Source organism: Variovorax sucrosi (genome assembly GCF_051216635.1).
GTDB lineage: Bacteria > Pseudomonadota > Gammaproteobacteria > Burkholderiales > Burkholderiaceae_C > Variovorax.
The window spans coordinates 450,668-506,474 of record NZ_JBPJZU010000001.1; the positions used below are offsets into that span (position 1 = coordinate 450,668).

The 55,807-nt window shown below is 67.4% G+C and carries 52 protein-coding genes (1 of these 52 only partly in view); 41 read left to right on the forward strand and 11 right to left on the reverse strand.

The window, feature by feature from the left end:
• Positions 1-4: 4 nt before the first annotated feature.
• Genes ACSFBE_RS02040 through ACSFBE_RS02055 form a run of 4 tightly spaced genes read right to left on the reverse strand, consistent with a single transcriptional unit; the run spans position 5 to position 4,382 of the window.
• Positions 5-1,249 carry an NAD(P)/FAD-dependent oxidoreductase gene (locus tag ACSFBE_RS02040; protein WP_435488697.1) on the reverse strand — a complete coding sequence of 415 codons (1,245 nt, stop codon included), beginning with the start codon at positions 1,247-1,249 and terminating at the stop codon, positions 5-7.
• The gene (locus ACSFBE_RS02045) at positions 1,249-1,572 is read right to left on the reverse strand and encodes a 2Fe-2S iron-sulfur cluster-binding protein (protein WP_435488894.1); all 324 of its coding nucleotides are present in this window, start codon (positions 1,570-1,572) and stop codon (positions 1,249-1,251) included. Before ACSFBE_RS02045 ends, ACSFBE_RS02040 begins: the two co-directional genes overlap by 1 nt.
• A gap of 22 nt (positions 1,573-1,594) precedes the next feature.
• Positions 1,595-3,034, reverse strand: a complete 1,440-nt coding sequence (locus ACSFBE_RS02050) for a glutamine synthetase family protein (RefSeq protein ID WP_435488698.1) — start codon at positions 3,032-3,034, stop codon at positions 1,595-1,597.
• 13 nt (positions 3,035-3,047) lie between these two features.
• Entirely contained in the window at positions 3,048-4,382 is a 1,335-nt protein-coding gene (locus tag ACSFBE_RS02055) for an aromatic ring-hydroxylating dioxygenase subunit alpha (protein ID WP_435488699.1), read from the reverse strand.
• 284 nt (positions 4,383-4,666) lie between these two features.
• Here ACSFBE_RS02055 and ACSFBE_RS02060 point away from each other — a divergent pair, with 284 nt between their 5' ends.
• Positions 4,667-5,401 (forward strand): GntR family transcriptional regulator, encoded by a 735-nt coding sequence (locus ACSFBE_RS02060; RefSeq protein WP_435488700.1) that lies wholly within the window; start codon positions 4,667-4,669, stop codon positions 5,399-5,401.
• A gap of 275 nt (positions 5,402-5,676) precedes the next feature.
• Here the strand turns inward: ACSFBE_RS02060 and ACSFBE_RS02065 are convergent, their stop codons facing one another.
• Positions 5,677-6,579, reverse strand: coding sequence for a LysR family transcriptional regulator (locus ACSFBE_RS02065; protein WP_435488701.1), 903 nt, complete (start codon positions 6,577-6,579; stop codon positions 5,677-5,679).
• Positions 6,580-6,698: 119 nt separating this feature from the next.
• On the opposite strand from ACSFBE_RS02065, the gene ACSFBE_RS02070 reads away from it, so the two are divergent.
• From ACSFBE_RS02070 to ACSFBE_RS02090, 5 genes are all read left to right on the forward strand, one after another.
• Complete coding sequence (locus ACSFBE_RS02070; RefSeq protein ID WP_435488702.1) at positions 6,699-7,934, forward strand: NAD(P)/FAD-dependent oxidoreductase; 1,236 nt, start codon at positions 6,699-6,701, stop codon at positions 7,932-7,934.
• A complete protein-coding gene (locus tag ACSFBE_RS02075) occupies positions 7,934-9,889 on the forward strand; it encodes a hydantoinase/oxoprolinase family protein (RefSeq protein ID WP_435488703.1) in 1,956 nt (651 codons plus the stop codon). Before ACSFBE_RS02070 ends, ACSFBE_RS02075 begins: the two co-directional genes overlap by 1 nt.
• Positions 9,886-11,508: a hydantoinase B/oxoprolinase family protein gene (locus tag ACSFBE_RS02080; protein ID WP_435488704.1), complete on the forward strand. Its 1,623-nt coding sequence runs from the start codon at positions 9,886-9,888 to the stop codon at positions 11,506-11,508. Before ACSFBE_RS02075 ends, ACSFBE_RS02080 begins: the two co-directional genes overlap by 4 nt.
• Positions 11,505-12,506: a tripartite tricarboxylate transporter substrate binding protein gene (locus tag ACSFBE_RS02085; protein WP_435488705.1), complete on the forward strand. Its 1,002-nt coding sequence runs from the start codon at positions 11,505-11,507 to the stop codon at positions 12,504-12,506. Before ACSFBE_RS02080 ends, ACSFBE_RS02085 begins: the two co-directional genes overlap by 4 nt.
• 75 nt (positions 12,507-12,581) lie before the next feature.
• Positions 12,582-12,899, forward strand: a complete 318-nt coding sequence (locus ACSFBE_RS02090) for a RidA family protein (RefSeq protein WP_435488706.1) — start codon at positions 12,582-12,584, stop codon at positions 12,897-12,899.
• Positions 12,900-12,912: 13 nt separating this feature from the next.
• Here the strand turns inward: ACSFBE_RS02090 and metK are convergent, their stop codons facing one another.
• Complete coding sequence (gene metK / locus ACSFBE_RS02095) at positions 12,913-14,094, reverse strand: methionine adenosyltransferase (RefSeq protein ID WP_435488707.1); 1,182 nt, start codon at positions 14,092-14,094, stop codon at positions 12,913-12,915.
• Positions 14,095-14,320: 226 nt separating this feature from the next.
• Between metK and ACSFBE_RS02100 the strand changes: the two genes are divergently transcribed.
• Positions 14,321-15,196: a lysophospholipid acyltransferase family protein gene (locus tag ACSFBE_RS02100; RefSeq protein ID WP_435488708.1), complete on the forward strand. Its 876-nt coding sequence runs from the start codon at positions 14,321-14,323 to the stop codon at positions 15,194-15,196.
• On the forward strand, positions 15,193-16,077 hold the full coding sequence (locus tag ACSFBE_RS02105; RefSeq protein ID WP_435488709.1) for a lysophospholipid acyltransferase family protein: 885 nt from the start codon (positions 15,193-15,195) through the stop codon (positions 16,075-16,077). The genes ACSFBE_RS02100 and ACSFBE_RS02105 overlap by 4 nt, the downstream gene beginning before the upstream one ends.
• Here ACSFBE_RS02105 and ACSFBE_RS02110 read toward each other — a convergent pair.
• Both ACSFBE_RS02110 and yihA read right to left on the reverse strand, forming a co-directional pair.
• A complete protein-coding gene (locus tag ACSFBE_RS02110; RefSeq protein ID WP_435488710.1) occupies positions 16,071-16,985 on the reverse strand; it encodes an alpha/beta fold hydrolase in 915 nt (304 codons plus the stop codon). The genes ACSFBE_RS02105 and ACSFBE_RS02110 overlap by 7 nt on opposite strands.
• Before the next feature lie 52 nt (positions 16,986-17,037).
• Positions 17,038-17,721 (reverse strand): ribosome biogenesis GTP-binding protein YihA/YsxC, encoded by a 684-nt coding sequence (gene yihA / locus ACSFBE_RS02115; protein WP_435488711.1) that lies wholly within the window; start codon positions 17,719-17,721, stop codon positions 17,038-17,040.
• Positions 17,722-17,791: 70 nt separating this feature from the next.
• Between yihA and ACSFBE_RS02120 the strand changes: the two genes are divergently transcribed.
• The 5 genes from ACSFBE_RS02120 to ACSFBE_RS02140 all read left to right on the forward strand — a co-directional run bounded on the left by ACSFBE_RS02120 (position 17,792) and on the right by ACSFBE_RS02140 (position 23,776).
• Complete coding sequence (locus ACSFBE_RS02120; RefSeq protein WP_435488712.1) at positions 17,792-18,442, forward strand: c-type cytochrome; 651 nt, start codon at positions 17,792-17,794, stop codon at positions 18,440-18,442.
• A gap of 117 nt (positions 18,443-18,559) precedes the next feature.
• A complete protein-coding gene (locus ACSFBE_RS02125; protein ID WP_435488713.1) occupies positions 18,560-20,695 on the forward strand; it encodes a cytochrome c biogenesis protein ResB in 2,136 nt (711 codons plus the stop codon).
• Complete coding sequence (gene ccsB, locus ACSFBE_RS02130) at positions 20,692-22,008, forward strand: c-type cytochrome biogenesis protein CcsB (protein ID WP_435488714.1); 1,317 nt, start codon at positions 20,692-20,694, stop codon at positions 22,006-22,008. The genes ACSFBE_RS02125 and ccsB overlap by 4 nt, the downstream gene beginning before the upstream one ends.
• An 83-nt stretch (positions 22,009-22,091) precedes the next feature.
• Positions 22,092-23,102 (forward strand): protein-methionine-sulfoxide reductase catalytic subunit MsrP, encoded by a 1,011-nt coding sequence (gene msrP, locus ACSFBE_RS02135; protein ID WP_435488715.1) that lies wholly within the window; start codon positions 22,092-22,094, stop codon positions 23,100-23,102.
• 26 nt (positions 23,103-23,128) lie between these two features.
• Complete coding sequence (locus tag ACSFBE_RS02140) at positions 23,129-23,776, forward strand: protein-methionine-sulfoxide reductase heme-binding subunit MsrQ (RefSeq protein WP_435488895.1); 648 nt, start codon at positions 23,129-23,131, stop codon at positions 23,774-23,776.
• Positions 23,777-23,792: 16 nt separating this feature from the next.
• On the opposite strand, the gene lysA is transcribed toward ACSFBE_RS02140, so the two are convergent.
• Together lysA and lptM are read right to left on the reverse strand one after the other, a co-directional pair.
• Positions 23,793-25,070 (reverse strand): diaminopimelate decarboxylase, encoded by a 1,278-nt coding sequence (gene lysA, locus ACSFBE_RS02145; protein WP_435488716.1) that lies wholly within the window; start codon positions 25,068-25,070, stop codon positions 23,793-23,795.
• The gene (lptM, locus tag ACSFBE_RS02150) at positions 25,067-25,315 is read right to left on the reverse strand and encodes an LPS translocon maturation chaperone LptM (protein WP_435488717.1); all 249 of its coding nucleotides are present in this window, start codon (positions 25,313-25,315) and stop codon (positions 25,067-25,069) included. Before lptM ends, lysA begins: the two co-directional genes overlap by 4 nt.
• 36 nt (positions 25,316-25,351) lie before the next feature.
• Between lptM and cyaY the strand changes: the two genes are divergently transcribed.
• Positions 25,352-25,681: an iron donor protein CyaY gene (cyaY, locus tag ACSFBE_RS02155; RefSeq protein ID WP_435488718.1), complete on the forward strand. Its 330-nt coding sequence runs from the start codon at positions 25,352-25,354 to the stop codon at positions 25,679-25,681.
• 10 nt (positions 25,682-25,691) lie between these two features.
• On the opposite strand, the gene ACSFBE_RS02160 is transcribed toward cyaY, so the two are convergent.
• Complete coding sequence (locus tag ACSFBE_RS02160) at positions 25,692-28,088, reverse strand: penicillin-binding protein 1A (protein WP_435488719.1); 2,397 nt, start codon at positions 28,086-28,088, stop codon at positions 25,692-25,694.
• A 243-nt stretch (positions 28,089-28,331) separates the two neighbouring features.
• Here ACSFBE_RS02160 and ACSFBE_RS02165 point away from each other — a divergent pair, with 243 nt between their 5' ends.
• From ACSFBE_RS02165 to ACSFBE_RS02295, 27 genes are all read left to right on the forward strand, one after another.
• Complete coding sequence (locus ACSFBE_RS02165) at positions 28,332-29,411, forward strand: pilus assembly protein PilM (protein ID WP_435488720.1); 1,080 nt, start codon at positions 28,332-28,334, stop codon at positions 29,409-29,411.
• Positions 29,408-30,052, forward strand: coding sequence for a PilN domain-containing protein (locus ACSFBE_RS02170; RefSeq protein ID WP_435488721.1), 645 nt, complete (start codon positions 29,408-29,410; stop codon positions 30,050-30,052). The genes ACSFBE_RS02165 and ACSFBE_RS02170 overlap by 4 nt, the downstream gene beginning before the upstream one ends.
• Positions 30,053-30,063: 11 nt before the next feature.
• Positions 30,064-30,741 carry a type IV pilus inner membrane component PilO gene (locus ACSFBE_RS02175; protein ID WP_435488722.1) on the forward strand — a complete coding sequence of 226 codons (678 nt, stop codon included), beginning with the start codon at positions 30,064-30,066 and terminating at the stop codon, positions 30,739-30,741.
• Positions 30,738-31,277 (forward strand): pilus assembly protein PilP, encoded by a 540-nt coding sequence (locus ACSFBE_RS02180; protein WP_435488723.1) that lies wholly within the window; start codon positions 30,738-30,740, stop codon positions 31,275-31,277. The genes ACSFBE_RS02175 and ACSFBE_RS02180 overlap by 4 nt, the downstream gene beginning before the upstream one ends.
• On the forward strand, positions 31,274-33,436 hold the full coding sequence (locus tag ACSFBE_RS02185; protein ID WP_435488724.1) for a type IV pilus secretin PilQ: 2,163 nt from the start codon (positions 31,274-31,276) through the stop codon (positions 33,434-33,436). Before ACSFBE_RS02180 ends, ACSFBE_RS02185 begins: the two co-directional genes overlap by 4 nt.
• A gap of 12 nt (positions 33,437-33,448) precedes the next feature.
• Positions 33,449-34,024 (forward strand): shikimate kinase, encoded by a 576-nt coding sequence (locus ACSFBE_RS02190; protein ID WP_435488896.1) that lies wholly within the window; start codon positions 33,449-33,451, stop codon positions 34,022-34,024.
• A gap of 36 nt (positions 34,025-34,060) precedes the next feature.
• Positions 34,061-35,170 carry a 3-dehydroquinate synthase gene (aroB, locus tag ACSFBE_RS02195; RefSeq protein WP_435488725.1) on the forward strand — a complete coding sequence of 370 codons (1,110 nt, stop codon included), beginning with the start codon at positions 34,061-34,063 and terminating at the stop codon, positions 35,168-35,170.
• 24 nt (positions 35,171-35,194) lie between these two features.
• A complete protein-coding gene (locus tag ACSFBE_RS02200; RefSeq protein ID WP_435488726.1) occupies positions 35,195-36,328 on the forward strand; it encodes a deoxyguanosinetriphosphate triphosphohydrolase in 1,134 nt (377 codons plus the stop codon).
• Entirely contained in the window at positions 36,325-37,584 is a 1,260-nt protein-coding gene (locus ACSFBE_RS02205) for an MFS transporter (protein WP_435488727.1), read from the forward strand. Before ACSFBE_RS02200 ends, ACSFBE_RS02205 begins: the two co-directional genes overlap by 4 nt.
• Positions 37,581-38,198, forward strand: a complete 618-nt coding sequence (locus ACSFBE_RS02210) for a DUF1415 domain-containing protein (RefSeq protein WP_435488728.1) — start codon at positions 37,581-37,583, stop codon at positions 38,196-38,198. The genes ACSFBE_RS02205 and ACSFBE_RS02210 overlap by 4 nt, the downstream gene beginning before the upstream one ends.
• A complete protein-coding gene (locus tag ACSFBE_RS02215) occupies positions 38,195-39,055 on the forward strand; it encodes a class I SAM-dependent methyltransferase (protein WP_435488729.1) in 861 nt (286 codons plus the stop codon). Before ACSFBE_RS02210 ends, ACSFBE_RS02215 begins: the two co-directional genes overlap by 4 nt.
• A 26-nt stretch (positions 39,056-39,081) precedes the next feature.
• Positions 39,082-39,777, forward strand: a complete 696-nt coding sequence (locus tag ACSFBE_RS02220; RefSeq protein WP_435488730.1) for a transposase — start codon at positions 39,082-39,084, stop codon at positions 39,775-39,777.
• Positions 39,778-39,974: 197 nt separating this feature from the next.
• Positions 39,975-44,714 carry a glutamate synthase-related protein gene (locus ACSFBE_RS02225; RefSeq protein ID WP_435488731.1) on the forward strand — a complete coding sequence of 1,580 codons (4,740 nt, stop codon included), beginning with the start codon at positions 39,975-39,977 and terminating at the stop codon, positions 44,712-44,714.
• A gap of 47 nt (positions 44,715-44,761) precedes the next feature.
• A complete protein-coding gene (locus ACSFBE_RS02230) occupies positions 44,762-46,240 on the forward strand; it encodes a glutamate synthase subunit beta (protein WP_435488732.1) in 1,479 nt (492 codons plus the stop codon).
• Between the two features lie 59 nt (positions 46,241-46,299).
• On the forward strand, positions 46,300-47,154 hold the full coding sequence (locus ACSFBE_RS02235; RefSeq protein WP_435488733.1) for an ABC transporter ATP-binding protein: 855 nt from the start codon (positions 46,300-46,302) through the stop codon (positions 47,152-47,154).
• Positions 47,151-47,933 (forward strand): lipid asymmetry maintenance ABC transporter permease subunit MlaE, encoded by a 783-nt coding sequence (mlaE, locus tag ACSFBE_RS02240; protein WP_435488734.1) that lies wholly within the window; start codon positions 47,151-47,153, stop codon positions 47,931-47,933. The genes ACSFBE_RS02235 and mlaE overlap by 4 nt, the downstream gene beginning before the upstream one ends.
• Before the next feature lie 25 nt (positions 47,934-47,958).
• On the forward strand, positions 47,959-48,447 hold the full coding sequence (gene mlaD, locus ACSFBE_RS02245) for an outer membrane lipid asymmetry maintenance protein MlaD (RefSeq protein WP_435488735.1): 489 nt from the start codon (positions 47,959-47,961) through the stop codon (positions 48,445-48,447).
• A 38-nt stretch (positions 48,448-48,485) separates the two neighbouring features.
• A complete protein-coding gene (locus ACSFBE_RS02250) occupies positions 48,486-49,199 on the forward strand; it encodes an MlaA family lipoprotein (RefSeq protein ID WP_435488736.1) in 714 nt (237 codons plus the stop codon).
• Between the two features lie 130 nt (positions 49,200-49,329).
• Positions 49,330-49,989, forward strand: a complete 660-nt coding sequence (locus ACSFBE_RS02255) for an MlaC/ttg2D family ABC transporter substrate-binding protein (RefSeq protein ID WP_435488737.1) — start codon at positions 49,330-49,332, stop codon at positions 49,987-49,989.
• Positions 49,990-49,994: 5 nt separating this feature from the next.
• The gene (locus tag ACSFBE_RS02260) at positions 49,995-50,267 is read left to right on the forward strand and encodes an STAS domain-containing protein (protein ID WP_435488738.1); all 273 of its coding nucleotides are present in this window, start codon (positions 49,995-49,997) and stop codon (positions 50,265-50,267) included.
• Positions 50,268-50,300: 33 nt separating this feature from the next.
• Positions 50,301-51,248 (forward strand): ABC transporter ATP-binding protein, encoded by a 948-nt coding sequence (locus ACSFBE_RS02265; RefSeq protein WP_435488739.1) that lies wholly within the window; start codon positions 50,301-50,303, stop codon positions 51,246-51,248.
• Positions 51,248-52,012 (forward strand): ABC transporter permease, encoded by a 765-nt coding sequence (locus ACSFBE_RS02270; protein WP_435488897.1) that lies wholly within the window; start codon positions 51,248-51,250, stop codon positions 52,010-52,012. Before ACSFBE_RS02265 ends, ACSFBE_RS02270 begins: the two co-directional genes overlap by 1 nt.
• 4 nt (positions 52,013-52,016) lie before the next feature.
• Positions 52,017-52,259 (forward strand): BolA family protein, encoded by a 243-nt coding sequence (locus tag ACSFBE_RS02275; protein ID WP_435488740.1) that lies wholly within the window; start codon positions 52,017-52,019, stop codon positions 52,257-52,259.
• A gap of 31 nt (positions 52,260-52,290) precedes the next feature.
• On the forward strand, positions 52,291-53,574 hold the full coding sequence (gene murA, locus ACSFBE_RS02280) for a UDP-N-acetylglucosamine 1-carboxyvinyltransferase (protein ID WP_435488741.1): 1,284 nt from the start codon (positions 52,291-52,293) through the stop codon (positions 53,572-53,574).
• Positions 53,571-54,212, forward strand: coding sequence for an ATP phosphoribosyltransferase (gene hisG, locus ACSFBE_RS02285; RefSeq protein WP_262074982.1), 642 nt, complete (start codon positions 53,571-53,573; stop codon positions 54,210-54,212). The genes murA and hisG overlap by 4 nt, the downstream gene beginning before the upstream one ends.
• Before the next feature lie 6 nt (positions 54,213-54,218).
• Positions 54,219-55,547 (forward strand): histidinol dehydrogenase, encoded by a 1,329-nt coding sequence (hisD, locus tag ACSFBE_RS02290; protein WP_435488742.1) that lies wholly within the window; start codon positions 54,219-54,221, stop codon positions 55,545-55,547.
• 8 nt (positions 55,548-55,555) lie between these two features.
• Positions 55,556-55,807, forward strand: the 5' portion of a protein-coding gene (locus ACSFBE_RS02295) for a hypothetical protein (protein WP_435488743.1). It continues 102 nt past the right edge of the window; 252 of the gene's 354 nt are visible here — the first part of the coding sequence; its start codon is at positions 55,556-55,558; its stop codon lies off the right edge, out of view.

Consider the following 55,807-nt stretch of genomic DNA (forward strand, 5'->3'; position numbering starts at 1 on the left):
GGAATCAGGTCGCGGCCGTCGGCACGCTCTTCAGGTCGAAGGATGCGTCGGCCAACTGTTCGGCGGTGGGCCGCGCGCGCGCGGCGATCAGCTTGCGGCTCTGCATGTGCTCGGCGGGCTTGTTGACCGACTGCGCGCCGACCAGCACGCCGTCGCGCAGGTAGAACAGGCTGAACTTGTCGCTCGCGATGTCGCCGCGGGTCACGACCTCGTCGCCGTGCACCGGCAGGCCGGCCATCTGGAACTTGAGGTCGAACTGGTCGCTCCAGAACCACGGCACCGCGGTGTTTGGCTGCTCGCGCCCGACCACCACCGAAGCCGCGGCGCGTGCACCGTCGTTGGCCGCCTGGATCGATTCGAGCCGCACCCGCGTCGGCCCGCCGGGCGCCGGCGCCAGCGCCATCGAGGCCACGTCACCGGCCGACAGCACGCGCGGTGCCGACGTGCGGCCGAAGGCGTCGACCACGATGCCGTTGTCCACCGCCAGGCGCGCCGCCTGCGCCAGCTCGACGTTCGGCAGCACGCCGACGCCGAGAACCACCAGGTCGCAGTCGACGCGGTGGCCGTCCGTCAGTTCGACGGCATCGACATGCCCATTCGTGCCGTGCAAGGCGCGCACGCCACGGCCGGTCAGCAGCTCGACGCCACGGCGGCGGTGCGCGTTCTCGACGTAGGCCGACATGAGGGGCGGGAAGCTGCGCGTCAGCAGGTGCGGCTGGGCTTCGATCACCGTGACTTCGACGCCGCGCGTACGCAGGGCCGACGCCACTTCGAGGCCGATGAAGCCGCCGCCGATCACGCAGGCGCGCTTCGTGCGATCGGTCGCGTCGGCCACGCGCAGGGCGTCGTCGAGCGTGCGCAGTTCGACGACGCCATCGAGTTCGGCACCCGGCACCGTGAAGGGCCGGCAGCGCGCGCCGGTCGTCAGCGCGAGCCAGCCGTAGTCGAGCGTGCGGCCATCGGCGAGCGTGACGGTGCGCGCGCCGGCGTCGACTGCGGCCGCGCGCTGGCCGAGTTGCAGGTCGATGCGGTTCTGCGTGAAGAAGTCCGGCCCGCGCAGTTGCAGCTGGTCGAGCGTCGTCTTGCCGGTGAGCAGGCCCTTCGACAGCGGCGGGCGCTGGTAAGGCTGATGGCGTTCGTCGCCGACGATCGTGATCGCCTCCTCGAAGCCGAGTTCTCGCGCGGTGGCCGCGAGCTGCAGGCCGGCGTAAGACGCGCCGACGATCACCAGGGTCTTCGTGCCGGGCATCAGATCTGCGTCTCCGGTACGCGCACCGTGATGCCGTCGAGCGCGGCCGTCATCGTGATCTGGCAGCTCAGGCGGCTGCCCGGCTGGCGCTCGGAGGCAACGCCGTCGAGCAGGTCGTTCTCCATGTCGTCGGCTGGCGGCAGAAGGGCGATGAAGACGTCGTCGACGTAGACGTGGCAGGTCGCGCAGGCGCAGGAGCCGCCGCATTCGGCGTCGATGCCGCGCACGTTGTTGCGCACGGCGTTTTCCATCACGCTGCTGCCGGGCTTGGCGTCGATGGCGCGGGTGCTGCCGTCTTTGAGGATGTAGTGGATCGTGGGCATCGTGGGCATCGGGATCAAGGGTTCAGAACATGTCGAAGTACTCGCGATGTTCCCATTCGCTGACGTCGAGGTTGAAGCGGGCGATCTCCGCTTCCTTGATGTGGCAAAGGTAGTCGACGAAGGTCTTGCCCATCTGTTCGTTGAGCATGGCGTCGTCGCGCAGGCAGGCGAGCGCATCGCCGAGCGAGCGCGGCAGCTGCTGGGCTGGCGTCTCGTAGGGTGCATCGGCCGATGGGCCGGGGTCGGTCTGGTGGCGGATGCCGTCGAGCCCCGAGAAGAGCTGCGACGCCAGGTAGAGGTACGGGTTGGCCGTCGGCTCGCCCACGCGGTTCTCGATGCGCGTCGCCTTCTGGCCGGGGCCGCCGAGCACGCGGAGCATCGCGCCGCGGTTGTCGCGCGCCCAGATGGCGCGGTCGGGCGCCAGCGAGAAGGGACGGTAGCGGCGGTAGCCGTTGATGGTCGGGCTCGCGAGCGCCGCGGCGCCGCAGGCGTGCTCCTTCAGGCCGCCGAGGTAGTGCAGGCCGAGCGGGCTCAGGTCCTGGCCTTCGGCGTCGGGCATGAAGGCGTTCACGCCATCGCGCTTGCGCCGCAGTGACTGGTGCAGGTGCCAGCCGCTGGACATCACGTTCGGGATCTTCGGCCGGCACATGAAGGTGGCGTGGTAGCCGTTGCGCTGGCAGATCTGCTTGATGGCGCTGCGCAGCAGCACCATCGTGTCGGCGGGCAGCACCCCCGCGGTGGGGCCGAAGGTCAGCTCGAACTGGCTCGGGCCGTATTCGATTTCCAGCGAGCGCAGCGGCAGGCCGAGCCCGATCAGGTTGGCGCGCAGCAGCTCCATCACCGGCTCGACGCGGTCGTAGCGCAGCTCGGTGAGGTACTGGTGGCCGTGCGACAGCAGCGACACGCGCGGTGGCTCGCCCGGCTGGCCCGAATCGCCCAGGCCGAGGCGCGGGTCGTCGAGCTTGAAGACATGGAACTCGACCTCGAGCCCGGCGATGAAGTCCAGCCCGAGTTCGTCGAGCTGCTTCACCGCGCGCTGCAATATTTGGCGCGTGGCGAAGGGACAGGGCTTGCCATCGGACATGTAGGCGTCGCACAGCAACCAGCCCGTGCGCGGCGACCATGGCAGCACTTTGAAGGTGGCGGGGTCGGCCACCACGGTGAAGTCGGCACCGCCCTGGAAGCCTTCCATGGCGAAGCCGCCGCCGGCGCTGAACACCGGGAACACGGTCTTGTGCGAGGTGTCCTTGGCGAGCAGGGTCGACGTGAGGTTGACGCCGTCCCACAGCGCATCTCGCGCCTCGCTCGCCACCAGCGTCTTGCCGCGCAGGATGCCGTGCTGGTCGGGGAAGGCGAAGCGCACCACGTCGACCTCGCCGCTGTCGAGCCGGCGCACCAGTTCCTTCGCCTGCTTCTCCTGGTCGTCGGACCAAAGGCCGAAGCGATTCACGAAATGGCTCATGGCGTGCGCTGCCTCAGGCGCCGAGCCGCGCGGCGGCCCAGGTGGATTGGAGGCGGCGGTCGCGGTCGGCCTGCTGCCAGTACGCTTCCGGGCCGACGCCTTCGCCGGCCTTCTCGTTCACGCCGTCGATCGATGGCGGGCCCGACATGGCGCTGGCCTGTTCCTGGCCGATGACCATGGGCGCGCCTTCGCCGGCCTGCGTGCTTTCGATGGCCTTCACCAGCATGCGGCGGTAGGCAATGATCCCTTTGTCCGTCGTGCCCAGGTGTTCGCGCGTGCGGTCCTGGATCGGCCCCTGTGACTCGACCGCCCACTGGTCGTGCACGTTGATGTCTTCGCCCATGCCGGTGTAGGTCTTGGTCAGCTGTTCGTTGACGTCGTAGCCGTAGTCGTTGCGCTTGTTCTTGCGCGAGGTGTAGTTCGGCAGTTCGTACAGATCGAGGCGCTGGTCGCGCATCTGCTGCTTGTCCACCGGGCCGGTGAAGCTGGTGAAGATGGCGTACCAGTAGCAGTGCGTGTCGTCGACCGGCACATGCCATTGCGAGATGGTCATCTCGGTGCTCATCGGGATCACGAAGGCCTGCGGAAACACGACGTTGGTGACGCGCACATGCGTGTCGGTGTCCGACACCTTGCGCAGCGTGGTCAGGCGCATGCCGTAGTCGGTGCTGTCGACGTTGATCTCGGGCAGGTCGAACTCGCGCAGCACCTTGGTGATGGGCAGGTCGGAGTCGGCCGAGGCGCCGCGGAACTGCTTGCCGTAGCTTTCCGACGTGTCTTCGTCTTCGAAGAAGCGGTGCAGGTACGACGCGTGTGCCGGGTCGATGCCCACCTCGAGCGCCTGCAGCCAGTTGCATTCGAACAGGCCCTTGAAGGCGAAGGTGTGCGAGTCGGGTGCGACGAAGCAGTCGAAGTCGGGGAAAGCGGGCGGCTCGCCGTCGCCGATGTAGGCAAAGATGGTTCCGCTCTTCTCGACGACCGGGTAGGCGGCCTGCTTGATGCGCGTGCACAGCTTGCTGCCGACCGGCTCGGCCGGGGTTTCGAGGCAGGTGCCCTTGACGTCGAACAGCCAGCCGTGGAACGGGCAGCGCAGGCCGCCACCTTCGAGTCGGCCGAATGCCAGGTCGGCGCCGCGGTGCGGGCAGTCGCGGTCGAGCATGCCCAGCTGGCCGTTCTCGTCGCGGAACAGGACGAAGTGCTGGCCCATCAATTTCACGGGCTTCACAGGGCGCGGCCCGACGAGTTCGTCCGAAATCGCCACCGGCTGCCAGTAGCGGCGCAGCAGCTGGCCGGCAGGCGTTCCGGGGCCGACCCGGGTGATGAGGTCGTTCTGTTCGGCGCTGATCATGCGTGGAGCTCCATCGAGGGTTTGACGAACATGCATTGCATGCAGTTGCATACATTGTCGAAGTTGTCTTTGCCGAAGGTCAATGTCTTTCTACGAATTCCGTGGGTTTTTGGCTCGATATCCGGGGTTAACGCTGATTTTTAGGTGCACCTTTGATGTGCATCGACATGCGAATCCAAGCCGTCGATGGCCATGTATGCAACAACTGGACCAATGGTCTTCTCTTGCGTGCATGTATGGCGGCTCTCCTAGAATGGGCCTCCTTCGCTGCGCCCTCCGATCCCATGGACTCCCAACAATCCCGCGTGCTGGTCCAACTGCGCGACATGATCCTCAAGGGCGAATTCGTGCCCGGCGAGCGGCTCGCCGAGATTCCGCTGGCCGAAAAGCTCGGTGCCTCGCGCACCCCGGTGCGGCTCGCGCTCACGAGCCTCGAACACGAAGGGCTGATCGAGCAGTCGCCGTCAGGCGGCTACCAGATGCGTCGCTTCACCTCGCGCGAGATCGCCGACGCGATCCGCGTGCGCGGCGTGATCGAAGGCTTCGCCGCGCGCCTGCTGGCCGAGGACGGTGCGCCGCGCCAGTTGATGCGCGACCTGCACGAATGCCTCGACGCCGGCGACAAGGCCGTCAACAAGCCGACGATGGAACTGGACGACTACGCGGCCTATGTCGAGATGAACGACCGCTTCCACAAGCTCATCATGGACGGCTGCGGCAACTCGGCGCTGCGTCGCGTGATGGACATGCTCGACGGCCAGCCCTTCGCGTCGCCCAGCGCGATGCTGCCGATGCAGTCGTCGATGGAAGAGGGCCAGCAGTGGATGCGGCAGGCGCATCGCACGCACCATGCGCTGGTGCAGGCGATCGAGCGGGGACAGGGGTCACGCGCGCAGGCGCTGGGCGAGGAACATGTCGAGATCGCGCGGATGAATCTGGACTATGCGTTGGAGCGACCGGAGTTGGCTGCTGAATTGATGCCGGGGATGAGGCTGGTGGCGGGTAAGACGCGAGCCTGATGCTGAGAGCGCCCGGCAGGCGGTGCGGGCCGTTCGACCCCGGTGTGCCGGCCCTTCGGGCTTCCTTGCGGTGCTCGCCTTTCGCGGGGTCTCGCTCGAACTCGCTGCGCTCAGACATCGCGAGCCCTGATCCGCGAAAGGCTGCGCTCCTCAGCGGCGCACAGGGGATCGCCCGGCCCGCACCGCCAGCCGGGCTTGGTGGCGCGCAACGATTGCGCTCGCTGGAGAGAGATCACAACGATCGCGCCCACCGACGCCGCCCGGGCAACAACCAATCAAGCCTTCGCCGAACCCCGCCCCGCATGCCGCTGCATCATCGCCACGAACGCTTCCGCCGCCGGTGACAACGCCATCCCCCGCCGCTGATAGACATAGAACTGCCGCCGAATCTCCGGCCCACGCAGCGGCACGAAGCGCACCTTGAAGTTGTCCGCGAACATGCGCGCGTAGTCGGGCACCGCGGCCAGCCCCGAACCCACGCCCACCATGGCGAGCGCGGTCGTCAGATAGCCCACCTCGACAGCGGTTTGCATCGACAGTGACGCATCGTGCGACTGCAGGATGCGTTCGAGCTGGCGGTTGAACTCGCTCGAATAGATCACCCAGCGCTCGTCGCGCAGTTCGTCCCACGAGACGCCGCGCCGCTCGGCCAGCGGGTGCGTCGCGGGGCACACCATGCGGATCGGCACATCCATCAGGAAGCTGCGCGTCACGTCCTCGCCCACGCTGCGTTCGGGGCCAACACCGAGTTCCGCCTCGCCGCGTCGCACCACGCCCACCACGTCGTCGGTCGTCGCATCGGTCACGCGCAGGCCGATGTCCGGATGCGCCATTGCAAATTTGCCAAGCACCGTGGAGATCCAGGTGCAGCTGAGCATTTGCGGCGCGACCACGCGCAACAGGCCGGTGCGCAGCGAACGCAGGTCGGACGCGCCCTCGACCACCTGGTTCACGTCGTCGAGGATGCGGCGTGCGAGCGGCAGCAGTTGCTGGCCGGCTTCGGTCAGCGTGACGGCGGCGCCGCGGTCGAACAGGGTGACGCCCAGCGCCTCTTCCAGCTGCTGCACCAGCATGCTGACGGCGGACTGTGTGAGGCTCACCTGCTTCGCCGCTGCGGTGAAGCTGCCGGCGCGCGCCACGGCCGAAAAAGCGCGCATCTGGCGGAAGCTGATGTTCATGGCTGCACCACGGTGGGACGGTCGAGGAAGGGCATCGCGATCGATTATCAGAAAATCTGATGCATGCATCAAAAGAATTGTCTTGATTGATGATGCTGCCGCTTCCCAGAATGCGCCGCATGCACATCGCCGTCATCGGAACCGGCATCGTGGGCGTCTGCACCGCAGCCTGGCTGCAGCGCGACGGTCACCAGGTCACCTTCGTCGATCCGCTCGAACCGGGCGAAGCCTGCTCGTTCGGCAACGCGGGATCGCTCTCGCCCAGCGCCTGCCTGCCAGTCGGCATGCCCGGCATGTGGAAGCGCGTGCCGCGCTGGCTGCTCGATCCGCTGGGGCCGCTCACCGTGCGCTGGCGTTACGCGCCGGTCGTGCTGCCCTGGCTGATGCGCATGCTGCAGCACTCGACCCGCGAGGAGGTCACGCGCATCGCCACGGCGCTGCGCACGCTGCTCGAACCCATCTTCGACTGCTACGACCCGCTGCTGGCCCATGCCGACGCGCAATCGCTGGTGCGCCGCAGCGGCTGCCTCTACGTGTACTCCTCGCGCGAGGCCGCGGCGCAGTGGCAGTGGGGCATGAACCTGCGGCGCTCGCTCGGCGTGAAGCTGGTCGACGTCGAACGCGACGAGTTGGAGGCGTTGGAGCCCGACCTGAAGGGCCGCTTCCGCTTCGGCCTGCTGGCGCCGGACAACGGCTCGACGGCCGACCCTTGCGCGCTGGTGAAGGCGCTGCATGCGCGCTGCATCGCCGATGGCGCGAAGCGAAGCGGGCACAGCGTCGTCGGCTTCGAGCGCCAGGGCGGCCGGGTGACCGGCGTGAAGCTCGATTCGGGCGCGTCGCTGGCCGTCGATGGCGTGGTGGTCGCCGCCGGCGCCTGGTCGGCGCCGTTGGCGGCGGCACTGGGTGAGCGCGTGCCGCTCGAGACGCAACGCGGCTACCACGTCACCGTGCGCAGCTCGAACCTCGCCTTGCGCCACACCGTGATGGCGGTCGAGCACAACCTGATGGTCAACCCGATGGCGATGGGCCTGCGCCTGGCCGGCACGGTGGAATTCGCCGGCCTGCGGGCGCCGCCGAACTACGAACGCGCCGATGCATTGCTGCAGCAGGGCCGCCACCTGTTCCCACACCTCGACACCTCCGAGATCACGCGCTGGATGGGTCACCGCCCCTGCATGCCCGACAGCCTCCCGGTGGTCGGCCGCGCGCGCGGCGCCGACAACGCGTGGCTCGCCTTCGGCCATGGCCACATGGGCATGTGCATGGGCGCCAGCACGGGCCGCGAGATCGCCCACCTGGTCGCAGGCCGGGCGCCGCAGGTCGACCTGACGCCGTTCCGGCCCGATCGCTTTTGATGCCGGTGCCCGACACGTCACGCTGGGCCGTCGGTGTCGACATGGGCGGCACCTTCATCGACGCGGTCGCGGTCGCCGACGACGGCCGGCTGATCAGCCTGAAGTACCCGCGCGAGGCGGGGAAATTGGCGGAGCCCGTGCTGGCCGCCATCGACCGCCTCTGCGCCGAGAACGGCATCGCGCCGCAGCAGGTGGCCCGCATCGTGCACGGGTCGACCGTGGTCACCAATCTGCTGCTCGAACAGAACGCCCCGCCGGTCGCGGTGCTGACGACCGCCGGCATGGGCGACGTGCTGGCGCTCGGTCGCCAGGAACGGCGCGAGCTGTACCTGCCGGTCATCGCCAAGCCGACGCCCGATGAGCGGCTGTTCCCGGCGCACCTGCGCTTCGAGATCGGCGGGCGCATCGACGCGCAGGGACGCGAGACGGCACCGCTCGTGCTCGACGGCGTCGATCGCATCGCCGACGCCATCGCACAGTCGGGCGTGCGCGCCGTGGCCGTGTGCCTGCTTTTCGCGCACCGCAACCCGGCGCACGAGCAGCAGTTGCGCGAGATGCTCGCCGCGCGCCTGCCGGCGCTGATGGTGTCGCTGTCGAGCGAGGTCGACCCGAAGCCGCGCGAGTTCGAACGCTTTCTCACCACCGCGCTCGACGCCTATGCGAAGCCGATGGTGGCCGACTACCTGCGCGAACTGGCGAGCGCGCTCACGACGCGTGGCTTGCCCGAACCCTTCCTGATGCGCTCCGAAGGCGGCACCGGCGCCTGGCGCGACGTGGCCGCGCGGCCGGTCGGCCTGGCGATGTCCGGGCCGTGCGCCGCGCTCGAAGGCGTGGCCGCGAGCCTGGGTGGGCGCGCCGGCGCGCCAGCCGTGGTGATGGCGATCGACGTCGGCGGCACCAGCACCGACATCGGCATCGTCGAACACGGCCGCCCGGCCTTCGGCGACGCGTTGCAGGTCGGCGAGCTGAGCCTGCGGCTGCGCTGCGCGGATGTCGAGTCGCTGTCGGTCGGCGGCGGCAGCGTGGTGCGCGCGCTGCCGGGCGGCGCGCTGCGGCTCGGTCCGCACTCGCAAGGCGCGTGGCCCGGGCCAGCGGCCTACGGCCTGGGCGGCGACCGCGCGACGCTGACCGACGCGCTGTGCGTGCTCGGCCGCTTGCCGGCGCAGCTCGCAGGTGGCGTGTCGCTCGACCGTGCGGCCGCCGAGGTGGCGCTGCAGCGCGATGCCGCTGCGCCAATGGGCATCGACGTGAAGGACGCGGCCCAGGCCGTCGTCCGCACCGCCGCATCGGCGATGGCCGAGGCACTGAAGATGCGCAGCTTCCAGCGCGGGCTCGATCCGGCCGACAGCATGCTCGTGGCCGCCGGTGGCGGTGGCGCGCAGCACGCTGCGGAAGTCGCCGATCTGGCCGGCATGACGCAGGTGCGCGTGCTGCCGCAGGCCGGTGTGATCGCCGCGCTCGGCATGTTGTGCGCCGCGCCGACGCAGACGGTGGAGCAGGCGATGGACGTGTTGCTGGACGACGACCAGTTGCAGGCACTGCGCACGCAGGCCGATGTGCAGGGCGCGGTGACGCACTGGCACCTCGCGCTGTGCCATGCCGGCCAGGAATTCGCCATCGACGTGCCGTGGTCGCCCGACACCGACACGGTCGATGCGCTCGCGGAACGCTTCGAACAGCGCCACGCGCAGTTGCGAGGCAATGTGCCGGCGCGCCAGCCGTTGCAGGTGCGCCAGTTGCGCACCGTGTTCGAAGCAGCCTTGCCGCAGCCCGCGCCTTTCAAGACGTCTACCGCCGTGCCGATCAGTGCATGGGAAGGCTTGCCGCCTTCAGGTAACGGCCCCGCATCGCTCTTCGCCGCGCTCACCACTGTGTGGGTGCCCGAAGGCTGGCGCTGGCAACGCCTTGCCGACGATTCGCTGCTGCTCGATCGCAGCGGGAGGGCCTCCGCATGAGCGACGCCAACGTCACCGCGCGCATGGAGCCGTTGCGTCTCGCGCTGCAGGGCGCCGTCGACCGCATGCAGACCGGCATGATGCGCGCCGCCTACTCGTCCATCGCCCGCGAGGGCGGCGACTGCGCGGCGGCGCTGTTCCTGCCCGACGGCCGGCTGCTGGCGCAGGCGCGCTCGCTGCCGCTGCTGCTGGGCTCGCTGATCCCCGCGGTCGGCGGTGTGCTCGCGCGCTTTCCCGCCGCTTCGATGCGCGAGGGCGAGGGCTACCTGATGAACGACCCGTGGTCCGGCGGCACGCACCTGCCCGACCTCGTGGTGCTGCGCCCGGTGCTGCTCGGCGATGCGGTCATCGCCGTGGCCGCGACCTGCATGCACCACCAGGACGTGGGTGGCATGACGCCGGGTTCCATCCCGCCCAATGCCACCGAGATTTATCAGGAAGGCCTGCGCCTGCCGCCGTTGCGCTGGCGCACGGCGGACGGCATCGACGCCAATGTTCAGACCATCCTCGAGGCCAACAGCCGCACGCCGGTCAACCTGCGTGGCGACCTGGCGGCGCAGTGGTCGGCGGTGAGCCTGGGCGCGCGCGAACTCGCGGCGCTGGCCGAGCGCACCGGCAATGTGTTGATGCCCGTGTGCGACGCGCTGATCGCGCAGGCCGAGCAGATGACGCGCGCCGCGCTGCGCGATGCGCCCGACGGCGACTGGGCCTGGCAGGACCAGCTCGACGGCGACGGCGTCAGCGCCGACGCGGTGTGCATCGCGGTACGCATCCGCAAAACCGGCGACGCCATCGACATCGACTTCACCGGAAGCTCGCCGCAGGTGCGCGGGCCGGTCAACGCCTCGCCCGGCAGCGTGCTGTCGGCGGCGCTCTTCTTCATGCGCACGCTGGCGCCCGACGCACCGAACAACGCGGGCTGCCTCGCGCCGCTCACGCTGCGCCTGCCGCCCGGCAGCGTGCTGAGCCCCGACCTCCCTGCCGCGGTGAATGCGCGCACGGCCACCGTGAAGATGGCGTGCAACGCGATGCTGGGCGCCTGGTCGCAAGCGAACGCGGGCGTGTCGGTGGCGCCGCACGCGGGCGTCGCGACCGTGATGTCGCTGAGCGGCACGCGCGACGACGGCCGGCGCTGGATGCTCACCGAGATCATCGCCAGCGGCGCCGGTGCGAGTGCGCTGGGCGCCGGCACGCCGGGCGTGTCGACCGACATCGGCAACGCGCGCAACACGCCGGTCGAAGTGCTCGAGAGCGAGGCACCGCTGCAGGTCGAGTGCTATGCGATCCGCCACGGTTCGGGTGGCGCGGGCCTGCACGCGGGCGGCGACGGCGTGCGCCGTGTGTACCGCTTGCTGGAAGGCCGCGCGTCGGTGTCGTACCGCGGCGAGCGGCACGTGTCGCAGGCGCGAGGTGCACAGGGCGGTGGCGCGGGCGCGTCGTCGGCCGCGCGGATCGAACGCACGAACGGAGACGTGGAGACGCTGGGCGCACGTGCCCGGACCGAATGGCATGCCGGCGACCGTCTCGTGATCGAGACGGCCGGCGGCGGCGGCTGGGGCGCGATCGACGCTGCCACCGCGAACGACCCCCATGCAACGAACCCTGGAGTGAAACGATGACATCCACCTCTCTTCTGCGCGCCGGCCGACGGCTCGCGCTCGGCGGCGCCGTCGCGCTGGCCGCCACGGCGATGTGGCCGTCGACGGCGGTCGCGCAGAGCTTCCCGATCAAGCCGATCCGCATCGTCGTGCCCTTCCCGCCGGGTGGCAGCACCGACCTGCTGGCGCGCCGCATTGGCGAGAAGCTGGCGGCCGTGTGGGGCCAGCCGGTGGTGGTCGACAACCGCGCCGGTGCCGGCGGCACGCTCGGCGCCGACTACGTCGCCAAGTCGGCGCCCGACGGCTACACCCTGCTCATGGGCGTGACCGGCAGCAATGCCATCGCGGGCGCGTTGTACCCCAAGCTGCCGTACGACGTGGTGAAGGACTTCGCGCCGGTGTCGCTCGTCGTCTCGTCGCCCTTGGTGCTGGTGCGCAACCCCGGCTTCGCAGGCAAGACGGTGGCCGAGGTGGTGGCGTTGGCCAAGGCCAAGCCGGGCTCGATCAGCTACGGCTCGCCGGGCAACGGCACCTCGATGCATCTCACCGGCGAAATGTTCAAGCTGTCGGCCAAGGTGTCGATGCTCCACATCCCGTACCGCGGCAGCGCCGGCGCGTTGAGCGACCTGATGGGTGGGCAGATCGACACCATGTTCGGCGACTTCCTCGTGGTCTGGCCGCAGCTGGAAGCGGGCAAGCTGCAGCCGATCGCCGTGACTTCGAAGACTCGCCACAAGATGCTGCCCAACGTGCCGACCATCGCCGAGAGTGGCTACCCCGGCTTCGAAGCGCTGTCGTGGCAGGGCTTGTTCGCGCCGGCCGCCACGCCGCCGGCCATCGTCGAGCAACTGAACCGCGAAGTGAACAAGGCGCTGGCTAGCGCCGACATCCAGGAGTACTTCGGCTCGCGCGGCTTCGCGCTGGGCGGCAGCAGCGCCACCGAGTTCAAGGCCTTCGTGAAGGTCGAAGCCGACAAGTGGGCCAAGATCGTCCAGGCGTCCGGCGCCAAGCCGGACTGAGCGACGCATGGGGAACATCACGCGCATCGGGCCGCCAGTGGTCCGCGCGGGAAGACGCAACCGATCTCGCCGGCCGTGGTGGCCGAGGGCGCACTGGTCTTCGTGTCGGGGCAGGTGCCGATGCGCGACGGGAAGCCTGCGGCGCCGGACATCGCGGGCCAGACGCATGTGGCGCTCGACATGATCGAGGCCATTCTCGAGCGCGCGGGCTGCACGTTGGCCGACGTCGTCAAGGCGACCGTGTGGTTGGTCGACGGCGATGACTATCCAGCCTTCCATGCGGCCTGGGGCGAGCGCTTTGCGCCGGAGACGGCACCGGCGCGATCGACCGTGATTTCGGGGTTGATCGCGCCGGTGTTGGTGGAGATCGAGGCTGTGGCGGTGCGCCGTTGAACCCCAGGACGGGTCAGAGCCCGGCGGCAGCCCGCAGCGCAGCAGCCTGCGTCGTCGCTTCCCATGTGAACTCCGGCTCTTCCCGGCCGAAGTGGCCGTAGGCGGCGGTCTTCTGGTAGATCGGCCGCAGCAGGTCGAGCATCTGGATGATGCCCTTGGGGCGCAGGTCGAAATGCGCGCGCACGAGTTCGGCGATCTTGTCGTCGGGGATAACGCCGGTGCCTTCGGTGTAGACCGTGATGTTCATCGGTTGCGCCACGCCGATCGCATAGGCGACCTGAATCTGGCACTGGCGCGCCAGGCCGGCGGCCACGATGTTCTTGGCCACGTAGCGCGCAGCGTAGGCGGCCGAGCGGTCGACCTTCGACGGATCCTTGCCCGAGAAGGCGCCGCCACCGTGCGGGCAGGCGCCGCCGTAGGTGTCGACGATGATCTTGCGGCCGGTCAGGCCGCAGTCGCCTTGCGGGCCACCGATAACGAAGCGGCCGGTCGGGTTGATCAGATACCGCGTTTCTTTCAGCCATTCCTTCGGCAGCACCGGCTTGATGATCTCCTCGATGATGGCCTCGACGAAGGATGCCTTCATCTTGGTCGGCGTCTCGCTCTGGTCCGGGTGGTGCTGCGTGGAGAGCACCACGGTGTCGATGCTGTGCGGCTTGCCGTCGACATAGCGCATCGTGACCTGGCTCTTGGCGTCCGGGCGCAGGAAGGGCAGGCGGCCGTCCTTGCGCAGCTGGGCCTGGCGCTCGACCAGACGGTGCGCGTAGTAGATGGGCGCCGGCATCAGCTCGGGCGTCTCGTCGCAGGCGTAGCCGAACATCAGGCCCTGGTCGCCGGCGCCGATGTTCAGGTGGTCGTCCGAGGCATGGTCGACGCCCTGGGCGATGTCGTTGGACTGCTTGTCGTAGCAGACCATCACGGCGCAACCCTTGTAGTCGATGCCGTAGTCGGTGTTGTCGTAGCCGATGCGCTTGATGGTGTCGCGCGCGACCTGGATGTAGTCGACGTGCGCGTTGGTCGTGATTTCGCCGGCGAGCACCACGAGGCCGGTGTTGGTCAGCGTCTCGGCGGCCACGCGGCTGCGCGGGTCTTGTTCGAAGATCGCGTCGAGGATCGCGTCGGAGATCTGGTCGGCGACCTTGTCGGGATGGCCTTCGGAGACGGATTCGGAAGTGAAGAGGAAGTCGTTCGCCATGTCTGTAAAACTCCATTGAATCGAAAAGGCGCGTTGCCGATTCCGGGGTGGAGCTCTGGCGAACGCTTTAGCAGATGACCGTTTCGGTCGATGCACAATCGCGCCGCGCTTGTGCATGTGTCGCCCTGCAAGTAGTTCCATAACTCAGCGACAATTTGGATTCTATTCGAGCACGAAGGCTTGCGCAGTCGTGCAGCAAGCGGACAAACGCCCCTCAATTTCCTGAATGACCCTCCTGTTCCGATTGCTCGCCCGCCTGCCGCTGCCCTGGATGCATCGGCTCGGCGTGGCATTCGGATGGCTGGTGTGGTGGGCGGCGCCGGACTATCGGCGCCGCTTCCGCCGCAACGCCGAGGCGGCGGGCTTCATGCCCGCGCAGTACCGCCCGGCCATCGGTGCGGCCGGCGCGATGGCGGCTGAACTGCCCTGGCTGTGGTCGCGCCCGCGCGGCGAGAGCGTGCTGCCGCGCATCGTGCGCTGGGAGGGTGCCGAGGGCTTCGAGGCCGCCATGAACGAACGCAAGGGCGTCATCTTCATCACGCCCCACCTCGGCAGCTGGGAGCTGTGCGGCCAGGCGGTTGCCGAGCGCTACGTCGGCACCTATGGACCGTTGACCGCCCTGTACCGGCCACCCCGCAAGGCCTGGATGGCCGAACTGGTCGAGGGATCGCGCGACCGTGCCGGCCTGCAGATGCTGCCGACCAGCGTCGCCGGTGTGCGCGGGCTGATGCGTACCCTGCGCGCGGGGGGCTACACCGGGGTGCTGCCCGACCAGGTGCCACCGCTCGGCCAGGGCGTGTGGGCGCCGTTCTTCGGTCGGCCGGCCTACACCATGACCCTGCTGCAGCGCCTGGCCCAGCAGACCGGTGCGCACGTGTTCCTGTGCGTCTGCGAGCGGCTGTCCGGCGCGCGCTTCGCCATCCGCTTCGAACCCTTCGACGGCACGGCCATGAGCGATCCGGCATCGACCCCCGAACAGGCGGCCACTGCGCTCAACGCCGGCATCGAAGGCCTGATCCGCCGCTTGCCGGGACAGTACGTCTGGGATTACGCGCGCTTCAAGCAGCCCAAGGCCGATGCGGTGGAAAGGGCGGTCGCATGAGCGTGGCCAGCCGTCTGGGCATCGTCTTCATGCGGGTGATGGCCCATGTTCCCTTGCCGGTGTCGCGCGGGTTCGGTGTGGTGCTGGGCCATCTGCTGCACGCGGTGGCGGTGCCGCGCCGGCACGTGGTCGACACCAACCTGGCCCTGTGCTTCCCGGAGAAGTCGGCGGCTGAGCGACGGCGCATCGCGCGCGAGACCTTCGTCTTCGTCGCGCAGTCCTGGCTCGACCGCAGCTGGCTGTGGCATGCGGCTGAATCGGTGGTGCGGCAGCGCCTGCGGGTGGTCGGGGCCGCGCCCGAGATCGAAGAGATGGCCCACGGCAGCGCGCCGATGATCCTGTTCGCGCCGCACTTCTATGGGCTCGATGCGGCCGCCACGGGGCTGACCATGCACACGGCGCGGCCGTCCACCACCATCTACACGACGCAACGCGATCCGCTGATCGACGACTGGATCCGCGAGGGCCGCAAGCGCTTCGGCAACGTGATCACGCTCAACCGTTCCGAGGGCATCAAGCCGATCGTGGCCGGGCTGCGCAAGGGCGGCTTGCTGTACCTGCTGCCGGACATGGACTTCGGGCGCGACCAGACGGTCTTCGTGCCCTTCTACGGCGTCCAGGCCTCGACCATTCCGTCGCTCTCGCGCTTCGCCCGGCTGGGCAAGGCCAAGGTGGTGCCGATCGTGTCGCGCCTGACCCGCACCGGCTACGACATCGAGGTGCTGCCGGCCTGGCAGAACTTCCCGAGCGACGACGCGGTGGCCGACACGGCGCTGATGAACCAGCGACTGCAGGGCTACATCGACACGATGCCTTCGCAGTACTACTGGGTGCATCGGCGCTTCAAGACGCGTCCTGAAGGCGACCCTCCGGTTTACTGAGTGCGCTGGAGGAAGGCGGCGATTTCGGCGATCACACGCTGCGGCTGCTCATGGACGATCCAGTGCGTGGCATCGGCAACCTTCACCACCTCGAGCCGCGACACGTAGTCGTCGAGCCCGTCGAGCAGCCCCGGCAGCAGGGCGCTGTCGTCCAGCGCCCAGAGCACCAGCGTCGGCACGTCGACGGTGAGCCGTTCGCGCGGCAGCAGCGGGATGGTGTCCGGCGACTGGCCCTCGAGCGGCGGCTTCAGCGGCGTCACCGCATAAAGGTTGCAGGCGCCGCGCAGGCCCGCGTCCCAGAGCGCACGGTACCGGCCCTTGAGCGGCTCGGTCAGCCAGCCGAAGCGCTCGGCACCCGCCCCCATCGCCGTGAAGAAGGGCCACAGGCGGCGGTAGTCGTCCTCGGCCAGCAAGGCCGGCGCGTCCGGCCGTGCCAGGAAATGCATGTAGGCGCTGGCCTTCTGCTGCGATGGGTTGTTTCTCAGCTCGCGCGCGAAGGTGCCGGGATGGGGCGAGTTCAGGATCACCAGGCGCCCGAGCTGTTGCGGGAAGGCGTTCGCGAAGCCCCAGCCGAAGGCGCCGCCCCAGTCGTGCGCCACCAGCGTGTCGATGCTGCCGTCGGCGCTTTCCGTGGCGGCGAGCTGGCGGATGTCCTGCACCAGCAGGTGCGGCCGATAGTCTTCGACGGCTGGTGGTGCGCTGGACTGCTCGAAGCCGCGCAGGTTCGGCGCAAGGCAGCGGTAGCCGCCGTGGGCGGGTTGCGCGAAATGCGCCAGCAGGTCGTCCCAGATGAAGGCGCCCTCCGGGAAGCCGTGGAGGAACAGCATCAGCGGACGACCGGGCGAACCGCTGGCCCGGCAACTGAGCGTGGTGCCGTTGGGCAGCGTGCGCTGGAAGGTTTCGATCATGCGGCGGTCTCCTGGGTCGGCGCTGCGGAAGAGCCGACCGGTGCCGCCACGCTCAGGGCTCGGGATGCGCCCAGCGCCACAGCAATTCGGCGGCTTCGTCGACGCCCTGCTTCTTCAGCGCCGAGAACAGTTTGACCTCGCCGCCGCCGGCCTGCAGTCGCATGATGGACAGCGCCTTGGCGCCATCGGAGCGCGTGAGCTTGTCGGACTTGGTCAGCAGGATCAGGAACTTGAGGCCGGCTTCGACGCGCGGGCGGATGACTTCGAGCAGGATCTCGTCGAGCTCGGTCATGCCGTGGCGCGGGTCGCACATCAGCACCACGCCGCGCAGGTTCTCGCGGGTGATGAGGTAGTTGCCCATCACGCGCTGCCAACGCAGCTTGGCCTCGCGCGGTACGGCCGCGTAGCCGTAGCCGGGCAGGTCGGCCAGCACCGCGTCGTCGATCTTCTGCTTGCCGAGGCCGAACAGGTTGATGTGCTGGGTGCGGCCCGGCGTCTTCGAGGCGAAGGCGAGCCGGGTCTGCTGGGTCAGCGTGTTGATGGCCGTCGACTTGCCGGCATTGGAGCGGCCGACGAAGGCGATCTCGGGCAGGTCGAAGGCCGGCAGGTGCTCCAGCTGCGGTGCACTGGTCAGGAAATGGGCGGTGTGCAACCAGCCCAGGGCCGTGCGGATCCGGTCGGGTGCAGGCGCCTCGGGGGGCGATGCGGGGGCCGGTGAGGGCGCGGTGGAGGTCATGGGACAGGCTTTCGGTACAGGGTGCCATTGTAGAATCGCCGGGTTTGCGCCATAAAACGAAGCCCCCGCTATGAAGTTGTTTGCCTCATTTCTGCTTGCAGCCCTCATGGGTGCCACCGTCGGCGCCGCCTTCGCCCAGGAGCCTGCAGCGGCTCCGGCCAAGGCCGCCAAGCCCGACCTGGCGAAGGGCGAGGCCGCATTCACCGCCAAGGCCTGCGCGTCCTGCCACAACGCCGACGGCAACTCGGCCATCGCCGCCAATCCCAAGCTCGCGCAGCAGCATCCCGAGTACATCCTCAAGCAGTTGCAGGAGTTCAAGTCGGGCAAGCGCAAGAGCCCGGTGATGCAGGGCCTGGCGTCCACGCTCAGCGACGAGGAAATGCGGGACATCGCCTGGTTCGTTGCCTCCAAGAAGCAGAAGACCGGCTTCGCGAAGGAAAAGGACCTCGTCGCGCTGGGCGAAAAGATCTACCGCGGCGGCATTGCCGACCGCCAGATCCCGGCCTGCGCCAGCTGCCACAGCCCGAACGGCGCCGGTCTTCCCGCGCAGTACCCGCGCCTGGGTGGCCAGCATGCCGACTACACCGATGCACAGCTCAAGGCATTCCGTGGCGACGGCGCTCTTGTGCGCAGTAACAGCCCGCAGATGGCCGGCGTGGCCGCCAAGCTCAACGATCGCGAGATCAAGGCCGTTTCGGATTACATCGCCGGTCTGCGCTGATTCGCCCGTTTTCGCGTGAACTAAGCGCCGACCTATCCACTCAAGCAAGGCGGGCCGATCCAGACGGATGGCCCGCCTTTGTGCTTTCCAAAGCGTCCGTTTTCTTCGTCAGCCCTCATGTCAGTCTCTACCCACGGTCTCCGCGTTCGACGCGGCCCCCACGCAGTCCGCGCCGGGGTAGAGCTGTTCTCGTCGATGCGCTTCGCCATCGCGCTGCTGACGATCATCTGCATCGCCTCGATCATCGGCACCGTGCTCAAGCAGAACGAACCGATCGGCAACTACATCAACCAGTTCGGGCCGTTCTGGGCCGCGCTCTTCCAGGCGGCACGGCTCGACGCGATCTACAGCGCCTGGTGGTTCCTGCTGATCCTGCTGTTCCTGGTGGTGAGCACCTCGCTCTGCATCGCGCGCAACACGCCGCACATCCTCAAGGACTTGAAGACCTTCAAGGAAGACATCCGGGCGCAAAGCCTGAAGGCCTTCGGCCAGCGCGCCGCGACCACGCTCGGGGAAGTGCCGGAGGCGGCCGCGAAACGAATCGGCGGGCTGCTGGCCGGCGGTGGCTGGAAGGTCAAGCTGCAGCAGCGCGAAGGTACCGGCTGGATGGTGGCCGCACGCGCCGGCGGTGCGCACAAGCTGGGCTACATCGCCGCGCACGGGGCCATCGTGCTGATCTGCATCGGCGGCCTGTTCGACGGCAATCTGGTGGTTCGGGCGCAGACCTGGTTCAACGGCAAGAGCGTCTTCACCGGCGGCGGCATGATTGCCGACGTGCCCGCCGAACACCGGCTGTCGCCCCGCAACCCGACCTTCCGCGGCAACATCCTGGTGCCCGAGGGCGGGCGCTCGAGCGTGGCCATCCTGAACCAGGCCGATGGCGTGCTGCTGCAGGAGCTGCCCTTCGCCATCGAGTTGAAGAAGTTCATCGTCGACTACTACTCGACCGGCATGCCCAAGCTCTTCGCCAGCGAGGTGGTGCTGCATGACCGCGAGACGGGCGCCGAGGTGCCCGCGCGCATCGAGGTGAACCATCCGGCCAGCTACAAGGGCGTCGAGATCTACCAGTCGAGTTTCGACGACGGCGGCTCGACCGTGAAGCTCAAGGCGGTGCCGATGGCGGCGGCTGCCAAGCCCTTCGAACTCGAAGGCACGATCGGCAGCAGTTCGGAGATCACCAACGGCAGCGACAAGCTCACGCTGGAATACGTCGCGCTGCGGGTGATCAACGTCGAAAACTTCGCCGACGAGGCGAAAGGCGCCATGACCAGTGGCGCCGATGTGCGCAAGGTCGATTTGCAGCACAGCCTCGAGTCGCGGCTGGGCGCGGCCAACAAGACCAACAAGCCGAAGGTGCTGCGCAACATCGGTCCGAGCATCGGCTACAAGCTGCGCGACGCGGCCGGGCAAGCCCGCGAGTACCAGAACTACATGGCGCCGGTCGATACCGGCGACGGCCAGCCGGTGTTCCTGCTGGGCATGCGCGAGCGCCCCGAAGACCCGTTCCGCTATCTGCGGGTGCCGGCCGACGAAAACGGCGCCATGGACGGTTTCACTCGCATGCGCGATGCATTGGCCGACGATGCCGTGCGTGCCCGCGCGGTCGAGCGCTACATCGCACGCGCCAGCGATCCGCAGCGCCCCGAACTCGCCGAGCAGTTGCGCGCTTCCACCACCCGCGCGCTGGCGCTCTTTGCCGGCACCGAGCGCGTCAAGGCCGAGGCGACCAGCCAGGGTGGCTGGCAGGCGATCGCCGAATTCATGGAGCTGAACGTGCCCGAGGCGGAGCGTGCCCGCGCCGGCGCGGTGCTGGTGCGCATCCTGAACGAGGTGTTGTTCGAAGTGCTCAACCTGAGCCGCGAGCGCGCCGGCCTGGCAGTGCTGCCGGGCGACGACAAATCGCAGGCCTTCCTCACGCAGGCGGTGCTGGCCATGAGCGACGCGCACTTCTATCCCGCGCCGGTCGCGATGATGATGACCGACTTCAAGCAGGTGCAGGCCAGCGTCTTCCAGGTGGCACGCGCGCCCGGCAAGAACATCGTCTACCTGGGCTGCCTGTTGCTGATCGTCGGCATTTTTGCCATGCTGTACGTGCGCGAGCGTCGGCTCTGGATCTGGCTGGCGCCCGAGGCGGCCGGCGGAAGCAGCGCGACGATGGCCTTCTCGGTGAATCGCCGCACGATGGACAGCGACCGCGAATTCGACAACCTCAAAGACAAGCTGCTCGACCTGCAGAAGGACCCGGCGCCATGACCATCACGACCCTCACCCTCCACGACAACTGGCGCGCACGCCGGAATGCCTTCGACTGGGTCTTCGCAGCGATCGTCGTGGCTGGGGGGCTGTTCGCGTTTTCGCGCTATGCCACCTCGATGGACATCTATGAAAAGGCGATCCTGCTCGGCACCATGCCCGCGATGATCTGGCTGGGCTGGTTCTGGCGGCCGCTGCGCTTGCTGGCTGTCGTGGTCACCGCCGCGGCGGTGCTGGCCATCATGTCCTACCAGGGCGACCTGGCACGGGCCGACACCGTGTTCTGGCTCAAGTATTTCCTTTCCAGCCAGTCGGCCATCCTCTGGATGAGCGTGCTGTTCTTCATGAGCACGGTCTTCTACTGGCTGGGTTTGTTCGGCGGCAAGCAGGGCGACGCGCTGGAGCTCATCGGGTCACGCCTCGCCTGGGCGGCGGTCACGATGGCGCTGATCGGCACCATGGTGCGCTGGTACGAAAGCCACCAGCTTGGCCCGGACATCGGCCACATCCCGGTCAGCAACCTGTATGAGGTCTTCGTGCTGTTCTGCTGGCTGACGGCGGCCTTCTATCTGTACTTCGAAGAGCGCTACGCCACGCGCGCGATCGGCGCCTTCGTGATGCTGGTGGTGAGCGCAGCCGTCGGCTTCCTGCTCTGGTACACGCTGGTGCGCGAGGCGCACGAGATCCAGCCGCTGGTCCCCGCGCTGCAAAGCTGGTGGATGAAGCTGCATGTACCAGCGAACTTCATCGGTTACGGCACCTTCGCGTTGGCCGCGATGGTCGCGTTCGCCTACCTCATCAAGGAGCAGGCGCAGGAGACGCGCTGGTACAAGCTCACGCCGATCTGGCTGCTGGGCGTGGCACTGTGCTTCGTGCCGGTGGCTTTCCGCCAGCGGGTGCAGGAGGCGGGCGGCAGCTACTGGGTGGTCTACGCGGGCATCTCGGCGCTGATTGCCGCCGGCATTCTGCTCGGCCGCAAGCGCATCGCCGCACGGTTGCCGGCCAACGAGGTGCTGGACGACGTCATGTACAAGTCGATCACCGTCGGCTTCGCCTTCTTCACCATCGCCACCGTGCTGGGGGCCCTGTGGGCGGCCGACGCCTGGGGCGGTTACTGGAGCTGGGACCCGAAGGAAACCTGGGCGCTGATCGTCTGGCTCAACTATGCGGCCTGGCTGCACATGCGGCTGGTGAAGGGCCTGCGCGGCACGGTGGCGGCCTGGTGGGCGCTGGGCGGCCTGGCGGTGACGACCTTCGCCTTCCTCGGCGTGAACATGTTCCTGAGTGGTCTGCACAGCTACGGCACGCTTTGATCTGAACGCGCCGTCGCTGCGTAACCAAATCGGGTTCTGCAACGAATTGAGGGTGAATCACCCCAGCCATTGAAAGGCGCGTCATGCCCATCCGTTCTCGCCAAGACCTCGTCGACCGCGGCTTCGTCCACGCGGCGTCCAGCGACATCACAACCCGTGCGGCTTACGAAGGCCGGCGCGACATGCTCAAGCTGCTGGCTGGGGGTGCCGCCGGTGCCGCGCTGGCTTCGTGGGCGGCGCGCGACGCGTTGGCTCAGGTTGCGGCACCCGGCAAGCTCGCACCGCTGAAGGGCGTCAAGTCCAACGTCCCTGGCGCGCAGACGATGGAAAAGCTCACCGACTACAAGGACGCGTCGAGCTACAACAACTACTACGAGTTCGGTGTCGACAAGGCCGATCCGGCGAAGAACGCCGGAACCTTGAAGACGCGCCCCTGGACCGTCGAGGTCGAAGGCCTGGTCAAGAAGCCGGGCACGTACGGCATCGAGGACCTGCTCAAGCTGAGCGCGCAGGAAGAGCGCATCTACCGCCTGCGCTGCGTCGAAGGCTGGTCGATGGTGATCCCCTGGGTCGGCTATTCGCTGGCCGAGCTCATCAAGAAGGTCGAACCGCAGGGCAATGCGAAGTACGTCGAGTTCGTCACGCTGGCCGACCCGAAAACCATGCCCTTCGTCGGCTCGCGCGTGCTCGACTGGCCCTACGCCGAGGGGCTGCGCATGGACGAGGCGATGCATCCGCTCACGCTGCTGGCCTTCGGCATGTACGGCGAGGTGCTGCCCAACCAGAACGGCGCGCCGGTGCGGCTGGTGGTGCCATGGAAGTACGGTTTCAAGAGCGCCAAGTCGATCGTCAAGATCCGCTTCGTCGAGAAGGAGCCGGGCACGGCCTGGAACAAGGCTGCGGCCAACGAGTACGGCTTCTTTTCCAACGTGAATCCGAACGTCGATCATCCGCGCTGGAGCCAGGCGACCGAGCGCCGCATCGGCGACGGCAGTGGCTTGTTCGCCAAGCGCACCAAGACCCAGATGTTCAACGGCTACGAGGCGCAGGTCGGCCAGCTGTACGCCGGCATGGACCTGAAGAAGTTCTACTGAGCCATGGCGGCCCGCGCGTGAACAGCGTGAACAAACTGCTGCTGCACCCGGTTGCGAAGCCGCTGGCCTTCGTCGCGTGCCTGCTGCCTTTCGCCTGGCTCGTGTGGGGCGCCTTCACCGACGGGCTGGGGGCGAATCCGGCGGAATACCTGATACGCGCCACTGGCGACTGGACCTTGCGCTTCCTGTGCATCGTGCTGTCGGTGACGCCGCTGCGGGTGATGTTCAAGCTCACCGGCCTGGCGCGCTACCGGCGCATGCTGGGGCTCTTCGTGTACTTCTATGTCGTCGTTCACTTGCTGAGCTACGGCTGGTTCGACATGGGCTTCGAGCTCGGCGAGATCGCCAAGGACATCGCCAAACGGCCGTTCATTCTGGTCGGCTTCTCGGCCTTCGTGCTGCTCACGCCGCTGGCGGCCACCTCCTTCAACCGGGCCATCAAGGCGCTGGGTGCGAAGCGGTGGCAACGGCTGCACAAGCTGGTCTACCTGATCGCCGCGCTCGGCCTGCTGCACTTCTTCTGGATGCGCGCCGGCAAGAACAACTTCGCGGAAGTGTTCGTCTATGCGGGCATCGTCGCGGCGCTGCTCGGCTGGCGCATCTGGCACGTCGTGCGCCAGAAGCAGGCCGCGGCGCGGCCGTCGGCCCTGCCGCGCGTCCAGCCCTCCAAGTAGGGCCGGGCGGCGCGCTTCAGTCGAAGCGTTCGCTGCGCAGTTGGTCGTCGACGCTTTCGCGCCGGCGGATGAGGCTGGCGCGGTCACCGTTCACCAGCACTTCGGCGGCGCGGCCGCGCGAGTTGTAGTTGCTGGCCATCGCCATGCAGTAGGCGCCGGCCGAGAGCACGGCGAGCAGGTCGCCCTCGCGCACGTTCAGGGCGCGGTCGCGGCCGATCCAGTCGCCGCTCTCGCAGATCGGGCCGACCACGTCGTAGGTCGTGGCGTGGCCCGACGCCCGTGCAGCCACCGGCACGATCTGGTGGAAGGCCTGGTACATCGCCGGACGCGGCAGGTCGTTCATCGCTGCATCGACGATGCAGAAGTTCTTGTCCTCGCCCGGCTTGGTGTAGAGCACCTCGGTCACGCAGACACCGGCATTGCCGACCAGCGAGCGCCCTGGCTCGACAATCAGCTTGCGACCCCCGAAGCCGCGCGCATCGAGGCGTGCGAGCAATTGCTTCCACAGCACGTCGGCGGCCGGTGGCGTGTCGTGGTTGTAGTCGATGCCCAGGCCGCCGCCGAAATCGAGGTGCTGCAGTGGAATGCCGGCTTGCTCGATGGTCTCGACCAGGTCGAGCACCCGCTCGAGTGCGTCGAGGTACGGCGAGGCTTCGGTGATCTGCGAGCCGATGTGGCAGTCGATGCCGACCACCTCGATGCCCGGCAGCGAGGCCGCATGGCGATAGGCCTGCAGCGCCCGGTCGTGCGCGATCCCGAACTTGTTGCCCTTGAGGCCGGTCGAGATATAGGGGTGCGTCTTCGGATCGACGTTGGGATTGATCCGGATGCTGATGCGGGCGCGCTGTTGTGCTTCGAGCGCCACGGCGTTGAGCACGTCCAGCTCGGCGTCGCTCTCGACGTTGAAGCAGGCGATGCCCATCGAGAGCGCCTGCCGCATCTCGTCGCGCGTCTTGCCGACGCCGGAGAAGATCACCTTGGCCGGGTCGGCGCCGGCGGCCAAAACTCGCGCCAGCTCGCCGCCCGAGACGATGTCGAAGCCGCAACCGGCTTCGGCGAAAACGCGCAGCACGCCGAGCGACGAGTTGGCCTTCATTGCGTAGCAGACCAGTGCGTCCCGGCCCTCGAAGCCGCGGCGGTAGGCCGACAGTGCCTCGAGCATCCACTGCTTGGAGTAAACGAACAGCGGCGTGCCGTGCTCACGGGCGAGCGCGGCGAGCGACATCGCTTCGACATGGAGCGAACCGTCGCGCACCGCGACCTGCGGATGCCCGGGCAGGGACGATGCCGTCATCGCGCCCCCCCGGTGCTCGCCGGCGAACTGCTCGCCGGTGCTGCTGGGGGCACTGCAGCCGCATCGGCGGGCGCAGGCGCCACCGGCGCGCTGCCGCTGCCGTCGCCGTTGCGCACCGACGGCACGAGCAGGCTGGGAAGCGTGGCGCGGTCGGCGGCCTCCGGGACGGTGGGCAGGTACAAAGGGCCCTTGAGGCCGCAGCCCGCAAGCCCGACCCCGATGGCGCAGAGGCCAAGGGTGCTCATTAGAATTTGACGGACGTTCAACATCGCGAAATTGTAATGACCGACCCCGAGTACATGGATCGTGCGGAATCCGCCTTGGCTGCCATCGAGCGCGCCTGCGACCGCATCAACGACGCCACCGAGGCCGACATCGACAACCAGCGTGTCGGCGGGATGATCACGCTGAGCTTTCCGAACGGGAGCCAGCTGATCGTCAACCTGCAGAAGCCACTGCAGGAAATCTGGCTGGCCGCCCGATCCGGTGGCTACCACTACCGGCACGACGGCACGGCCTGGGTCGACACCAAGACCCGGGAGGAGTTCTTTGCGAATCTCTCGCGGGAGGCGTCGCTGCAGGCCGGTATTCCGCTGAACTTCTCGGCCTGAGCATCCCGACTCAGTTGCGGAACAGGTCGAGGATGCGGTTGCGCTCTTCGGGCGGCGGCGGGGCGCCGATCGGTGCTCCGACGGCTGCTTCGGCGCTCGGTGAGGACTCGGCCACGCCCACACTCGCGACGCTGCGGCCCGGACCGTAGTCGTCGTAGTACCACTCGCCGCCGGCATTGATCACGCCGGCGGGTGGGGTGGGCTCGGTCACCGGAACGCCCTTGAGCGCGGTTTCCATGAAGCTGATCCAGATCGGCAGGCTCAGGCCGCCGCCGGTCTCGCGGTCGCCGAGCTTGCGCGGCGTGTCGTAGCCGATCCAGGCGATGGCGGTCATCGTCGGCTGGAAGCCGGCGAACCACGCGTCCAGGGAATCGTTGGTGGTGCCGGTCTTGCCGTAGATGTCCGGGCGCTTGAGGGTGGCCTGCGCCTTCGCGGCGGTGCCGCCGCTGGCGACCGACTGCAGCAGGCTGTCCATGATGAAGGCGTTGCGCTGCGGAATGGCGCGCATGCTTTCGTTGAGCAGCGGCGGCTGGGTCTCGACCAGCACCTTGTCCTTGTGGTCCGTCACCCGGGTGATCAGGTAGGGATTGACACGGTAGCCGCCGTTGGCGAACACCGAATAGGCGGTCGCCATCTGCATCGGCGTGACCGAGCCGGCGCCGAGCGCCATGGGCAGGTAGGCCGGGTGCTTTTCCTTCTCGAAGCCGAAGTTGCCGATCCAGTCCTGGGCGTAGCGCGTGCCGATCGATTGCAGGATGCGGATCGACACCATGTTCTTGGACTTCATCAGCGCCCGGCGCATCGACATCGGGCCTTCGAAGCCGCCGTCGTAGTTCTTGGGCTCCCAGGGCTGGCCGCCGGTGGTGCCGGCGTCGAAGAACAGCGGGCCGTCGTTGATCACGGTCGCCGGCGAAAAGCCCTTTTCGAGCGCAGCCGAATAGATGAAGGGCTTGAAACTGGAGCCCGGCTGGCGCCAGGCCTGCGTGACGTGGTTGAACTTGTTCTTGCCGAAGTCGAAGCCACCGACCATCGCCTTGACCGCGCCGTCGCGCGGATCGAGCGCCACGAAGGCGCCTTCGACCTCGGGCAGTTGCGTGATCTCGAAGGTGTTCTTCGGGGTCCGTGCCACGCGGATCACCGCGCCGCGGCGAACCTTGATGTTGGGCGGCGCCTTGTCGGAGAGCCCCGATTGCGCAGGCTTGAGCCCTTCGCCGTTGATCTGCAGGGTGTCGCCGTTCGCGCGCACGGCCGTGATCTCCTTCGCGTTGGCCTTCAGCACCACCGCCGACATCACGTCGCCGTTGTCCGGATGTTCGGCGAGGGCATCGTCCACCGCTTCGTCGAGCTCCTTCGGGTCGTCCGGCAGATCGACGAACTTCTCGGGGCCGCGGTAGATCTGGCGGCGCTCGTAGTCCATGATGCCCTTGCGCAGCGACTTGTACGCTGCTGCCTGGTCGGCGGCCACGAGGGTGGTGTAGACCTTCAGCCCGCGCGTGTAGGTGCTGTCGCCGTACTGGCTGTACATCAGCTGGCGCACCGTTTCGGCCACGTATTCGGCATGCAGCCGCGTCGGGTCGGCGGCGTCGCGCAGGTGCAATTCTTCCTTCTTGGCTTCCGTGGCCTGTTCGGCCGTGATGAAGCCGGCGTCGCGCATGCGGTCGATCACATAAAGCTGGCGGCCCCGGGCCCGCGAGGGGTTGCTCACCGGGTTGTTGGCGCCTGGCGCCTTCGGGAGGCCGGCCAGCATCGCGGCCTGGGCGATCGTGATGTCCTGCAGCGGCTTGCCGAAGTAGGCCTCCGAGGCGGCCGCGAAACCGTAGGCGCGGTTGCCCAGGTAGATCTGGTTCAGATAGATCTCGAAGATCTGGTCCTTGCTGAGCAGATGTTCCAGCTTGAAGGTCAGTAGCACTTCGTAGATTTTGCGCGTGAGCGTCTTCTCGGAGCTCAGGTACACGTTGCGCGCCACCTGCATCGTGATGGTGGAGGCGCCCTGGCTCTTAACCCGGTTCATGTTGGCGAGGCCGGCGCGGACCAGGCCCTTGTAGTCGACGCCGCCGTGGTCGTAGAAGCGCGCATCCTCGGCGGCCAGAACGGCGTCCTTCATCACCTTCGGAATGGTGGCGATCGGCGTGAGGTTTCGGCGCTCTTCACCGAACTCGCCGATCAGCGTGCCTTCGGACGAGAACACGCGCAGCGGGAGTTTGGGCCGGTAGTCCGCGAGTTCGGAAATGTCCGGCAGATTGGGATAGGCCACCGCCAGGGCGACGGCGATCACGCAGGCCAGCGCCACCGCCCCGGCCGCGACGATGCCGGCGCTCCAGAGCAGGAGGCGAATGAGCCACGTCAGCCACCAGGGGCGTGCCGGAGCGGTCTTGGGGCGCCGCGCGGGGCGAGAGGAATCAGACATGTGGGGGGGCTGGGTCACCGCGCATTATAAAAACGAGGGACGGTGCAAGCGGGGACTTGCTTTCGTCGGAAGACTACTAAAGACGTATCGCGTCACGTAAGTTGCAGAAGGGAACAGGTGCGTTAACTTTTGACAACGATGCGGCGAGTGCGGGTTCGGGATTGCTGGAGGTCGTGGGATGTTGCTGCTAGCATGCAACCATACGCAATTTTTTCCAATCGTTACAAACGGATGGGATCGACCTTGACCGCCTTCGGATCGTTGTTTCGTCGTCAGCCCGCACCGTTGGTGGGGCTGGACGTGAGTTCGTCCAGCGTCAAACTGGTCGAACTGGGGCGCGATCCCGGCGGAAAGCTGGTTCTGGAGCGTTGCGCCATCGAGCCGTTGGAGCGCGGCTGGATCACCGATGGCAACGTCGAGAAGTTCGACGAGGTCGCCGAAGCGGTCCGCCGAGCGGTGCGCAAGAGCGGCACCAAGACCCGCAACGTGGCACTCGCGCTGCCGCCCTCGGCCGTCATCACCAAGAAGATCATGCTGCCTGGCGGCATGAGCGAGCAGGAGCTCGAACTGCAGGTCGAGTCCGAGGCCAACCAATACATTCCCTTCTCGCTGGATGAAGTGAGCCTGGACTTCTGCGTCATGGGCCAGAGTGCCAATTCGGCGGGCGACGTCGAGGTGCTCATCGCCGCCTCTCGCAAGGAGAAGGTACAGGACCGCCAAGGCCTGGCCGAAGCAGCGGGCCTCAAGGCCATGATCCTGGACGTGGAGTCCTATGCCTCCCGACTGGCCACCGCGCGCCTGATCGAGCAATTGCCTGGCCAGGGCCGCGATGCGGTAGTGGCGCTGTTCGAAGTCGGCGCCTACACGACCAGCATGCAGGTCTTGCGCAATCAAGAGGTGCTGTACGACCGCGACCAGGCATTCGGTGGCGCCCAGCTGACCCAGCTCATCGTGCGTCAATACGGGTTTTCCGTGGAAGAGGCGGAGGCCAAGAAGCGAAGCGGCGACCTGCCCGATGACTACAACGCGGGCGTGCTCAAGCCCTTCGTGGCCAGCATCGCCCAGGAAATCGCGCGCGCGCTGCAGTTCTTCTTTACCAGCACGCCGCACAACCGGGTCGACTACGTGCTGTTGGCCGGCGGATCGGCGGCACTTCCGGGGCTGACGAGCGCGGTCACGCGCCAGACATCTTTCGCCTGTTCGCTGGTGAATCCATTCGATGGCATGGGGTTCGGCTCGGGCATTCGCGAGAAGAAGGTCAAGCGCGAGGCGCCCTCGTACCTGACGTCGTGCGGCCTGGCGATGCGGAGGTTCCTGCAGTGATCCTGATCAACCTACTGCCGCACCGCGAGGCGGCGCGCAAGCGTCGCCGCGAGAGCTTCTACGCCACGCTCGGGGCGGCGGCGTTGCTGGGCGGGCTCATCGCGGGTGCTGCCTATGTCTGGTACCAGGCGCAAATAGCGAGTCAGCAGGCGAAGAACAACTACCTGACGTCCGAGATCAAGAAGCTCGAATCCGAGATCAAGGAAATCTCGACGCTGCAGGCTGAAATCGCCGCCCTCAAGGCGCGTCAGCAGGCGGTGGAAGACCTGCAGGGCGACCGCAACATGCCGGTGCACCTGCTCAATGAACTGGTGCGTCAGCTGCCGGATGGCGTCTATCTGGCCAGCATGAAGCAGGACGATCGGGCCGTGACGCTGCAGGGCATGGCGCAGTCGAACGAACGGGTGTCCGAATTGCTGCGCAATCTGGGCAACAGCAGCCCTTGGCTGGTGAAGCCCGAACTGGTCGAAATCACCGCCGGCACCGTGGCGCTGACCCCGCGCGACCAGCGCCGCGTGGCGAACTTCACCATGCGCATCGGGTTGAAGCGGCCGACGGACGGACAGAAGCCCGAGGGCGGTGCCGGTTCGGTGCCGGCAAGAGGGGCCGGCGGCACTGCCGCCGCTCCGGTCAAAGGTTAAGGGGCCCGCGAATGGCGACCAAGAAATCAGCTCCCCGCGTCGACGTCGGCGATGCGTTGCGGCGCGTGGCCGAGCAGTTCCAGGGGCTCAATCCCAACGACCCGTCGGTCTGGCCGGCTGCGCCGCGCTACCTGCTGTGCGTTGCGATCACGGCGCTCGTGCTGGTGGCCCTGTGGTTCGTCTGGCTGACGAATTCGAACGACGAACTGGAGGCGGAGCGCGCCAAGGAAGTCACGCTGCGCGTCGACTACCAGAAGAAGGTCGCCCAGGCGGCCAACCTCGACCTCCTGAAGAAGCAGCGTGAACAGGCGCAGCAGTATGTGACGCTGCTCGAAAAGCAGTTGCCCAGCAAGGCGGAAATGGACGCGCTGCTTTCCGACATCAACCAGGCCGGCCTGGGCCGCAGCCTGCAATTCGAACTGTTCCGCCCGGGACAGGTGGCCGTTCGCGACTACTACGCCGAGCTGCCGATCGCCGTCCGCGTGAGCGGCAAGTACCACGACATGGGCGCTTTCGTCGCCGATGTGGCCAACCTGTCGCGCATCGTCACCTTGAACAATCTGTCGATCACGCCGCAGAAAGACGGCGCGCTGACCATGGATGCCACCGCGCGAACCTACCGCTACCTCGACGATGAAGAGCAAGCGACGCAGCGGCGCGCGGCGGCTTCCGGAGCGAAGAAAAAATGAGATGCGCCAAAGCGTTGGGGCTCTGCGCCGTGGTGACGGTTCTCAGCGGATGCTGGGGTTCCGAGCAACAGGATCTGCAGCAATGGATGGCCGAGGAGCGCGCCAAGGTGCGCCCCACGGTGCAACCCCTGGCCGAACCCAAGAAGTTCACCCCGCAGGCCTATACCGAAGGTGCGGCGTTCGAGCCCTTCAACAGCCAGAAGCTGACGCAGGCCCTGCGGCGCGACTCGGCCCAGCCCAGCACGTCCGGGCTGATCGGGCCCGAGCTGACGCGGCGCAAGGAGGCCCTCGAGTCCTATCCGCTCGATGCGATGGCCATGGTCGGCAGCATGAATCGCAGCGGTCGGCCGGTGGCGCTGATCCGTGTCGACAAACTGCTCTATCAGGTGCGCGTGGGCAACTACCTGGGCCTGAACTACGGGCGCATCACCCATATCAACGAAACCGAACTGGCCTTGCGTGAAATCGTGCAGGACGCCGCCGGTGAATGGATCGAACGCGCGGCGACGCTGGAACTGCAAGAGAGGTCGAAATGAGTCAACAACAAGCAATGGTCGTTCGGTGGGTCCGCGGCGCCGGCCTCGCGCTCGGGATGCTCGCAGCCATGGCTGGAGCCCAGGCGCAGAACGCCATCGAGTCGGTCACGACCTCGATGCAATCGGGCGCGGAAGTCGTCCGCATCGACCTCACGCAAGCGCTGTCCGCGCCACCGGCGGGCTTCGCCATTCAGACGCCGGCGCGCATTGCGCTGGATTTCCCCGGGGTGACCAATGCCATCGGCCGCTCGGCGGTCGAGGTCAATCAGGGCAATCTGCGCTCCATCAATGTCGTTCAGGCCGGCGAGCGCACGCGGCTTGTCCTCAACCTGAAGCAGGCCACCGCATACAAGACCGAGATCCAGGGCCGGTCGCTGCTGGTGGCGCTGGAACCAGTGGCGGGTGCGGCCTTGGCAACGTCGGCATCGGCCAGCTTTGCCGAAAACCGCAACCGTGACACCTTGCCACTGCGCGACGTGGATTTCCGGCTCGGCGCCGACAACACCGGTCGGGTGATCGTCGATCTGGCGAACAACCAGGTGGGCGTCGATATCCGTCAACAGGGCAAGAACCTGGTTGTCGAATTCACCAAGTCGACGCTTCCCGAGGGGCTGCGGCGCCGCCTCGATGTCTCGGACTTCGGGACCCCGGTGCAACTGATCACCGCCCAGCAATCCGGCGACCGCGTGCGCATGACCATCGAGCCCAAGGGCGAGTGGGAGCACAGCGCCTACCAGAGCGAAAACCAGTTCGTGGTGGAAGTCCGTCCGCGCAAGGTCGACCCGACCAAGCTCACGCAGGGCGTGGGCTACAGCGGTGAAAAGCTCTCGCTGAACTTCCAGAACATCGAGATCCGCTCGCTGCTGCAGGTCATCGCCGACTTCACGAACTTCAACATCGTCACCTCCGATTCCGTGACGGGTGCCCTGACGCTGCGCCTCAAGGACGTACCCTGGGACCAGGCGTTGGACATCATCATGCAGGCCAAGAACCTGGGCCTGCGCAAGAACGGCAGCGTGCTCTGGATCGCTCCCAAGGACGAGATCAACGCCAAGGAGAAGATGGAGTTCGAGGCCAAGGCGGCGATCGAAACCCTCGAGCCCCTGCGCACGCAGTCGTTCCAGCTCAACTACACCAAGGCCTTGATCATTGCGCAGGGCCTGACCGGCACCGGCGCCAGTTCGGGCGGCGGCGGCGGCGGCGGTTCCAATGCGACCCGCATCCTGAGCCCGCGCGGCAGCGTGATCGCCGAGTCGCGTACCAACCAGCTGTTCGTGTCCGACGTGCCGACGCGTCTGGCACAGGTGGCCGAGCTGATCCAGAAGCTCGACGTGCCGGTGCGCCAGGTGCTGATCGAGGCGCGCATCGTCGAGGCCTCCGACACCTTCGGCCGGTCGCTGGGGGTTCGCCTGGGCGGCGGGGCCATCAACTCGCGCACGGCGATCGGCACCTATCCCAACGTGACCGGCGGCGGCACGACGACCACGGTGACGAACGGCGTGGCCACATCCACCAGCACCAGCCCCAACGTCAGCTTCCCGCAATTCACGCAGAGCAATTTCGTCAGCCTGCCGTCCACCGGCGTGTCCGGCAACGGCAACGACCCCGGCACCTTCGCGATCTCGCTCTTCAACTCCAGCCTGTCGCGCATGTTGAACCTGGAGATCTCCGCGCTCGAGGCGGACGGCAAGGGCAAGGTGGTGTCCAGCCCGCGCGTCGTGACGGCCGACCAGACCAAGGCGCTGATCGAGCAGGGCACCGAACTGCCCTACCAGGTCGCCACCTCCAGCGGCGCGACGTCGATCGCCTTCCGCAAGGCGAACCTGAAGCTGGAAGTGACGCCGCAGATCACGCCGGAAGGCAACATCATCCTGACGCTGGACGTCAACAAGGACACGGTGGGCCAGGCCACGACCGCGGGCTTCGCGATCAACACGAAGCACGTGCAGACCGAGGTGCTGGTGGAGAACGGTGGCACCGTCGTCATCGGTGGTATCTTCGAGATGACCGAGACGAACAACGAATCGCGTATTCCGGTGTTGGGTGAAGTGCCCTTTCTCGGCGCCCTGTTCCGCACCCGCGATCGCACCTACAACAAGACCGAAATGCTGGTTTTCATTACGCCGAAGATGATCACCGACCGCAACGCCGCACGTTGATGAAGCGTGGAGATTGCTAGCGTCGTCGGAGCACCGACGGTCGCTCTCGTCGGTTTGCCCGGTTCGGGAAAGTCCGCCGTCGGCCGGCGGCTCGGGCAGCAGCTGGGGTGGCGCTTCGTCGACACCGACCACTGCATCGAAGATCGCATCGGCTGCACCATCCGGGAATACTTCGATCGCGAAGGCGAGGACGCCTTTCGTGACGTCGAGGAAGAGGTGCTTGCCGAGTTGACCTCGTCGGTTCGGCAGACTGTGATGGCCACCGGAGGCGGCTCGGTGCTGAGGGTGTCGAACCGGCAGCACCTGCGCGAGCGGACCCATGTCGTCTACCTGCGTTCGTCGCCCGAAGAACTGCTCAAGCGGCTGCGCCACGACACCAAGCGGCCCCTGCTGCAGGTGGCCGATCCGCTCCAGCGCTTGAAGGATCTCCATGCGGTGCGCGATCCGCTCTACTGCGAGATCGCCCACACCACCGTCGATACCGGCCGACCGTCGATCGCCATGCTCGTCGGCACCATCGTGCAGCAGCTCGCCCAGGCCGGCATCGTCCTCCCCGCGCCGGCACCGGACGGTGACCCGACGCCTTGAGCCGCGCGCCCCGCCGCAGCGCCTAAACTTGCGGACATGCTCACACCGGTTTCTCCCGCGGCGCCTCAGCGTGTCGACATCGCGCTCGGCGATCGCAGTTATCCGATCCTGATCGGCGCCGGGCTGCTCGGCGATGCCGTCAGCTTCGACGGCCTGCCGCCCGCGGCGAGCGCAATGATCGTCACGAACACCACTGTCGGGCCGCTCTACCTGCCCGCGCTTCAAAAGGCGCTGGCCGGGCGATTCGCCGCGGTGCATGTGCTCGCGCTGCCGGACGGCGAGGTCCACAAGGACTGGACCACGCTGAACCTGATCTTCGACGCCCTGCTGCAACACGGGTGCGACCGGAAGACGGTGTTGTTCGCGCTTGGCGGCGGCGTGGTCGGCGACATGACCGGCTTTGCCGCTGCGAGCTACATGCGCGGCGTGCCCTTCGTGCAGGTGCCGACGACGCTGCTGGCGCAGGTCGATTCGTCCGTCGGCGGCAAAACGGCGATCAACCATCCGCTGGGCAAGAACATGATCGGCGCCTTCTACCAGCCGCAGCGGGTGCTGTGCGACCTGGCGACGCTGACGACCCTGCCGCCGCGCGAGCTCAGTGCCGGCCTGGCCGAGGTGATCAAGTACGGGCCGATCTACGACATGGCCTTCTTCGACTGGATCGAGGCGAACCTGCCGGCGCTGCGGGCGCAGGACCCGGCCGCACTGGCGCACGCGGTGCGGCGCAGTTGCGAGATCAAGGCCGAGGTGGTCGGCCAGGACGAGCGTGAAAGCGGCCTGCGGGCGATACTGAATTTCGGCCACACCTTCGGCCACGCGATCGAATCGGCGCTCGGCTATGGCGAGTGGTTGCATGGCGAGGCCGTGGGTTGCGGCATGGTGATGGCAGCGCACCTTTCGCAACGGCTGGGCGGCGTCGACGAGGCTTTCGTGCGGCGCCTGACGGCCTTGATCGAACGGGCCGGGCTGCCGACCGTCGCGCCGCGTTTCGGCGCCGAACGCTACCTCGAACTGATGCGGGTCGACAAGAAATCCGAGGCGGGCGAGATCCGCTTCGTCGTCATCGACGCGCCGGGCTCCGCCGTGATGCGGGCCGCGCCCGACGCGATGGTGCGCGAGGTGCTGGCGGCCTGTGGTGCGGCCTGAGGCGATGGGGTTCGGGCGCGCGCGATGACCGAACTCGCCCCTGTCGCCAGCCATGCAGCGCGTTCGCGCGGCCGCCGCCATGCGGAGCCACCGGCCCCCACGCGCGACGCCTTTCAGCGCGACCGCGATCGCATCGTCCACTCCACCGCCTTCCGCCGGCTGGTCTACAAGACGCAGGTCTTCCTCAACCACGAAGGCGACCTGTTCCGCACCCGGCTCACGCATTCGCTGGAGGTGGCACAGCTGGCGCGTTCGATCGCCCGGGCGCTACGGCTGAACGAGGACCTGGTCGAGGCGATCGCGCTGGCCCACGACCTCGGTCACACGCCCTTCGGCCATGCCGGCCAAGACGCGCTGGACGCCTGCATGGCGGGCCACGGCGGCTTCGAGCACAACCTGCAGAGCCTGCGGGTGGTCGATGCGCTCGAGCACCGCTATCCGCAGTACGACGGCCTGAACCTCAGCTTCGAGACCCGCGAAGGCATCCTCAAGCATTGCTCGCGCGCCAATGCCGAGCGCATCGAAGCCGCCGAGCCGAACGGCGTCGCCCGGCGCTTTCTCGAGCGGACGCAACCCAGCCTGGAAGCGCAGCTGTGCAACCTGGCCGACGAGATCGCCTACAACGCGCACGACATCGACGACGGCGTGCGCTCGGGGCTGATCGGCATGGAGCAGCTGGCCGAGGTCGAACTCTTCGAGCGCTACCGCTGCGAGGCGCTGGCCGAGCATCCGGCGCTTGCCGGGCGCCGCATGCTCTATGAAACCATCCGCCGGATGCTGAGCGCGCAGGTCTACGACGTGATCGACGCCACGCGCGCGGCCATCGACGCCGCGTCGCCGGCCGACGCCGACGCCGCGCGGCAGGCCGGGCCGCTCGTGCTGTTCGGCGATGCCATGCGTGCACAGTCGGTGGCGCTCAAGCGCTTCCTGTTCCGCGATCTGTACCGCCACCCCCAGGTCATGCAGACCACGACGCAGGCGCAAGAAGTGGTGCGCGCACTGTTCACGGCCTACCTCGACCGGCCTGCGGAAATGCGGCCGTCCTTCGCCGAGCGCGTCGACCGGCCGCGCGCCGTGGCGGACTACATCGCCGGCATGACCGACCGCTTCGCCATGCGCGAGCACGAGCGTCTCACCGGGCGCGCATGGACCGCATGAGCCGAACCCGGAACGCCGGCCGTGGCCTGCCGCTCCCCACCCTGGCCGTGCTGGCCGCGGGGGTGAGTGCGGCCCTGCACCTGGGCAAGTTGCCGCCGGCGGTCAGTGCGCTGCAGGCTTCGCTCGGCCTCGGGCTGGTGCAGGCCGGCTTCCTGCTGGCGCTGGTGCAGATCGCCGGCATGACGCTCGGCCTGCCCATGGGGCTCGCGGCCGACACGATCGGCCTGCGTCGCAGCCTGCTCGCAGGCCTGGCCTTGCTCACCCTGGCGAGTCTGCTCGGCGGCGCGGTCGGCGCGCTGGGCCTCACCGGCGACACGGCCATCGGCTGGCTGCTTGCACTGCGGGCGTTCGAGGGCCTGGGTTTCCTGCTGGTCGTGATGCCCGCGCCGGCGTTGATCCGCGCCACGGCGCCGCCCGACCGCGAAAAGGCGGCGCTTGGCTGGTGGGGTGCCTACATGCCGCTCGGCGTGGCGCTCGCGCTGCTGATCGGCCCGTTCCTGATCGGCGCCGCCGGTTGGCCGGTCTGGTGGTGGGCGCTGGCCGCCGTCTCGGCCCTGGCGGCGATCGGCGTCATGCGGTGGGTGCCGAAGTCGCCACGCGCGACCGGCGCGCCGCGCGATGCGAGCTGGCACGGCCGCCTGCGCGGCACGGTCGGTTCGACCGGCCCCTGGCTGGTCGCCGCCGCCTTCGCGGTGTATTCGGCGCAGTGGATCGCCGTCATCGGATTCCTGCCGTCGATCTACACCGGCGCCGGCGTGCCGGCCGGCCTGAGCGCAGTGCTCACCGCCTGCGCCGCCGCCATGAACATCGGCGGCAATGTGCTTGCTGGCCGTTGGCTGCAACGCGGCACGCCGCCGGGCCGGCTGCTGCACTGGGGCTATGCGGCGATGGCGGTGGGTGCGGCGGCCGCCTTCGCCCAGGTCGGCACCGGCGCCGACGCGGTGGGGCTGCCGCCGGTGCTGCGCTATGGCGCGGTCTGCCTGTTCTCCCTGGCCGGCGGCATGGTGCCGGCGACCTTGTTCGTGCTGGCGGTGCGGGTCGCGCCCGGTGCATCGATGGTCGCCACCACCGTCGGACTGATGCAGCAGGCCTCCGCACTGGGGCAGTTCGCAGCGCCGCCGCTGGTCGCCTGGCTGGCGCACCGCGTCGGCGGGTGGCAGTGGACCTGGGCCGTCACCGGCGTCTGCGCGCTGGCCGGCATCGGTCTGGCAACCGGGCTCGCGCGTCGCGTCGCGCCGGCGGGAGTGCCCGCGTGACGAACAGGGCCCCTGCAGCCGCTGGCGTGCCGACCTCGTCCGGCGCTGAGACAATCGCTGCCGCCCAAGCCGAAGCCGACACGCGCCACTGGCTAGAAACTGCGGTCATCGGCCTCAACCTGTGCCCCTTCGCCAAGGCGGTGCATGTGAAGCGGCAGATCCACTACGCGGCGCACCTGGCCTCCGACGACGACGCCGGCCTCCTGGATGCGCTCCTGGCCGAGGCCCGGGCGCTGGCGGAACTTCCCGCGTCCGAGCGCGACACCACCCTCTTGATGGCACCGAACACCTTGGCCGATTTCCTGGACTTCAACGATTTCACCGCGCGCGCGGAGCAGCGGCTGGCGCGCGCTGGTTTCGAAGGCGTGATGCAACTGGCGAGCTTTCATCCGCGCTTCCAGTTCGCGGGCACCGAGGCGGACGACATCGGCAACGCGACCAACCGTGCGCCGTACCCGACGCTGCATCTGCTGCGCGAGGAGAGCATCGACCGCGCGGTGGAAGCCTTCCCGGACCCGGAGGCCATCTTCGAGCGCAACATCGAGACATTGGAGGCGCTGGGCGCCAGCGGATGGGCCGCGCTGAACGTCGGCCCGGGCGGAGCGGTGCGATGAGCAAGGTCGACAAGGCGGCCAAGGCCGAAGCCGACGTGCTGCAGGAACTGCGGCCTGGGCAGTCCGTCGAACTGCTTAAGGAGCTGCACATCCTCACCCGCGAGGGCCGGCTCAACCAGGATTCGCGCCGCAAGCTCAAGCAGGTCTACCACCTGTTCCAGTTCATCGAGAAGCTGCTGCGCGAGCTGCCGGAGGAGGGCGCCCACGCCACGCTGGCCGACCACGGCGCGGGCAAGTCCTACCTCGGCTTCATCATCTACGACCTGTTCTTCAAGGCACTGGGCGGTGGCCATGTCTACGGCATCGAGACCCGCAGTGAGCTGATCGAGAAATCGCGCACTCTGGCCACGCGTCTTGGCTTCGACCGCATGGCCTTTCTCAACCTGACCGTGGCCGAATCGACCCATGCGAGCGAGCTGCCCGCGCAGATTGACGTGGTGACCGCCCTGCATGCCTGCGACACCGCGACCGACGACGCCATCGCGTTCGGGCTGGCGAAGCAGGCGAAGTTCATGGTGCTGGTGCCGTGTTGCCAGGCCGAGGTCGCGGCCTGTCTGCGCCAGACCAAGGCGCTGGCCCTGTCGCGCACGCCGCTGGCCGAGCTGTGGCGGCATCCGTTGCACACGCGCGAAATCGGCAGCCAGCTCACCAACGTGCTGCGTTGCCTGTACCTCGAGGCGCAGGGCTACCAGGTCACGGTGACCGAACTGGTCGGCTGGGAGCACAGCATGAAGAACGAGCTCATCATCGCGCGGCGGACCGGGCATCCGAAGGCCAGCGCCGCCGAGCGGCTGCGCAGCCTGCTGGCGGAGTTCGGCCTGTCGTCGCTGCTGGAAACGCGCTTCCGCCTGCCCTGACGTCTGCTCGCCTGACCCGCGCCGCCATGGCTCGCCTGCCCCGACTCTCGCTGGCCGACCAGCTGCACCACGTCATCCAGCGTGGCAACAACCGCCAGGCCATCGTCATCGACAACGTCGACCGGGAGCGGTTGTTGGCGCTGTGGGCCGAGCACGCCCCGCGCTTCGGCGTCGCCCTGCATGCCTATGTCCTGATGGACAACCACTTTCATCTGCTGGCAACGCCCACCACGGCGGAGGGCCTGCCGAAGTTCATGCAGGCGGTCGGGCGCAGCTACGTCCGCAGCTTCAACGATCGCCACGGCCGCAGCGGCACGCTGTGGGAGGGGCGCTACCGCGCCACGGTGCTACAGGCGGAACGCTACCTGCTGCCGTGCATGGTCTACATGGATCTCAACCCGGTCCGCGCTGGCATGGCCGTCGAGGCACGCGACTTTCCGTGGTCGAGCCACCCGCACTACGTCGGTCTGCGCACCGACCGCTTCCTGACGCCACATCCGCTGTATTGGACGCTGGGCAACACGCCCTTCGCACGTGAGGCAGCGTATGCCGAACGGGTGCGCGTCGGCATCGCCGCACACGACCAGCAATTGCTGACCGAGTCCGCGCTGCAAGGCTGGGCCGCGGGCGACGAGCGCTTTGTCGCTCAGTTGCAGGAGGCGACCTCGCGGCGCCTCGTCAAAGCCCGAGCCGGTCGGCGTCCGCAGTTGCCCCGCGCCTGAGCGCCTGAGCACGGGGGTGGCGGACTCGCAGGATCGATACTCTCGAAGTCATTCAATATGTCCCCGATTAATGCTCGAATAAATTAATCTGGATTTATTGAGTATCTGACCCCAAATAAAGTGCTTGGCATTGTTTGTGCAACGCAATATCCTCCCTTTCCCTGCGAAATTTCCGCGATGAATGAAGGAGTGCGTCCATGACGACGGAAGCCGAGATCCAGTACCTGGAACAACACGGGCTGTATTCGTCCAGCCACGAGCATGACGCTTGTGGCCTGGGCTTCGTGGCGCACATCAAGGGCGAGAAGCGGCACGACATCGTGACGCAGGCGCTCAAGATCCTCGAGAACATCGACCATCGCGGCGCCGTCGGTGCCGACAAGCTGATGGGCGACGGCGCCGGCATCCTGATCCAGATCCCTGACGCGCTGTACCGCGAAGAAATGGGCAAGCAGGGTGTCGAGCTCCCGCCCTATGGCGAATACGGCGTCGGCATGATCTTCCTGCCCAAGGAGCACGCCTCGCGCATGGCCTGCGAGCAGGAGATGGAGCGTGCCATCAAGGCCGAAGGCCAGGTGCTGCTGGGCTGGCGCGATGTGCCGGTCAACCGCGACATGCCGATGTCTCCGGCGGTGAAAAAGACCGAGCCCATCCTGCGCCAGGTCTTCATCGGCCGCGGCAACGACGTCATCGTGCAGGACGCGCTCGAGCGCAAGCTGTACGTCATCCGCAAGACCGCCAGCGCCAACATCCAGAACCTGGAACTCAAGCACAGCAAGGAATACTACGTTCCGAGCATGTCGAGTCGCACCGTGGTCTACAAGGGCCTGCTGCTGGCCGACCAAGTGGGCGTGTACTACCTCGACCTGTCCGACGAGCGCTGCATCTCGGCCATCGGCCTGGTGCACCAGCGCTTCTCGACCAACACCTTCCCCAAGTGGCCGCTGGCCCACCCGTACCGTTACGTCGCCCACAACGGCGAAATCAACACGGTGCGCGGCAACTACAACTGGATGAAGGCGCGCGAAGGCGTGATGGCCTCGCCGGTGCTCGGCCCCGACCTGAAGAAGCTGTACCCGATCAGCTTCGCGGGCCAGTCCGACACCGCCACCTTCGACAACTGTCTCGAGCTCATGACGATGGCCGGCTACCCGATCAGCCAGGCCGTGATGATGATGATCCCGGAGCCCTGGGAGCAGCACGAGAAGATGGACGAACGCCGCCGCGCCTTCTACGAATACCACGCCGCGATGATGGAGCCGTGGGACGGCCCGGCCTCGATCGTCTTCACCGACGGCCGGCAGATCGGCGCCACGCTCGACCGCAACGGCCTGCGCCCCTCGCGCTACTGCGTGACCGACGACGACCTGGTCATCATGGCGTCGGAATCCGGCGTGCTGCCGGTGCCGGAGCACAAGATCGTCCGCAAGTGGCGGCTGCAGCCCGGCAAGATGTTCCTGATCGATCTGGAGCAGGGCCGCATGATCGACGACGACGAGCTCAAGGCCTACGTCGTCAACACCAAGCCCTACAAGCAGTGGATCGAAAACCTGCGCATCAAGCTCGACAGCGTCGATGCGCCGGCCGCCGAAGCGCCTGCCAGCGCGGTCTCGCTGCTCGATCGCCAGCAGGCCTTCGGCTACACGCAGGAAGACATCAAGTTCCTCATGTCGCCGATGGCGCAGGCCGGCGAAGAGGGCATCGGTTCGATGGGCAACGACAGCCCGCTGGCGGTGCTGTCGAGCAAGAACAAGACGCTCTACAACTACTTCCGGCAGATGTTCGCCCAGGTGACGAACCCGCCGATCGACCCGATCCGCGAAGCGATCGTGATGTCGCTCAACAGCTTCATCGGCCCCAAGCCGAACCTGCTGGACATCAACCAGGTCAACCCGCCGATGCGGCTGGAAGTGAGCCAGCCCATTCTCGACTTCGCCGACATGGCGAAGCTGCGCGACATCGAGCAGCACACGCAGGGCAAGTTCCGCAGCACGACGCTCGACATCACCTACCCGGCCGACTGGGGCCGCGAGGGCGTCGAAGCCAAGCTGGCCTCGCTCTGTGCGGAGGCAGTCGATGCGATCAAGGGCGGCAGCAACATCCTGATCGTGAGCGACCGCGCAGTCAGCGCGACGCAAGTGGCGATCCCCGCGCTGCTGGCGTCCAGCGCCATCCACCAGCATCTGGTGCGCGAGGGCCTGCGCACGACGGCCGGCCTGGTGGTCGAAACCGGCAGCGCCCGTGAAGTGCATCACTTCGGCGTGCTGGCAGGCTACGGCGCCGAAGCCGTGCATCCGTACCTGGCCATGGAAACGCTCGCCGCGATCCACGAGGACCTGCCGGGCGACCTGTCGGCCGAGAAGGCCATCTACAACTATGTGAAGGCGATCGGCAAGGGCCTGTCGAAGATCATGTCCAAGATGGGCGTGAGCACCTACATGAGCTACTGCGGCGCCCAGCTGTTCGAGGCCATCGGCCTGAACGCGAACACGGTGGACAAGTACTTCACCGGCACCGCGAGCCGCGTCGAAGGCATCGGCGTGTTCGAGATCGCGGAAGAGGCGCTGCGCATGCATGCGGCCGCCTTCGGCGACGACCCGGTGCTGGCCAGCATGCTGGATGCCGGTGGCGAGTACGCCTGGCGCACCCGCGGCGAAGACCACATGTGGACGCCGGACGCGATCGCGAAGCTGCAGCACAGCACCCGCGCCAACAACTGGAGCACCTACAAGGAATACGCCCAGATCATCAACGACCAGAGCCGCCGCCACATGACGCTGCGAGGCCTGTTCGAATTCAAGATCGATCCGAGCAAGGCGATTCCGGTCGAGGAGGTCGAGCCGGCCGCCGAGATCGTCAAGCGCTTCGCCACCGGCGCGATGTCGCTGGGCTCGATCTCGACCGAGGCGCATGCCACGCTGGCCGTGGCCATGAACCGCATCGGCGGCAAGAGCAACACCGGCGAAGGCGGGGAAGACCCGGCGCGCTACCGCAACGAGCTCAAGGGCATCCCGATCCAGCAGGGCGACACGCTCAAGAGCGTGATCGGCGAGGCGAACGTCGAGGTCGACCTGGCGCTCAAGCCCGGCGATTCGCTGCGTTCGAAGATCAAGCAGGTGGCCTCGGGCCGCTTCGGCGTCACCGCCGAGTACCTGAGCTCGGCCGACCAGATCCAGATCAAGATGGCGCAGGGCGCCAAGCCCGGCGAAGGCGGCCAGCTGCCTGGCGGCAAGGTGACCGAGTACATCGGCAAGCAGCGCTACTCGGTGCCGGGCGTGGGCCTCATCAGCCCGCCGCCGCACCACGACATCTATTCGATCGAAGACCTGGCGCAGCTCATCCATGACCTGAAGAACGTCGCGCCGCACGCCAGCATCAGCACGAAGCTGGTGAGCGAGGTGGGCGTGGGCACGGTGGCCGCGGGCGTGACCAAGTGCAAGAGCGACCACCTGGTGATCGCCGGCCACGACGGCGGCACGGGCGCGTCGCCCTGGTCGTCGATCAAGCATGCCGGCGGCCCCTGGGAGATCGGCCTGGCCGAGACCCAGCAGACGCTGGTGCTGAATCGCCTGCGCGGGCGCGTGCGGGTGCAGGCGGACGGCCAGATGAAGACCGGCCGTGACGTCGCCATCGGCGCGCTGCTGGGCGCCGACGAGTTCGGCTTCGCCACGGCGCCGCTGATCGTCGAGGGCTGCATCATGATGCGCAAGTGCCACCTGAACACCTGCCCGGTGGGCGTGGCCACGCAGGACCCGGTGCTGCGCAAGAAGTTCTCTGGCAAGCCCGAGCACGTCGTCAACTACTTCTTCTTCATCGCCGAAGAGGTGCGCCAGATCATGGCCCAGCTGGGCATCCGCAGCTTCAACGAGATGATCGGCCGGGCCGACCTGCTCGACATGAAAAAGGGTGTCGCGCACTGGAAGGCCAGCGGCCTCGACTTCAGTCGCCTGTTCGCGCTGCCGAACGTGCCGGACGACGTGCCGCGCTTCCATGTCGAGAACCAGGACCACGGCCTCGAGCACAACCTGGACACCAAGCTGATCGAGAAGTCGCGTGCGGCCATCGACAAGGGCGAGAAGGTGCAGTTCATCGAGGTGGTCCGCAACGTGAACCGCACCGTCGGCGCCAAGCTGTCGGGCGCGCTCACGCGGGTGCACCCCGAGGGCTTGCCGGACGATTCGATCCGCATCCAGCTGGAAGGCACGGGCGGCCAGTCCTTCGGCGCCTTCCTGGCCCGCGGCATCACGCTGTACCTGATCGGCGACGCCAACGACTACACCGGCAAGGGCCTGTCGGGCGGCCGCATCGTGGTGCGACCGAGCCTGGACTTCCGTGGCGAGGCGGTGCGCAACACCATCGTCGGCAACACCGTGATGTACGGCGCCACCACCGGCGAAGCGTATTTCTGCGGCGTGGCCGGCGAGCGTTTCGCGGTGCGTCTGTCGGGGGCGACGGCAGTCGTCGAAGGCACCGGCGACCACGGCTGCGAATACATGACCGGCGGCACCGTCGCGGTGCTGGGCAAGACCGGCCGCAACTTCGCGGCCGGCATGAGCGGCGGCGTCGCCTTCGTCTACGACGAGGACGGCCAGTTCGCTTCGCGCTGCAACCTGTCGATGGTCTCGCTCGAGAAAGTGCTCACCACCGCCGAGCAGACGGCCACGGTCAAGAAGTCGATCTGGCACAACGGCGTGACCGACGAGGCGCAGCTGCGCAAGCTGCTGGAAGACCACCACCGCTGGACCGGCAGCAAGCGTGCGCGCGAACTGCTGGACGACTGGACGGTGAGCCGCACGCGCTTCGTGAAGGTGTTCCCCAACGAATACAAGCGCGCCTTGGCGGAAATCCATGACCGCAAGATGGAACTGGCCAGCAGCGGCAACAACGCGCACGTGGGCCTGGAGCCGCACGCGGTGCGCAAGACCGCTGCGGCCTGAGCCGCCGCAGAAGACGTCTCAGAAGAACAAAGGAACAGGACAGCACGATGGGAAAAGTCACCGGCTTCATGGAGTACGAGCGCGTCGAAGAGGGCTACAAGCCTGTCGAGGAACGCCTCAAGCACTACAAGGAATTCGTCATCGGCCTTGACGATGGGCAGGCTCAGGTTCAGGGCGCGCGCTGCATGGACTGCGGCACGCCCTTCTGCAATAGCGGTTGCCCGGTCAACAACATCATTCCGGACTTCAACGATCTGGTGTACCGCAAGGACTGGCAGAACGCCTTCACGGTGCTCGACTCGACCAACAACTTCCCGGAGTTCACCGGTCGCATCTGCCCTGCACCGTGCGAAGCCGCCTGCGTGTTGAACGTGAACGACGACGCGGTGGGTATCAAATCGATCGAGCACGCGATCATTGACCGTGCCTGGAAGGAGGGCTGGGTCCAGCCCCGCATCGCCAAGCACAGGACCGGCAAGAAGGTCGCGGTGGTCGGCGCCGGCGCCGCCGGTTTGGCAGCGGCCCAGCAGCTGGCCCGCGCCGGCCACGACGTGACCCTGTTCGAGAAAAACGACCGCGTCGGCGGGCTGCTGCGCTACGGCATTCCCGACTTCAAGATGGAGAAGACGCACATCGATCGACGCGTCGAGCAAATGAAGGCCGAGGGCGTGAACTTCCGCACCGGCGTGGTCGTTGGCGCTGCCAAAGACACGCTGGGCAAGGGTTCCAAGGTCACCAACTGGGCCAAGGAAACCGTCACGCCCGAGCAACTCGACAAGGAATTCGACGCGGTGCTGCTGACCGGTGGCGCAGAGCAGTCGCGCGACCTGCCGGTGCCCGGCCGCGATCTTGACGGCATTCATTTCGCGATGGAGTTCCTGCCGCAGCAGAACAAGATCAACGCGGGCGACAAGCTCAAGGGTCAGTTGCGGGCCGATGGCAAGCACGTCATCGTGATCGGCGGCGGCGACACCGGCTCCGATTGCGTCGGCACCAGCAACCGCCACGGCGCGGTCAGCGTCACGCAATTCGAGTTGATGCCCCAGCCGCCGGAGGAAGAGAACCGCCCGATGACCTGGCCGTACTGGCCCTACAAGCTGCGCACCAGTTCCAGCCACGAAGAAGGCTGTGAACGCGAGTTCGCCATCTCGACCAAGGAATTCATCGGTGAAAAGGGCAAGGTCACTGGCCTGAAGACCGTCCGCGTCGAGTGGAAGGACGGCAAGATGGTCGAGGTGCCCGGCAGCGAGGAAATCCTCAAGGCCGATCTGGTGCTGCTGGCCATGGGCTTTGTCAGCCCGGTGGCGCCGGTGCTCGACGCCTTCGGCATCGACAAGGACGCCCGGGGCAACGCAAAGGCCACGGTGGACTTCATCGGCGGCTATGCCACCAACGTGCCCAAGGTCTTTGCGGCGGGCGACATGCGCCGGGGGCAGTCGCTCGTGGTCTGGGCCATCCGCGAGGGCCGCCAGGCGGCGCGAGCGGTGGACGAGTTCCTCATGGGGTTCAGCGACCTGCCGCGCTGAAACGTGTCGTAACGTCACAACGTGCGCTCCCTTATCATGGGGGCACACCGCAAGCCGGGATGCCCCAATGGGCGCCCGGCTTTCTTTTTGATATGGACGCACCCGCACCTTCTCTTGTCGAATTCCGTGATCTGACCTTCGGGTACGGTGCGCGCGCCATCCTGGACGGCGTCACGCTGGCCGTGCCGCGTGGCAAGGTCACGGCGCTCATGGGCGCCTCCGGCGGCGGCAAGACGACGGTGCTGCGCCTGATCGGCGGCCAGTTGCGCGCCCAGCGGGGCGAGGTGCTGCTCGACGGTGTCGACGTCGGCCGCATGAAGGCGCCGGCACTCTATGCGGCCCGGCGCCGCATGGGCATGCTGTTCCAGTTCGGCGCGCTGTTCACCGACATGAGCGTGTTCGACAACGTGGCTTTTCCGCTGCGCGAGCACACGCAGCTGCCTGAAGCGCTGGTGCGCGACATCGTGCTGATGAAGCTGGACGCGGTCGGCCTGCGGGGCGCGCGCGACCTGCTGCCCAGCGAAGTGTCCGGCGGCATGGCGCGTCGGGTGGCGCTGGCCCGCGCCATCGCGCTCGACCCCGATCTGGTGATGTACGACGAGCCCTTCGCCGGTCTCGATCCGATCTCGCTCGGCACGGCCGCCCGCCTGATCCGGCAGTTGAACGACACGCTCGGCCTCACCAGCATCATCGTGTCGCACGACCTGGAAGAGACCTTTCGTATCGCCGACCATGTGATCATCCTGGCCAACGGGCGCATCGCGGCGCAGGGCCCGCCAGCCGAGGTGCGCGCGAGCGCCGACCCGCTGGTCCATCAGTTCGTCAACGCGCTGCCCGATGGGCCGGTGCATTTCCACTACCCGGGCGCCAGCGTTGCCGACGACTTCGGGCCTGCGCCGGGAGGCCGTCCATGAGCTTCTGGAACCCCGCCGACATCGGCTTCGCGGTGCGCAGCAAGCTGGCCGACCTCGGCCATGGCGCCCGGTTGTTCGCGCGCCTGACGGGCCCTGGCGCCCGGAGCCTCGGCCGCTTCTCGCTGGTGCGCGACCAGATCCATTTCCTCGGCAACTACTCGCTGGCGATCATCGCGATCTCCGGGCTCTTCGTCGGCTTCGTGCTCGGCCTGCAGGGCTACTACACGCTGCAGCGCTACGGCTCGGCCGATGCGCTGGGTCTGCTGGTCGCCCTGAGCCTGGTGCGGGAACTCGGCCCGGTGGTGGCCGCGCTGCTTTTCACGGGCCGCGCCGGCACGTCGCTGACCGCCGAGATCGGCCTCATGAAGGCCGGTGAGCAATTGAGTGCCATGGAGATGATGGCGGTCGACCCGGTGCAGCGCATCCTAGCGCCGCGCTTCTGGGCCGGCGTGATCACCATGCCGCTGCTGGCGGCGGTGTTCAGCGCGGTCGGCATCGTGGGCGGCTACGTGGTCGGCGTGCTCATGCTGGGGCTCGACGCCGGCGCCTTCTGGAGTCAGATGCAGGGCGGCGTCGACGTCTGGAAGGACGTCGGCAACGGCGTCGTCAAGAGCGTTGTCTTCGGCTTCACCGTGACCTTCGTGGCGCTGCTGCAGGGTTTCGAGGCCCAACCCACGCCCGAGGGCGTGTCGCGCGCGACCACCCGCACCGTGGTGGTCGCGTCGCTCGCGGTCCTCGGCCTGGATTTCCTGCTGACGGCGATGATGTTCAGCATCTAGTAGAAACACGCAACGAGACCGAACCATGCAACGTTCCAACAATGACACCTGGGTAGGCCTGTTCGTGCTGATCGGCGCGGCGGCACTGCTCTTTCTGGCACTGCAGTCGGCCAATCTGCTGAGCCTGAGTTTCCAAAAGACTTACACGGTCACGGCGCGCTTCGACAACATCGGCGGCCTGAAGCCGCAGACCGCCGTCAAGAGCGCCGGGGTGGTGGTCGGGCGTGTCGAGTCGGTCACGTTCGACGACAAGAATTTCCAGGCCAGCGTGACGTTGGCTCTGCAAAATCGTTACAGTTTCCCCAAGGACAGCTCCCTCAAGATCCTCACCAGCGGCCTGCTCGGCGAGCAGTACATCGGGATCGAGGCGGGCGCCGAGGCGAAGAATCTGCAGCAGGGGGACGTCGTGACCGCGACCCAGTCCGCTGTCGTTCTCGAGAACCTGATCAGCCAATTCCTGTACAGCAAGGCTGCCGAGGGCAGTTCACAGCCCGCTCCGGCAACCAAGAAATGATGCCTCCTACTCCCGTCTCTCCGGCCGCATCGGCCCCCATGTCGCTGCGGCACTTCCGTTTCGCCGCCGCCGCGTTGACGCTGGCGGCACTGGCCGGCTGCGCCAGTGGGCCGTTCCCGAACAAGGCCGATCCCTTCGAGCCGCTGAATCGAGGCGTTTTCAGCTTCAACGATGCGGTGGACCGTACCGTGCTCATCCCAGTGGCCACGGCTTACGAGGCGGTGCTGCCTTCGCCGGTGCGCACCGGCGTCAACAACTTCTTCGCCAACCTGGGCGATGTCTGGAGCTTCGCCAACAACGTGCTGCAACTGAAGGCGCAGAACAGTGCCGAGACCTTCATGCGGCTCAACGTCAACACCTTCTTCGGGCTGGGTGGCTTGATCGACGTGGCCAGTGAACTGGGCATCGACCGCCATAGCGAAGATTTCGGCCAGACCCTGGGTCGCTATGGCGTGCCGAGCGGTCCCTACGTGGTGCTGCCTGTTCTCGGCTCGTCCACGCTGCGCGACACGGCCGCGCTGCCGCTCGACATGAAGGGTGATCTGGTCGGCTATGTGCACGACATCCCGGTGCGCAATTCGATGTATGTGCTGCGCGTCGTCGACACCCGTGCCAGCTACCTGCGCGCCGGCCGACTCATCGGCGACGCCGCGCTCGACAAGTATTCCTTCACCCGTGATGCGTACCTTCAGCGTCGACGCAGCGACGTGCACGACGGCAACCCGCCGGACGACGGCGCGGGTGCCGACTGAGGTCGTCGTGCTTGCATCCGGTTGCAAGCGCTCGCGCCAGGCCCGGAACCTGGTGCATGCTTTGTACTTCCAACAGGCTTGAGCCCGAGGGCTCCGTCTTTCGATTCGCTCCGAGGAAACTGTTTTGACCATGAACTTCACCGCTACCGTGCAACGCCGCCACATGGGTCGGCTCGCCCTCGCCAGCGCCTTGCTGTTCAGTGCGGCTGCCTTCTTCGCATCGCCCGCCCGTGCTGCCGACGAGGCGCCCGACGTCCTGGTGCAGCGCATCTCCGGCGATGTGCTGGACACGATCAAGGCCGACAAGTCGATCAAGGCCGGCGACATCGGCAAGATCATGCTGCTGGTCGACAGCAAGATCATGCCCAACGTCAACTTCCAGCGCATGACCGCCTCGGCGGTCGGTCCGGCCTGGCGCCAGGCCACGCCCGAACAGCAAAAGCGGCTGCAGGACGAGTTCAAGACGCTGCTGGTGCGCACCTATGCCGGCGCGCTCGACCAGGTGAGCAACCAGAGCGTCAGCGTCCGGCCCTTCCGCGGTTCGCCCGACGACAAGGAGGTGCTCGTGCGCACCGAGATCCGCGGTGGCGGCGATCCGGTGCAGCTCGACTACCGGCTCGAGAAGACGCCGGGCGAGGGCAGTGGCTGGAAGGTCTACAACCTCAACGTGCTGGGCGTCTGGCTGGTCGATACCTACCGCACGCAGTTCGCGCAGCAGATCAACAGCCAGGGCATCGACGGCCTGATTGCGGCGCTGGCCGCCCGCAACAAGAGCAACGGCAAGGGCTGAGCGACATGCTGGTCCTGCCGCCCAAGCTGACGCACGACGAGGCGCCTGCCTGCATGCGGATGCTGCAGCAGGGCCTGGCGGGCCAGCAGGGCTCCATTGCCGTCGTCGACGCGAGCGCGCTGGAGCGTTTCGATTCGTCGGCACTCGCGGTGCTGCTGGAATGCCGGCGTGAGGCCAGCGCCTTGGGCCGCAGCTTCGCCGTTCGGGGCCTGTCGCCTCGCCTGCGTGAACTGGCTTCGCTCTACGGCATCGCGGGCCTTTTGCCGGCCGCGCCCTAGAAAAGTGCGGCCCGCCTAGAATCTCGGGCTCCCATGCCCGCGATCTCCTTCCAATCGGTCTGCAAGACCTATCCCGCCACCCGTCAACAGCGCGCCCAGGGCAATACCGGCCTCCGCGCGGTCGATGACGTCAGTTTTCAGATCGAACAGGGCGAGTTCTTCGGCCTGCTCGGTCCCAACGGGGCCGGCAAGACCACCCTGATCAGCATGCTGGCCGGGCTCTCGCGGCCCACCGCAGGCACCGTGAGCGTGCATGGTTTCGACGTGCAGCGCGACTATGCGCAAGCGCGACGCCACCTCGGCATCGTGCCGCAGGAACTGGTGTTCGACCCCTTCTTCAACGTGCGCGAATCGCTGCGTATCCAGTCGGGCTACTTCGGGATCAAGAACAACGACGCCTGGATCGACGAACTGCTGCACAGCCTGGGCCTGGCCGACAAGGCCAACGCCAACCTGCGGCAGCTCTCCGGCGGCATGAAGCGCCGGGTGCTGGTCGCGCAGGCGCTGGTGCACAAGCCGCCGGTGATCGTGCTCGACGAGCCCACGGCCGGCGTCGATGTCGAACTGCGCCAGACGCTGTGGCAGTTCGTGGCACGACTCAACAAGGAAGGCTGCACCGTGCTGCTCACCACCCACTACCTGGAAGAGGCCGAGGCGCTGTGCCACCGCATCGCGATGCTCAAGCAGGGCCGCGTGATCGCGCTCGACCGCACCAGCGAACTGCTCAAGTCGGCTGCCAGCAATGTGCTGCGTTTCAAGACGGATGCCGACCTGCCCTGGGCCATTGCCCAGCACGCCCGCATCACCGGGCGCATTGTTCAACTGCCGGCGCAGAACGCGCACGAGGTCGAGCAGTTGCTGGGCGCGCTCCGTCAGGCGGGCGTGGCGGTCGAGGACGTGGAGATGCGCAAGGCCGACCTGGAGGACGTCTTCATCGACCTCATGGCCGGTGAACAGACGCCGTTGGAGGTGGCCCGATGATGATTTCAGCCACCGGCTGGCACGCGCTCCTCTACAAGGAAGTGCTGCGCTTCTGGAAAGTCGGCTTCCAGACCGTCGGCGCGCCGGTGCTCACCGCCGTGCTGTACCTGATGGTGTTCGGCCATGTGCTGGAAGACCATGTGAAGGTCTACGGCACGGTCAGCTACACCGCCTTCCTGATTCCGGGGCTGGTGATGATGAGCGTGCTGCAGAACGCGTTCGCGAACAGCTCGTCGTCGATCATCCAGAGCAAGATCATGGGCAGCCTGGTCTTCATCCTGCTCACGCCGCTGTCGCACTGGGGCTGGTTCTTCGCCTATGTGGGCTCGTCGGTGATCCGTGGCCTGGCCGTCGGGTTGGGCGTGTTCATCGTGACCCTGTTCTTTGCCGTGCCGGACTTCGCCGCGCCGCTGTGGATTCTCGCCTTCGGCTTCCTGGGCGCGGCGATGCTCGGTACGCTGGGGCTGATCGCCGGGCTGTGGGCCGAGAAGTTCGACCAGATGGCCGTGTTCCAGAACTTTTTGATCATGCCCATGACCTTCCTGTCGGGCGTTTTCTATTCGATCGCTTCGCTGCCGCCCTTCTGGCAGAAGGTGAGCCACCTCAATCCCTTCTTCTACATGATCGACGGCTTCCGCTATGGCTTCTTCGGCGTGAGCGACGTGTCGCCCTGGCTCAGCCTGGGCATCGTCGGCAGCGCCTGGCTGGTCGTGAGCGCCGTCGCCGTCCATCTCCTGCGCATCGGCTACAAGATCCGAGGCTGACCCCATGACCGCTGAAGAACTGCAAGCCATCATCGCCACCGGACTGCCCTGCGAGCACATCGCACTCGAGGGCGACGGGCGCCACTGGTATGCCACCATCGTCTCGGCCGAATTCGACGGTCTGCGCGCCATCCAGCGGCACCAGCGGGTCTACAAGACGCTGGGTGCGAAAATGCACACCGACGAGGTGCATGCGCTGTCGATGAAGACGTACACGCCCGCCGAGTGGGCTGCGGCACCGCGCTGAGCCTGCGCTCCACCTTCCTGCTGGATTTCTCATGGACAAACTTCTCATTCGCGGCGGGCGCACGCTCGGCGGCGAGGTACTCGTTTCCGGCGCCAAGAACGCCGCGCTGCCCGAACTCTGCGCCGCGCTGCTGACCGACCAGCCGGTGGTGCTGCACAACGTGCCGCGCCTGCAGGACGTGTCGACCATGCTCAAGCTGGTGCGCAACATGGGCGTGAGCGCCGAGCGCGATGACAACGGCACGGTGCGCCTGGACGCCGGTGCGCTGAACCATCCCGAAGCGCCGTACGAGCTGGTCAAGACCATGCGTGCGTCGGTGCTGGCCCTGGGCCCGCTGCTGGCGCGCTTCGGCCATGCCAAGGTGTCGCTGCCGGGCGGCTGCGCGATCGGTTCGCGTCCCGTCGACCAGCACATCAAGGGCCTGCAGGCCATGGGCGCCGAGATCGTGGTCGAGCACGGCTACATGCTCGCCAAGCTGCCGGAAGGCCGTACGCGGCTCCAGGGCGCGCGCATCCTGACCGACATGGTGACCGTCACCGGCACCGAGAACTTCCTCATGGCCGCTGCGCTGGCCGAGGGCGAGACGCTGCTCGAGAACGCCGCGCAGGAGCCCGAGATCGTCGACCTGGCCGAGATGCTGATCAAGATGGGCGCGAAGATCACGGGCCACGGCACCAGCCACATCCGCGTGCAGGGCGTCGAAAAACTGCACGGGTGCGAGCATGCCGTGGTGGCCGACCGCATCGAGGCCGGTACCTTCCTGTGCGCCGTGGCCGCCGCCGGTGGCGAGGTGTTCCTGCGCCATGCGCGGGCCGACCACCTCGACGCCGTGATCGACAAGCTGCGCGACGCCGGCTGCGACGTGAAACCGGTCGACGGCGGCGTGCGCATTGCCTCCAGCGGCGGCGCGTCGCTCAAGGCCCAGGCCTTCCGCACCACCGAATACCCGGGTTTCCCGACCGACATGCAGGCGCAGTTCATGGCGCTCAACTGCGTGGCGCAGGGCACGGCGGCGGTGACCGAGACGATTTTCGAGAACCGCTTCATGCACGTGAACGAGCTGGTGCGGCTCGGCGCGACCATCCACGTCGACGGCAAGGTGGCGGTGGTGGAGGGTGGAACCTCCCTGTCGGGCGCCACCGTCATGGCGACCGACCTGCGCGCGTCCGCCAGCCTGGTGATCGCCGGCCTGGTGGCCGATGGCGAGACCATGGTCGACCGCATCTACCACCTCGACCGCGGCTACGACCGCATGGAAGCGAAGTTGCGCGGCCTGGGCGCCGACATCGAACGCGTGACGGGGGCTGCATCGTGATCACGTTGGCGCTGTCCAAGGGACGCATCTTCGACGAGACCCTGCCGATGCTGGCCGCCGCCGGCATCGAGGTGACGGAAGACCCGGAAAAGTCCCGCAAGCTGATCCTCGCGACGACGCAGCCCGATGTGCGCGTGGTGCTGGTGCGTGCGTCCGACGTGCCGACCTATGTGCAGTACGGCGGCGCCGACCTCGGTGTGACCGGGCTCGACGTGCTGCTCGAGCACGGCAACCAGGGCCTGTACCAGCCGCTCGACCTCAAGATCGCCGCTTGCCGCCTGAGCGTGGCGGTGCGCGCCGATTACGACTACGCCTCGGCCGTGAAGCAGGGCTCGCGCCTGCGCGTGGCGACCAAGTACGTCGGCCTGTCGCGCGATTTCTTCGCCAGCAAGGGCGTACACGTCGACCTGATCAAGCTTTACGGCAGCATGGAACTCGCGCCGCTCACGGGCCTGGCCGATGCCATCGTCGACCTGGTGTCGACCGGCAACACGCTGCGGGCGAACCACCTGGTCGAGGTCGAACGCATCATGGACATCAGCGCCCGCCTGGTCGTCAACCAGGCCGCGCTCAAGCTCAAGCAGGCGCCGATCCGCCGCATCCTCGACGCCTTCGCGTCGGCCATTCCGCAAGACTGAAAGTCCATGACCCTGTCCGCCGTCCCTCTTCGCCTGTCCACCGCCTCGGCGGATTTCGAGACCGCGTTCAAGGCGCGGCTGCATTGGTCGGCGGATGCGGACGCAGCCATCGAGCAGCGCGTGGCGGAGATCCTGGCCGACGTGCAGCAGCGCGGCGACTCGGCGGTGCTCGAGTACACCAAGCGCTTCGACCGCCTCGACGTGGCCGACATGAGCGCGCTCGAACTCACCCCCGACGAATTGCGCGCCGCCTTCGAATCGCTGCCGGCCGTGCAGCGCGAGGCGCTCGAAGCCGCCGCGCGCCGCGTGCGCAGCTACCACGAGGCCCAGAAGAAGGCGAGCGGCGAGAGCTGGCAGTACCGTGACGAGGACGGCACGCTGCTGGGCCAGAAGGTCACGCCGCTCGACCGCGTCGGGATCTACGTGCCGGGCGGCAAGGCGGCCTACCCGTCGAGCGTGCTGATGAACGCCATTCCGGCACACGTCGCCGGTGTGGGCGAGATCATCATGGTCGTGCCCACACCGGGCGGCGAGAAGAACCCGCTGGTGCTGGCCGCCGCGCACGTGGCCGGCGTCAGCCGCGCCTTCACCATCGGCGGCGCGCAAGCCGTGGCCGCGCTGGCCTACGGCACGGCCACGGTGCCCGCGGTCGACAAGATCACCGGCCCCGGCAACGCCTACGTGGCGGCCGCCAAGCGCCGCGTGTTCGGCACGGTGGGCATCGACATGATCGCCGGCCCGAGCGAGATCCTGGTGCTGGCCGACGGCAGCACGCCCCCCGACTGGGTGGCGATGGACCTGTTCAGCCAGGCCGAGCACGACGAGCTGGCACAGAGCATCCTGCTGTGCCCCGATGCCGCCTACATCGACCGCGTGCAGGCCGAGATCGACCGCCTGCTGCCCACCCTGCCGCGCGCCGAAATCATTGCCGCATCGCTCAACGGGCGCGGCGCGCTGATCCAGACGCGCGACATGGAAGAGGCCTGTGCCATCAGCAACCGCATCGCGCCCGAGCACCTGGAAGTGAGCAGCGGCGACCCGCACCGCTGGGAGCCGCTGCTCAAGCACGCGGGTGCGATTTTCCTCGGCGCCTTCACCAGCGAAAGCCTGGGCGACTACTGCGCCGGCCCGAACCACGTGCTGCCCACCAGCGGCACCGCGCGCTTCTCGAGCCCGCTGGGCGTCTACGACTTTCAGAAGCGCTCCAGCCTGATCGAGGTGAGCGAGGCCGGCGCCCAGGTGCTCGGCCCCATCGCGGTCACGCTGGCCGAGGGCGAAGGCCTTCAGGCGCATGCCGAGGCCGCCCGCCTGCGCCTGCAATCCGAGGCACGCTGAGGGCGCCCATGAACGGGTTGCCGCGCATCGTTCTGTGCCTGGTGCTGGCCGTGGCCGGCACGGCGCACGCGATGAGCATCCGCGAACTGCGCACGCTCGAGGCCAACGAGAAGGATGGGAAGCTCTACGCCAACTACTACCTGGTCGGCGTGATGGAAGGCCTGCGCGAGGCGGGCGAGGCCGCCCAGCGCGCCGGCCAGAAACCCCCCTTCTGCACCGAAGGCCGGAAGCTGGATCCCACGATGGCCCGCTCCCTCTAC

Bases quoted from the DNA above. Each gene is read 5' to 3' on its own strand.
- ACSFBE_RS02200 (WP_435488726.1), top strand. From the start codon at position 35,195: ATGACCGAACTCGCCCCTGTCGCCAGCCATGCAGCGCGTTCGCGCGGC.
- aroB (WP_435488725.1), top strand. From the start codon at position 34,061: ATGCTCACACCGGTTTCTCCCGCGGCGCCTCAGCGTGTCGACATCGCG.
- lptM (WP_435488717.1), bottom strand. From the start codon at position 25,315: ATGAGCACCCTTGGCCTCTGCGCCATCGGGGTCGGGCTTGCGGGCTGC.
- ACSFBE_RS02065 (WP_435488701.1), bottom strand. From the start codon at position 6,579: ATGAACATCAGCTTCCGCCAGATGCGCGCTTTTTCGGCCGTGGCGCGC.
- ACSFBE_RS02235 (WP_435488733.1), top strand. From the start codon at position 46,300: ATGCCCCAATGGGCGCCCGGCTTTCTTTTTGATATGGACGCACCCGCA.
- mlaE (WP_435488734.1), top strand. From the start codon at position 47,151: ATGAGCTTCTGGAACCCCGCCGACATCGGCTTCGCGGTGCGCAGCAAG.
- ACSFBE_RS02275 (WP_435488740.1), top strand. From the start codon at position 52,017: ATGACCGCTGAAGAACTGCAAGCCATCATCGCCACCGGACTGCCCTGC.
- mlaD (WP_435488735.1), top strand. From the start codon at position 47,959: ATGCAACGTTCCAACAATGACACCTGGGTAGGCCTGTTCGTGCTGATC.
- ACSFBE_RS02100 (WP_435488708.1), top strand. From the start codon at position 14,321: ATGACCCTCCTGTTCCGATTGCTCGCCCGCCTGCCGCTGCCCTGGATG.
- ACSFBE_RS02205 (WP_435488727.1), top strand. From the start codon at position 36,325: ATGAGCCGAACCCGGAACGCCGGCCGTGGCCTGCCGCTCCCCACCCTG.
- ACSFBE_RS02120 (WP_435488712.1), top strand. From the start codon at position 17,792: ATGAAGTTGTTTGCCTCATTTCTGCTTGCAGCCCTCATGGGTGCCACC.
- ACSFBE_RS02260 (WP_435488738.1), top strand. From the start codon at position 49,995: ATGCTGGTCCTGCCGCCCAAGCTGACGCACGACGAGGCGCCTGCCTGC.
- ACSFBE_RS02230 (WP_435488732.1), top strand. From the start codon at position 44,762: ATGGGAAAAGTCACCGGCTTCATGGAGTACGAGCGCGTCGAAGAGGGC.
- cyaY (WP_435488718.1), top strand. From the start codon at position 25,352: ATGACCGACCCCGAGTACATGGATCGTGCGGAATCCGCCTTGGCTGCC.
- ACSFBE_RS02050 (WP_435488698.1), bottom strand. From the start codon at position 3,034: ATGAGCCATTTCGTGAATCGCTTCGGCCTTTGGTCCGACGACCAGGAG.
- ACSFBE_RS02080 (WP_435488704.1), top strand. From the start codon at position 9,886: ATGAGCGACGCCAACGTCACCGCGCGCATGGAGCCGTTGCGTCTCGCG.
- yihA (WP_435488711.1), bottom strand. From the start codon at position 17,721: ATGACCTCCACCGCGCCCTCACCGGCCCCCGCATCGCCCCCCGAGGCG.
- ACSFBE_RS02180 (WP_435488723.1), top strand. From the start codon at position 30,738: ATGAGATGCGCCAAAGCGTTGGGGCTCTGCGCCGTGGTGACGGTTCTC.
- hisD (WP_435488742.1), top strand. From the start codon at position 54,219: ATGACCCTGTCCGCCGTCCCTCTTCGCCTGTCCACCGCCTCGGCGGAT.
- ACSFBE_RS02265 (WP_435488739.1), top strand. From the start codon at position 50,301: ATGCCCGCGATCTCCTTCCAATCGGTCTGCAAGACCTATCCCGCCACC.
- lysA (WP_435488716.1), bottom strand. From the start codon at position 25,070: ATGACGGCATCGTCCCTGCCCGGGCATCCGCAGGTCGCGGTGCGCGAC.
- ACSFBE_RS02070 (WP_435488702.1), top strand. From the start codon at position 6,699: ATGCACATCGCCGTCATCGGAACCGGCATCGTGGGCGTCTGCACCGCA.
- ACSFBE_RS02085 (WP_435488705.1), top strand. From the start codon at position 11,505: ATGACATCCACCTCTCTTCTGCGCGCCGGCCGACGGCTCGCGCTCGGC.
- metK (WP_435488707.1), bottom strand. From the start codon at position 14,094: ATGGCGAACGACTTCCTCTTCACTTCCGAATCCGTCTCCGAAGGCCAT.
- ACSFBE_RS02075 (WP_435488703.1), top strand. From the start codon at position 7,934: ATGCCGGTGCCCGACACGTCACGCTGGGCCGTCGGTGTCGACATGGGC.
- ACSFBE_RS02185 (WP_435488724.1), top strand. From the start codon at position 31,274: ATGAGTCAACAACAAGCAATGGTCGTTCGGTGGGTCCGCGGCGCCGGC.
- ACSFBE_RS02175 (WP_435488722.1), top strand. From the start codon at position 30,064: ATGGCGACCAAGAAATCAGCTCCCCGCGTCGACGTCGGCGATGCGTTG.
- msrP (WP_435488715.1), top strand. From the start codon at position 22,092: ATGCCCATCCGTTCTCGCCAAGACCTCGTCGACCGCGGCTTCGTCCAC.
- ACSFBE_RS02105 (WP_435488709.1), top strand. From the start codon at position 15,193: ATGAGCGTGGCCAGCCGTCTGGGCATCGTCTTCATGCGGGTGATGGCC.
- ACSFBE_RS02225 (WP_435488731.1), top strand. From the start codon at position 39,975: ATGACGACGGAAGCCGAGATCCAGTACCTGGAACAACACGGGCTGTAT.
- ACSFBE_RS02045 (WP_435488894.1), bottom strand. From the start codon at position 1,572: ATGCCCACGATCCACTACATCCTCAAAGACGGCAGCACCCGCGCCATC.
- ACSFBE_RS02160 (WP_435488719.1), bottom strand. From the start codon at position 28,088: ATGTCTGATTCCTCTCGCCCCGCGCGGCGCCCCAAGACCGCTCCGGCA.
- ACSFBE_RS02250 (WP_435488736.1), top strand. From the start codon at position 48,486: ATGTCGCTGCGGCACTTCCGTTTCGCCGCCGCCGCGTTGACGCTGGCG.
- ACSFBE_RS02060 (WP_435488700.1), top strand. From the start codon at position 4,667: ATGGACTCCCAACAATCCCGCGTGCTGGTCCAACTGCGCGACATGATC.
- ACSFBE_RS02215 (WP_435488729.1), top strand. From the start codon at position 38,195: ATGAGCAAGGTCGACAAGGCGGCCAAGGCCGAAGCCGACGTGCTGCAG.
- ccsB (WP_435488714.1), top strand. From the start codon at position 20,692: ATGACCATCACGACCCTCACCCTCCACGACAACTGGCGCGCACGCCGG.
- ACSFBE_RS02055 (WP_435488699.1), bottom strand. From the start codon at position 4,382: ATGATCAGCGCCGAACAGAACGACCTCATCACCCGGGTCGGCCCCGGA.
- ACSFBE_RS02220 (WP_435488730.1), top strand. From the start codon at position 39,082: ATGGCTCGCCTGCCCCGACTCTCGCTGGCCGACCAGCTGCACCACGTC.
- ACSFBE_RS02270 (WP_435488897.1), top strand. From the start codon at position 51,248: ATGATTTCAGCCACCGGCTGGCACGCGCTCCTCTACAAGGAAGTGCTG.
- ACSFBE_RS02125 (WP_435488713.1), top strand. From the start codon at position 18,560: ATGTCAGTCTCTACCCACGGTCTCCGCGTTCGACGCGGCCCCCACGCA.
- ACSFBE_RS02110 (WP_435488710.1), bottom strand. From the start codon at position 16,985: ATGATCGAAACCTTCCAGCGCACGCTGCCCAACGGCACCACGCTCAGT.
- ACSFBE_RS02040 (WP_435488697.1), bottom strand. From the start codon at position 1,249: ATGCCCGGCACGAAGACCCTGGTGATCGTCGGCGCGTCTTACGCCGGC.
- ACSFBE_RS02255 (WP_435488737.1), top strand. From the start codon at position 49,330: ATGAACTTCACCGCTACCGTGCAACGCCGCCACATGGGTCGGCTCGCC.
- murA (WP_435488741.1), top strand. From the start codon at position 52,291: ATGGACAAACTTCTCATTCGCGGCGGGCGCACGCTCGGCGGCGAGGTA.